At 42.7% G+C, this 47,200-nt stretch carries 45 protein-coding genes and 2 pseudogenes (1 of these 47 only partly in view); 7 read left to right on the top strand and 40 right to left on the bottom strand.

What is annotated here, in order from left to right; genetic code table 11:
* Together addA and rexB are read right to left on the bottom strand one after the other, a co-directional pair.
* Window positions 1–2,640, bottom strand: partial view of a helicase-exonuclease AddAB subunit AddA gene (gene addA, locus PCY07_RS02675; protein WP_301356516.1) — the 5' portion only. It extends 1,026 nt beyond the left edge of the window; only the first 2,640 of its 3,666 coding nucleotides appear in the window; its start codon is at window positions 2,638–2,640; its stop codon lies off the left edge, out of view.
* The gene (gene rexB / locus PCY07_RS02680) at window positions 2,637–5,903 is read right to left on the bottom strand and encodes an ATP-dependent nuclease subunit B (protein ID WP_301356513.1); all 3,267 of its coding nucleotides are present in this window, start codon (window positions 5,901–5,903) and stop codon (window positions 2,637–2,639) included. The genes addA and rexB overlap by 4 nt, the downstream gene beginning before the upstream one ends.
* A gap of 159 nt (window positions 5,904–6,062) precedes the next feature.
* Between rexB and PCY07_RS02685 the strand changes: the two genes are divergently transcribed.
* Window positions 6,063–6,545, top strand: a complete 483-nt coding sequence (locus PCY07_RS02685) for a glutathione peroxidase (RefSeq protein WP_301556725.1) — start codon at window positions 6,063–6,065, stop codon at window positions 6,543–6,545.
* 133 nt (window positions 6,546–6,678) lie between these two features.
* Here PCY07_RS02685 and PCY07_RS02690 read toward each other — a convergent pair whose 3' ends face one another.
* The 18 genes and pseudogenes from PCY07_RS02690 to PCY07_RS02775 form a co-directional block, all read right to left on the bottom strand.
* Window positions 6,679–6,864 carry a hypothetical protein gene (locus PCY07_RS02690; protein WP_041826380.1) on the bottom strand — a complete coding sequence of 62 codons (186 nt, stop codon included), beginning with the start codon at window positions 6,862–6,864 and terminating at the stop codon, window positions 6,679–6,681.
* Window positions 6,865–6,901: 37 nt separating this feature from the next.
* The gene (locus PCY07_RS02695; protein ID WP_301356581.1) at window positions 6,902–7,675 is read right to left on the bottom strand and encodes a hypothetical protein; all 774 of its coding nucleotides are present in this window, start codon (window positions 7,673–7,675) and stop codon (window positions 6,902–6,904) included.
* A 377-nt stretch (window positions 7,676–8,052) separates the two neighbouring features.
* Window positions 8,053–9,921, bottom strand: coding sequence for an ABC transporter ATP-binding protein (locus PCY07_RS02700; protein WP_301356582.1), 1,869 nt, complete (start codon window positions 9,919–9,921; stop codon window positions 8,053–8,055).
* A complete protein-coding gene (locus tag PCY07_RS02705) occupies window positions 9,911–11,656 on the bottom strand; it encodes an ABC transporter ATP-binding protein (protein WP_041818303.1) in 1,746 nt (581 codons plus the stop codon). Before PCY07_RS02705 ends, PCY07_RS02700 begins: the two co-directional genes overlap by 11 nt.
* Window positions 11,657–12,050: 394 nt before the next feature.
* A complete protein-coding gene (locus PCY07_RS02710) occupies window positions 12,051–13,814 on the bottom strand; it encodes a glycerophosphodiester phosphodiesterase (RefSeq protein WP_301356583.1) in 1,764 nt (587 codons plus the stop codon).
* Between the two features lie 246 nt (window positions 13,815–14,060).
* Window positions 14,061–15,206, bottom strand: a complete 1,146-nt coding sequence (locus tag PCY07_RS02715; RefSeq protein ID WP_301356584.1) for an FtsX-like permease family protein — start codon at window positions 15,204–15,206, stop codon at window positions 14,061–14,063.
* Between the two features lie 3 nt (window positions 15,207–15,209).
* Window positions 15,210–15,890, bottom strand: a complete 681-nt coding sequence (locus tag PCY07_RS02720) for an ABC transporter ATP-binding protein (RefSeq protein ID WP_004182281.1) — start codon at window positions 15,888–15,890, stop codon at window positions 15,210–15,212.
* A complete protein-coding gene (locus PCY07_RS02725) occupies window positions 15,887–16,462 on the bottom strand; it encodes a TetR/AcrR family transcriptional regulator (RefSeq protein WP_301356585.1) in 576 nt (191 codons plus the stop codon). The genes PCY07_RS02720 and PCY07_RS02725 overlap by 4 nt, the downstream gene beginning before the upstream one ends.
* A gap of 149 nt (window positions 16,463–16,611) precedes the next feature.
* Window positions 16,612–17,535: an aldo/keto reductase family oxidoreductase gene (locus tag PCY07_RS02730; protein WP_301356586.1), complete on the bottom strand. Its 924-nt coding sequence runs from the start codon at window positions 17,533–17,535 to the stop codon at window positions 16,612–16,614.
* A 263-nt stretch (window positions 17,536–17,798) separates the two neighbouring features.
* Window positions 17,799–18,035: pseudogene (locus tag PCY07_RS02735) on the bottom strand (hypothetical protein); the annotation flags it as partial.
* Between the two features lie 3 nt (window positions 18,036–18,038).
* A complete protein-coding gene (locus PCY07_RS02740) occupies window positions 18,039–18,338 on the bottom strand; it encodes a hypothetical protein (protein ID WP_301356587.1) in 300 nt (99 codons plus the stop codon).
* A 17-nt stretch (window positions 18,339–18,355) separates the two neighbouring features.
* Complete coding sequence (locus tag PCY07_RS02745) at window positions 18,356–18,895, bottom strand: hypothetical protein (protein ID WP_301356588.1); 540 nt, start codon at window positions 18,893–18,895, stop codon at window positions 18,356–18,358.
* Between the two features lie 49 nt (window positions 18,896–18,944).
* The gene (locus PCY07_RS02750; protein WP_301356589.1) at window positions 18,945–19,136 is read right to left on the bottom strand and encodes a hypothetical protein; all 192 of its coding nucleotides are present in this window, start codon (window positions 19,134–19,136) and stop codon (window positions 18,945–18,947) included.
* A gap of 195 nt (window positions 19,137–19,331) precedes the next feature.
* Window positions 19,332–20,075 (bottom strand): flavodoxin, encoded by a 744-nt coding sequence (locus PCY07_RS02755; protein ID WP_301356590.1) that lies wholly within the window; start codon window positions 20,073–20,075, stop codon window positions 19,332–19,334.
* A 9-nt stretch (window positions 20,076–20,084) separates the two neighbouring features.
* The gene (locus PCY07_RS02760; protein ID WP_301356591.1) at window positions 20,085–21,398 is read right to left on the bottom strand and encodes an MFS transporter; all 1,314 of its coding nucleotides are present in this window, start codon (window positions 21,396–21,398) and stop codon (window positions 20,085–20,087) included.
* 35 nt (window positions 21,399–21,433) lie between these two features.
* Complete coding sequence (locus PCY07_RS02765; protein WP_301356592.1) at window positions 21,434–21,736, bottom strand: NAD(P)H-binding protein; 303 nt, start codon at window positions 21,734–21,736, stop codon at window positions 21,434–21,436.
* Window positions 21,737–21,752: 16 nt separating this feature from the next.
* Window positions 21,753–22,634 (bottom strand): alpha/beta hydrolase, encoded by an 882-nt coding sequence (locus PCY07_RS02770; RefSeq protein WP_301356593.1) that lies wholly within the window; start codon window positions 22,632–22,634, stop codon window positions 21,753–21,755.
* Window positions 22,635–22,644: 10 nt separating this feature from the next.
* Window positions 22,645–23,505 carry an aldo/keto reductase gene (locus PCY07_RS02775; protein WP_301356594.1) on the bottom strand — a complete coding sequence of 287 codons (861 nt, stop codon included), beginning with the start codon at window positions 23,503–23,505 and terminating at the stop codon, window positions 22,645–22,647.
* Window positions 23,506–23,613: 108 nt separating this feature from the next.
* Here PCY07_RS02775 and PCY07_RS02780 point away from each other — a divergent pair, with 108 nt between their 5' ends.
* On the top strand, window positions 23,614–24,441 hold the full coding sequence (locus tag PCY07_RS02780; RefSeq protein ID WP_061455081.1) for a LysR family transcriptional regulator: 828 nt from the start codon (window positions 23,614–23,616) through the stop codon (window positions 24,439–24,441).
* A 61-nt stretch (window positions 24,442–24,502) separates the two neighbouring features.
* Here PCY07_RS02780 and PCY07_RS02785 read toward each other — a convergent pair whose 3' ends face one another.
* From PCY07_RS02785 to PCY07_RS02845, 13 genes and pseudogenes are all read right to left on the bottom strand, one after another.
* On the bottom strand, window positions 24,503–25,066 hold the full coding sequence (locus PCY07_RS02785) for a TMEM175 family protein (protein ID WP_301356603.1): 564 nt from the start codon (window positions 25,064–25,066) through the stop codon (window positions 24,503–24,505).
* Between the two features lie 21 nt (window positions 25,067–25,087).
* Window positions 25,088–25,447: a flavodoxin gene (locus tag PCY07_RS02790; RefSeq protein ID WP_301356595.1), complete on the bottom strand. Its 360-nt coding sequence runs from the start codon at window positions 25,445–25,447 to the stop codon at window positions 25,088–25,090.
* A 74-nt stretch (window positions 25,448–25,521) separates the two neighbouring features.
* Window positions 25,522–25,935: a flavodoxin family protein gene (locus tag PCY07_RS02795; protein ID WP_061455080.1), complete on the bottom strand. Its 414-nt coding sequence runs from the start codon at window positions 25,933–25,935 to the stop codon at window positions 25,522–25,524.
* Window positions 25,936–25,967: 32 nt separating this feature from the next.
* A complete protein-coding gene (locus PCY07_RS02800) occupies window positions 25,968–26,825 on the bottom strand; it encodes an aldo/keto reductase (protein WP_301356596.1) in 858 nt (285 codons plus the stop codon).
* A gap of 52 nt (window positions 26,826–26,877) precedes the next feature.
* Window positions 26,878–27,012 (bottom strand): hypothetical protein, encoded by a 135-nt coding sequence (locus PCY07_RS02805; protein ID WP_301356597.1) that lies wholly within the window; start codon window positions 27,010–27,012, stop codon window positions 26,878–26,880.
* Window positions 27,013–27,034: 22 nt separating this feature from the next.
* A complete protein-coding gene (locus PCY07_RS02810; protein WP_183139471.1) occupies window positions 27,035–27,691 on the bottom strand; it encodes an NAD(P)H-binding protein in 657 nt (218 codons plus the stop codon).
* A gap of 27 nt (window positions 27,692–27,718) precedes the next feature.
* A pseudogene (locus PCY07_RS02815) lies at window positions 27,719–28,533 on the bottom strand (aldo/keto reductase).
* Between the two features lie 2 nt (window positions 28,534–28,535).
* A complete protein-coding gene (locus tag PCY07_RS02820) occupies window positions 28,536–29,399 on the bottom strand; it encodes an aldo/keto reductase (RefSeq protein WP_301356598.1) in 864 nt (287 codons plus the stop codon).
* A 459-nt stretch (window positions 29,400–29,858) separates the two neighbouring features.
* Window positions 29,859–31,073 carry an ABC transporter permease gene (locus tag PCY07_RS02825; protein WP_301356599.1) on the bottom strand — a complete coding sequence of 405 codons (1,215 nt, stop codon included), beginning with the start codon at window positions 31,071–31,073 and terminating at the stop codon, window positions 29,859–29,861.
* The gene (locus PCY07_RS02830; RefSeq protein ID WP_049522587.1) at window positions 31,070–31,963 is read right to left on the bottom strand and encodes an ABC transporter ATP-binding protein; all 894 of its coding nucleotides are present in this window, start codon (window positions 31,961–31,963) and stop codon (window positions 31,070–31,072) included. The genes PCY07_RS02825 and PCY07_RS02830 overlap by 4 nt, the downstream gene beginning before the upstream one ends.
* Before the next feature lie 11 nt (window positions 31,964–31,974).
* Window positions 31,975–32,772 carry a DUF3169 family protein gene (locus PCY07_RS02835; protein WP_301356600.1) on the bottom strand — a complete coding sequence of 266 codons (798 nt, stop codon included), beginning with the start codon at window positions 32,770–32,772 and terminating at the stop codon, window positions 31,975–31,977.
* A gap of 2 nt (window positions 32,773–32,774) precedes the next feature.
* On the bottom strand, window positions 32,775–32,984 hold the full coding sequence (locus PCY07_RS02840) for a helix-turn-helix transcriptional regulator (RefSeq protein WP_301356601.1): 210 nt from the start codon (window positions 32,982–32,984) through the stop codon (window positions 32,775–32,777).
* Between the two features lie 13 nt (window positions 32,985–32,997).
* The gene (locus tag PCY07_RS02845) at window positions 32,998–33,306 is read right to left on the bottom strand and encodes a hypothetical protein (RefSeq protein ID WP_301356602.1); all 309 of its coding nucleotides are present in this window, start codon (window positions 33,304–33,306) and stop codon (window positions 32,998–33,000) included.
* A gap of 236 nt (window positions 33,307–33,542) precedes the next feature.
* Between PCY07_RS02845 and PCY07_RS02850 the strand changes: the two genes are divergently transcribed.
* From PCY07_RS02850 to PCY07_RS02865, 4 genes are all read left to right on the top strand, one after another.
* Window positions 33,543–34,016 carry a GNAT family N-acetyltransferase gene (locus PCY07_RS02850; protein ID WP_301556726.1) on the top strand — a complete coding sequence of 158 codons (474 nt, stop codon included), beginning with the start codon at window positions 33,543–33,545 and terminating at the stop codon, window positions 34,014–34,016.
* Window positions 34,017–34,173: 157 nt separating this feature from the next.
* Window positions 34,174–34,653 (top strand): ferrous iron transport protein A, encoded by a 480-nt coding sequence (locus PCY07_RS02855; RefSeq protein WP_301356672.1) that lies wholly within the window; start codon window positions 34,174–34,176, stop codon window positions 34,651–34,653.
* A complete protein-coding gene (gene feoB, locus PCY07_RS02860) occupies window positions 34,646–36,784 on the top strand; it encodes a ferrous iron transport protein B (protein WP_301356673.1) in 2,139 nt (712 codons plus the stop codon). Before PCY07_RS02855 ends, feoB begins: the two co-directional genes overlap by 8 nt.
* Before the next feature lie 9 nt (window positions 36,785–36,793).
* Complete coding sequence (locus tag PCY07_RS02865) at window positions 36,794–36,940, top strand: FeoB-associated Cys-rich membrane protein (RefSeq protein ID WP_049499461.1); 147 nt, start codon at window positions 36,794–36,796, stop codon at window positions 36,938–36,940.
* A 77-nt stretch (window positions 36,941–37,017) separates the two neighbouring features.
* Here PCY07_RS02865 and PCY07_RS02870 read toward each other — a convergent pair whose 3' ends face one another.
* The 7 genes from PCY07_RS02870 to trpX form a co-directional block, all read right to left on the bottom strand.
* On the bottom strand, window positions 37,018–37,947 hold the full coding sequence (locus PCY07_RS02870; RefSeq protein ID WP_301356674.1) for a hypothetical protein: 930 nt from the start codon (window positions 37,945–37,947) through the stop codon (window positions 37,018–37,020).
* An 18-nt stretch (window positions 37,948–37,965) separates the two neighbouring features.
* Window positions 37,966–38,748, bottom strand: a complete 783-nt coding sequence (locus PCY07_RS02875) for a DUF6612 family protein (protein WP_301356675.1) — start codon at window positions 38,746–38,748, stop codon at window positions 37,966–37,968.
* Between the two features lie 156 nt (window positions 38,749–38,904).
* Window positions 38,905–41,310 (bottom strand): phenylalanine--tRNA ligase subunit beta, encoded by a 2,406-nt coding sequence (gene pheT, locus PCY07_RS02880; protein ID WP_301356676.1) that lies wholly within the window; start codon window positions 41,308–41,310, stop codon window positions 38,905–38,907.
* 157 nt (window positions 41,311–41,467) lie between these two features.
* Window positions 41,468–41,983: an N-acetyltransferase gene (locus tag PCY07_RS02885; protein WP_301356677.1), complete on the bottom strand. Its 516-nt coding sequence runs from the start codon at window positions 41,981–41,983 to the stop codon at window positions 41,468–41,470.
* A gap of 2 nt (window positions 41,984–41,985) precedes the next feature.
* A complete protein-coding gene (pheS, locus tag PCY07_RS02890; RefSeq protein ID WP_013903845.1) occupies window positions 41,986–43,032 on the bottom strand; it encodes a phenylalanine--tRNA ligase subunit alpha in 1,047 nt (348 codons plus the stop codon).
* A gap of 314 nt (window positions 43,033–43,346) precedes the next feature.
* Window positions 43,347–43,766, bottom strand: coding sequence for a chromosome partitioning protein ParB (locus tag PCY07_RS02895; protein ID WP_301356678.1), 420 nt, complete (start codon window positions 43,764–43,766; stop codon window positions 43,347–43,349).
* 123 nt (window positions 43,767–43,889) lie between these two features.
* A complete protein-coding gene (gene trpX, locus PCY07_RS02900) occupies window positions 43,890–44,891 on the bottom strand; it encodes a tryptophan ABC transporter substrate-binding protein (RefSeq protein WP_223325009.1) in 1,002 nt (333 codons plus the stop codon).
* 515 nt (window positions 44,892–45,406) lie between these two features.
* Here trpX and PCY07_RS02905 point away from each other — a divergent pair.
* Window positions 45,407–47,068 carry an NFACT family protein gene (locus PCY07_RS02905; protein WP_301356679.1) on the top strand — a complete coding sequence of 554 codons (1,662 nt, stop codon included), beginning with the start codon at window positions 45,407–45,409 and terminating at the stop codon, window positions 47,066–47,068.
* Window positions 47,069–47,200 lie beyond the last annotated feature (132 nt).

A 47,200-nucleotide genomic window follows, 5' to 3' on the forward strand; every position in this document is an offset into this window, starting at 1 on the left:
CAATTTTGTTTCTTCCACATTGCGTTGGTAGCAAGGTGTTTCGATCTGCAGGCGAATGGATTCTGGAGCAGCAGGATTCTCTGTCTCAACCGGCAGGTTCGCAACATATTTAAAGCCAATCCCTTTTTGACGACTGAGGATAATCGGCCCCGATTGATCCTTACGGTTAAAGGCCTTGTCCATATTGAGAATAAAGACATACTTGAATTCCAGCCCCTTACTCTTATGGACGGTCATGAGATGGACGGCATCTTTGGGTGCTGCAAGAGGGACGCTGGCCAAATCGTGTTCATTTTCGATCACCTTGTCGATCATGGCAATGAAGCGCGACAAGCCCTTAAAGCTGGCCTTCTCGTAGTCATTGGCCCGAAGCGTCAAGGCATAGAGGTTGGCCTGGCGCTGGCCCCCATTTGGAAGGGCACCGACATAGTCGTAGTAATAGCGATCCTCATAGATTTTCCACAGCAAATCATAGAGCGAAGAGGTCTTAGCAGCAGCTCTCCAAGTAGATAAAACTTTGAGGAAGTTCTCGATTTTAGCTGAGAGCTTGGCATCAATCAGATTTGCATGCTCTGCAGTCTTTTCAAGGGCTAACCGGACCTTGTGGTAGAAGGCTATTTGCTTTTGCTCTGGAAGGGTCTGCAAGGAAATCCGTGCCAATTCATCTTCATCAAAGTCAAACATGGGTGATTTCATGAGAGCAACCAAGGGATAATCATGCAAGGGATTGTTAATGGTCCGCAAGGTATCCAACATGACCATCACTTCCAGCGACTCAAGATAATGCGCCTGTCCGCTATCTGCCACAATCGGGATCTGGTACTGGTCAAAGGCTTCCAGAATCGCGTCATTTCGAGTTCGAGTCGCGGTCAAGAGCGTGATCTCTTTAAAAGGCACTTTTTCCACCCGATGAAGGCGTAGAATTTCTTTGATCACTAGAAGAATTTCTCCCTTGGAAACCGTCTCGAGTCCAGAAGCAGCTTCCCCGTCTTCGGCCTTTTCTTCCTGATCTTGGGAGCCATTATAGAGCAAAAATTCTGCCCGATGTTGTGGCAAGGTCATCCGCTGCTTGTCACTTCCTGCAACCAGATAATGGGTTTGATTATAGTCAATCTCGCCTACCTCTTCGTCCATCAAATGACGAAAGACATCATTGGTCGCGTCCAATACCTCCACATGACTCCGGAAATTTTCCTTGAGGAGGATCAAGCGCCCTTTTGCCCCTTCTTCTTGGTAGGCCTTAAATTTGTCATTGAAAATCTGTGGATCTGCTTGACGGAAGCGGTAAATGGATTGCTTGATATCCCCCACCATGAAGCGATTGTGACCATTTGACAGCAAATCCAACATCCGCTCTTGGGTGTGGTTGGTATCCTGGTACTCATCGACCATGACCTCATGATAACGCTCTTGAAAGGCTTGTCTCACCTCTGGGAATTGCTCTAAAATTTGAATAGCAAAATGACTAATATCCCCAAATTCATAAGCTTTTTCTTGGATTTTTCGCGCCAGATAAGCCTGAGAAAAGTCTCTGATAAAGTCCCGAAGCAAGGAGAGCATAGGCCCTTCTTCTTGGTGGAAGGTTTGTTGAAATTCCAGCTGATAGAGCTGATTTTCCAAGTCTCTGAGGCGGTTGATATGAAGGTTTTTGTCCTGGTTATAAGCCGTAACTAGGTCTTTCAGCTCTTCTTTACGGGCTCTATTGGTCAAGGCTCCCCCATTTGAAGCTCGACTAATCGCCACGACTGCCTTTAGGACAGAGGTCAGTTGCGCTTTATTAGGGCGCTCTGTGAGGCTTCCAATCTGATCCAGCACCTCTTGCACGGCTTCCAAATATTTGGCCTTACCAAATGCTTGGCCTTCATTGGACAAATGAAAGGCAAAAAAGCTCTCTGCCTCATAGAGGGCCTGCTGGATGCTCTCCATCAGATCGCCTTCAACCTGTTCAAAATCGGTCTCTTCATAGCCTTTTAGGAAATGCTCCTCCAGCCATTTTTCTGGATCACTGGTCGACTGAAGAAAGTCATAGATCTGGTAGACCTGCTCTTTAAACAAGGTCAAATTTTTGCGCTGTCCCGTGAAATTCTTGACCATCTGGACAAAGGCTTCTTGGTTTTCTCCTTGGTAATAGCGGTCAAAAACAGTCTGAAAGACTTCATTTTGTAAGAGACGCTGCTCACTGGCATTTTGTAAAATGCGAAACTGGGGCGCCAACCCAAGCAAATAGCCATAGCGCGTTAGGACCTTTTGGGTAAAGGAGTCCATGGTCCCGATATCGCTAGTGGCGACATCTGCGATTTGACGGGCCAGGTGTTGCTTGAGTTCTGGGTCATCTCTCGCTTGCAGGGCTTTTCCAAGTTCACTTTCCAAACGCTCCTTAAGCTCTCCTGCTGCCTTGACCGTAAAGGTCGAGATAAAGAGCTCCTTAATCGAAATACCTCGCTGGATCTGATCCAAAATCCTTTGCACCATGACAAAGGTCTTTCCTGAACCAGCTGAGGCCGACACCAAGATATTGGTCCCCGAACTATAGATAGCATCGATCTGTTCTGCTGTTCGCTTTTGCTCTTTGGTAGAGGCTGCCTCTTGGGCCTGAAGGGCCTTGATTTCTTCTCTTGTCAAAAATGCTTGTTTGATCATTTGTTCAAGACCTCCTTCATCTTCTCGATCCAAGCGGCTTTCACCTTTTCACCGCGTATTCCTTTTTGGTCTAGTTTGGTCAAGAACCGTGCCTGACCGAGGTGACGATCCGCTTCAAATCCAGTGATGGATTTAAACTGCTCCACATATGGTGCGATATTGCGCCCATTTTCACTATAGGGATTGATGGCAAATTGCCCCTTGAGAATCCCTTCTGCTGCTGTTTTATAGAGATAAGCGTTGTACAAGAGGAGCAGGTCCAGCTCTTCCTTACTCAGCATCATGGCCTTGTTCTTATCATAGGCCTCGCCCAGATAAGGCGCCTGATCTGCCATAAAGAGCCCCTTGTACTGTTGACTTTTCATAGTTTGGTTGATGGCGTCCTCGACAGTCCTAGTCTTTTTCAGATCTACTAGGGGATCTCCCATTTCCAAATACATGGCTCCGAAAATCCCTTGCTCCACTTGGTATTCCTTCAGATCCTGAATGGCAGAAAGATAGGTTGGCAATTGAGAATTCAGGCCATTAAAGAACTTGTCATAGTGGAATTGCGTCAAGCTCGACTTGTAATCCACAACGCCAAGAGCTCCCCGATTACTTAACTGATCAATGCGGTCCACCTTGCCCCGTAGCTGCAGGAGACGGCCATCAGACAAAGGATAAGAGGTGTGGGCGCTCCCGCCAAAGAGGGTCTCCTCACCAATGGTCTCGATGCCATTTTGCTGAGCGAGGACCCGGCCGGTCGTTTTTGCTGTATCAAGAAGCAAGTTGCGAATAAACTCGGTCTCTCCATTTTCTCCATACAATTGCTGGAACTCTGCTTCTTGGCTGGTTTCTCGAATCGCCTCACTTAAGCGCTGATCAAACGCTTGATCAGAGCTGTCTTTTAAGACTTTTTCAAAGATCCGGTGCAAGAAATTCCCATGACTGCGAGCGTCTGGCCGGATCGTCTCATCTTCTTGTAAGCCCAAGACATAGCGCAGATAAAAGGCATACTGGTGCTTGTAGTATTCATTCAAGGCAGAAGCAGATAAGGTCAAGGCTTTGCCTTCTGGATAGAGCGCTTGAAGCGTATCCGACTGGAGCTGGCGACTCTTCAATTCCGTTGAAATTTGAGGAATCTGGATGCCCTCAGCGGCCAATTTCTTTCGCAAGACCCGTACGGCCACACCCCAAAAGCTGGCTTCTTCAGCTGACAGCTCACTAGTGATCTCTTCTTGATGGAGTTCGATCACGCGCGCTAAGAGGGCTCGGTAGGTCCCGATGTCATCACTCGAAGCTTGGGCTTGTTTGGTCGTCCACTCGATGGCAATGGGCTCCTTGGCCAATTCTAGAAGGTAAGGAGAGACGCTATCTTCCGTTTCATTGACCAAGCTAGGGGCCGATAGGACCAGTTGTTCGGTCGCTGCATTAAGTAGAGAAACCGCCACAAAGCGATTCTTCTTGAGATTTTCGCTGGTCACCACCTGGAGCTCTGCTCCTTCTTGCGTTGCCTCATTGAGCTGCTGGCGCTCGTCTTCACTGAGAAGCGAGGTATTCTGCGCGATCTTTGGAAAACGTTCCTGGGTCAGCCCGATCGCGTAGACATAAGGGGCTGTCAAGGGCTCAATCAAGTCATAGGACTGAACCGTCACTACATCGACCGTAGCAGGAACTGTCCGGTATTGTGACAATTGCATGCCGGATAAGACAAGAGCTAAAAAGTCATCCACTGTCAGTTCTTGGTCCTCAAAAACCAGATTCAATTCTTCTAAGACGTGGAGGAAGGCCTTCCAGACCTGGTCATAGCGCTCCTGCTCCTCCAAAGCTAGATCCTTGATCAAAGCTTGTAGATTCTGAGAAAGCTGAGCCTCTTGCAGAAACTCTGTAAAGGCCATTAAGAGATGGTTCACCTTTTGTTTGCGCTGTGAAAAGAATGGAGCTAAAGGTTCTGCTACGCGTTCTCGGAGGGAATTGAGTGCTTCTAGATGAAACTTACCTTGACGATTGCTGGTAAAAGGCTTTTGAAATTTTGCAGCACCCTTTACTTCCGCAAAGCGAAGATACTGTTCAAAAGCATCGACTTCTGCTTGCTCCAGATCACTATAAAGTCCCGTTTTCAACAGATTGATGACGTCTTCTGTCTGGTAATTGAACTGCTTGATCCGCCCTAGCGATTCAATGACTTGAATCAAGGGATGGTGGACCATGGCTTCGCTTCGTCCTAAGTAAAAGGGGATCTGATACTGGTCAAAAATGGTCTTGAGTTGCAGTTGATAAGCTTCTACATCGCCTAGCAAGACCCGAATATCGCGATAGCGCGCACCGTCATGAAGGCGCTGACGGATGGATTTAGCGACAAATTCCAACTCTTCTTTTTGCGTATTGGTTTGCCAGAGTTGAACAGCGGTTCGGTCTTGGTCCTCCAGCACATCTTCCACTTGTGAAAAATCGTAGCGCGCTTCCAACATGCGGGTCATGCGACTAAAGGAATCTTCGATCGCTTGCCCACAATACTGAGGCTGAACTTGGAAAGTCTTAGCTAGCTGGAGCAGAAAGTCAATACTAGCCTGATAGAGATTGCCCTCTCTGAAGGTTACTCGATAGGCTTTTTCACTGGCATAGACCCCGATGACAATCTCCACTCCTTTTCGGTGAAGGAGACCAATCAAGGCCTCTTCTTCCGCAGAAAAACGCGTGAAGCCATCGACGACGATCGCCACATCTTTCAATTGCTCTTCCAAGTGCCCCTCTTCAACCTGGTTGAGGAAAACGGCAATCTTGGACTGGGATTCATACTGGTGCTGGATCAGCATCTCAGTGACAGCTTCAAAAATCGCTATGAGGTCCTCTCTTTTTTCAGCTTCCTCGAGCAACTTTAAATCTGTAAAATCCATCTGGGCTGTCTGTAATTCATGATAGAGCTGAACCAGTTGCTGGATAAACTGAGGATCCTTGCGCAGGGTTCCGTATACTTTAAGATCCTGCTCCTTCATTTGGGAAAGAGCTTTAAAAAATAACATGCCTAGTCCGATGTCATCCAAGGCTTGCTCCTCAAAGACCTGGTTCAGGATGAAATAACGGGCCATTTGGGCAAAGCGCGTGACGGTAATAGCAAAAGAAGCCTGACCTTCTAAATAGGACAAGACCTTGGCTTCTTTTTCAAAGGAAAGAGAGTTAGGTGCAATGTAAAACACACGCTTGCCATCTTCTACTAACCTTACGGCTTCTTGCGTCAGGACCTGGGTCAAGGGGGTCCGAACATCCGTATAGAGTAATTTCATCCGATCCGTTCTCCTTTGGGCACTTTCTTGAGAGCTTATTATCTTCTTATTATATCATTTTCGCAGGAGGGACTAAAGCAAGAAGTCATGCTCCTCTTGCCCCAATTTTAGGACATTTGTGCTACAATAAAAGCTAAAGAAACAGAAAGGATGATCCCGATGACCAGCATTTATGATTTTTCTTTAGAAAACCAACAAGGTGAAAAAATTTCTCTTTCCCACTACCAAGGTAAGGTCCTCATCGTGGTCAATACAGCAACAGGCTGTGGCCTAACCCTGCAATACCAAGGACTGCAAGATCTCTACCAGCGCTACCAGGAAAAGGGGCTTGAAATCCTAGACATTCCCTGTAACCAATTCATGGGGCAAGCTCCAGGAACTGCAGAAGAAATCAATAGCTTCTGTAGCCTCAACTACCAGACCACCTTTCCACGATTCGCTAAAGCCAAGGTCAATGGTAAAGAAGCCCTTCCTCTTTATGACTGGCTCAAAAGCCAAGCAGCTGGACCACTGGGCAAACGCATCGAATGGAACTTCGCTAAATTTGTCATCGACCGACAAGGCCAAGTCGCCCAACGCTTCTCCTCCAAAACAGAACCAGCTGCTATGGAAGACTTGATCCAAGAATTGCTTGAAAAATAAGCAAAAAAAAGGAAAGAATGATGTTTGAATAAACGACATTCTTTCCTTTTTCTTATTGTATTCATCTATTCAGTCCAATCTTCAAGAAGGTTGTTTGTTTGACTAAACTTTTAATTGAACCAATAAGAGATCGTTACTTTTCACTTCCCTCTTTCTCACTACTGTGTTTTTCTTTATACTTATCGGAATCCTTCGTAAAGAGTTTCTGGGGTAAATCAACCAACCAATCAAAAAGACGGTCGCCTACAAATTGAATAGCTAGAAGAATTGCAGTTGCCACTATAAAGCATAAAATGATGTAATTATCAACATTTGCCATTTTTTTAGCCTCCCTATTTTCATACCACTATCATTGTCTATTCATCTTGAGTGTTTTCTGATATCTTAGTTAATAATGCATCTATAATAGCAGGTGAGACTTTTCTCTCTTTTAAAGAATACATCCCCTTAGGCTCAAAATGCATTTCCATATTTAATAGTTGTTTCCCATTTAGAAAGATCATACTACTAAAGGAACTTTGTACCGTAGTATCATGCTGATCATAGATAAAACTTCCGTTATCTATCTTTGGATCTATATAAGGAATATAATAGATTGCAGTTCTACTAGAAGCTGATTTTTTCACCGCTGGAAGTTCGTTTTGTTGGTAAAAAGATGAATTTAAATAAGTATCTAATAATTCTTGAGCTTGTCCAGAATTCTGGATATGAAATTTTACTTCCCCTCGATTATACGCACCCAATGTTTCAATACCTGTATGGTCATATACATAAGCTTTGAAATTCAAGCCACCAACTTGTTTGTTATCTTTATCGAAAAATACATATGTAACAGATACGCTTTTTTCGGAATCATCATAATCCCAAACACCTTCATCATTTAGTTTAACACTAGTTACGCCGTATTGCGACATCACTTCTTTCACATCCTTATCGGACAATATTTTCTCAAGATCTTCTGCTGTTGTGAATCTAAGGTTGTCTTCTTCACTATCACTACTAGTTTCAGAGCTCATCGAATCGCTAGTACTAGGGCTACTACTCTTTGAAACAGTCGATTTCGAACAAGCACCTAAGCAAGCCAATACTAAAATACCAACACCTATCATTTTCAGTTTTTTAAGTTCCATTTATTTTCCCTTTTTCATTTATATAAAATCTCTCAATACCTTGTTACAATTGGGATTGAGTATGGTGCGTAACGACTGTTACCCTATACATTTAAAAACAATAGCCACCTATCTAACACAAGATCAGGCTTGTTGAGATCAAATTTTCCAAAATCTTCCCATTGTTATGTAGCATGTTTTACACAAAATTCGTACACTATCATAAAATTACGCTTTCATTTTACCACCTTGTCTTATCTTTGAAAAGTATTTTTTAGAAAATATTTGGTAAGGCTAAGCCTTCTTACCCTTTATATGTAATAAGGCAGTCATACTTTGTATTTTGGTGATTTTTAATGTTTCAAAAAAGCCTGAGCCAACGCTCAAGCTTTTTTGGTTTAATCAATTTCAAGTCCACCGGTGTACAAACGGTGATAGGTTCCTTTTTCTGCCATCAAGGAAGCATGATTGCCTCGCTCGATGATGCGTCCGTGGTCCATGACCATGATGACATCGGAATTGACAATTGTCGATAGACGGTGGGCAATAACAAAGACTGTCCGACCTTCCATCAGGCGGTCCATCCCTTCTTGCACCATCTTCTCTGTCCGAGAGTCAATCGAAGACGTCGCTTCGTCCAGAATCAAGACTGGCGCATTGGCAAGGGCTGCACGGGCAATGGCGATCAATTGTCGTTGACCATTTGAAAGGCCAGCCCCATCATCCGTCAAGACCGTTTCATAGCCCTGATCCAAGTGTTTGACAAAGGAATCCACATTGGCAATCCGAGCTGCCTCAAGGATCTCCTCCCGCGTTGCATCGGCACGGCCATAAGCGATGTTTTCCGCAATCGTACCAGTGAATAAGTGGGTATCTTGAAGAACGATTCCAAGAGAACGACGAAGAGAATCTTTCTCGATCAATTTGATATCGATCCCATCATAAGTGATCATTCCGGATTGGATATCATAGAATCGGTTGATCAAGTTGGTGATGGTTGTCTTCCCTGCACCAGTCGCTCCGACAAAGGCCACTTTTTGACCCTTATCCGCATAGAGATTGATGCCATGAAGAATTTGTTTCTTCCCATCATAAGAGAAATCAACATTATCAAAGACCACATTTCCGACCATCTTGACAAGCTGGTAATCTCCATTTGGACGTGGGTGTTTCCAAGCCCATTTGTTGGTTTTCTGATCAGTTTCGACCATTTCTCCATCGACCAGTTCATAATTGACCAGCGTCACTTTTCCTTGGTCGACTTCTTCTTCTTCGTCCAAGAGATCAAAGACTCGGTCTCCACCAGCCAAGGCCATAAGGACAAAGTTCAATTGTTGAGAGACCTGAGCAATGGGACCTGTGAAGGAACGGTTCAATTGCAGAAAGGCCATAAGACCACCAATGGTTAAACCACCGATGCCGTTTAGGGCAAAGAGTCCACCGATCAAGGCTGTCAGAACAAAGGAAACATTTCCCAAGTTCCCAAGAATCGGCATGAGGACATTGGCATAGCGATTGGCTTGGTAAGAGGATTCAAAGAGTTGGTCATTGATCCGATCAAAATCTTCAATGCTTTCTCTTTCATGCACAAAGGCCTTGACCACTTTTTGACCAGACATCATTTCTTCAATAAAGCCGTTCTCAATCCCCAAGTTCTTTTGTTGGGCGCCAAAGTAACGACCTGACTTGCCAGAGACATCCTTGATGATAAAGACCATGACGATAACCATGACAAGAACAATCAAGAACAAGAGCGGACTAACCGTCAGCATGGTAATCGTTACCCCAAGGATGGTAATCGCTGAGGATAGAAGTTGAGGAATGGATTGTTCAATCGCTTGGCGAAGAGCATCAATATCATTGGTATAGATAGACATGATGTCCCCGTGTTGGTGGGTATCAAAGTAACGAACTGGCAGTTTTTGCATGCGAGCAAACAACTGATTTCGAAGACTTCTAAGTGAGTCTTGTGAAACAGTCGCCATAATCAAGGTAAAGCCATAGTTGGCAAGTACCCCGATCAAACAGATTAAACCAACCCGTGTCAAGAAGGACAAGAGCGGTCCAAAATCATGGCTGTTTGACGTTAGCATAGGCTCCACATAGACATCGACCAAGGACTGAATCGAAGCTGTTACATTGACCGTCGCAAGTGACGATAGAATGATTAAGATAAAGGAAACAATCAAGGATACCTTGTAGTTTTTCCAAAGGAAGTCGAGCAGGCGAAGGATAGAGCCTAGATTTGCTTTTTTCTTAGTTTTCATCTGCTTCTCCTTTCCCTTGTGTTTGCATTTCATATACTTCTTGGTAGATAGCATTGGTCGCAAGCAATTCCTCGTGACGACCGATGGCATCAATCTGACCATCATTCATCACGATGATGCGATCTGCATCTTGAATAGAGGAAATCCGTTGACCAATGATAATTTTGGTAGTCTCTTTCAAGCTGGTTGCCAATCCTTGACGGATCAAACTATCTGTCTTGGTATCGACCGCCGAAGTCGAATCATCCAAGATCAAGATCTTCGGATTCATGAGAAGGGCACGCGCGATACAGAGACGCTGGCGTTGGCCACCAGAGACGTTGGATCCCCCACGCTCAATCATAGTGTCATAGCCCTCTTTGAAATCTTGAATAAATTCATCGGCTTGCGCAATCTTACAAGCCGCAATGATCTCTTCATCCGTTGCGTCTTTATTTCCCCAGCGCATATTTTCTTTAATCGTACCAGAGAAAAGGACATTGGTCTGAAGAACCATGGCCACTTGCTTACGAAGGGAATCAAGATCGTATTCTTTGACATCGTGGCCTGCTACTGTCACCCGACCAGACTCGACATCATAAAGACGAGGAATCAACTGAACCAAGCTTGATTTCCCTGATCCTGTTCCTCCCAAGATCCCAATCACTTCCCCTGAACGAATGGAAAGATTAATCCCTTGTAAGACATGGGTCTTGTCGCCATTTTCATCGGTATAGGCAAAGGTCACATCCTCAAAGTTGATGGATCCATCAGCGACTTCTTTGATCCCATTTTCTGGAGAGTCAATCGTCGTTTTGGTCGTTAAGACTTCATTGATCCGCTCGACAGAGGCCATGGAAATCGACAACATGACAAAGATCATCATAAACATCATGAGCGACATGAGAATGGTCATGGTGTAGCTAAACATAGAGGTCAAATTCCCAGTAGAGAGTTGGCCACCAACAATCAGATGAGCCCCGATCCAAGAGATCAAAAGGAAAGAAGCATACATGGAAAGCATCATAGCTGGGCTACTCAAGACAACGACACGGATAGCCTTCATAAACATGTTATAAATCAAACGTGAAGCCTTCTTGAATTTAACGGTTTCATCTGCTTCCTTAACGTAAGACTTCACCACTCGCATATTGGTGATGTTTTCTTGAATGCTGTTGTTGAGATTGTCATAAGCTTCAAATACTTCTGTGAAGAGCGGATACACAATCTTCATGATGATACTTAAGACAGCTGCCAAAAAGATGGTCACATAGACAAAGATCATGGCCATTTCCGCATTGATCATGAAACAAGCTACAATGGCAAAGATCAAATTGAGCGGTGCCCGAACACAGATCCGAATGACCATTTGATAGGCATTTTGCACATTGGTCACATCCGTCATCATCCGAGTGACTAACCCACCTGATGAGAACTGATCAATATTCTCAAATGAGAAGGTTTGAACCTTTTTGAAAATAGCCCGACGAAGGTTTTTGGCAAAACCAGCCGATGCATAGGCGCCATAACGGGCAGACTGCATCCCACAAAAGAGGGAGAGAAAGGCACAGACCAGCATGAGCCCACCGTAAAACAAAATATTGTTCATGTTTCTTTGTTGAACACCTTGGTCCAAAAGACTCGCCATGACAAAGGGAATCGAAATCTCAAACATGACTTCAAAGACCATGAACAAGGAAGCCAAAAACGAGGGCTTCTTGAATTCTTTGATCTCGGAAATTAAGGATCGAATCATTATTACCTCCAATGTTATTCATACTTTTTCCTGCGGTAGAAGCAAAGCTTCTTTCCATCGAAAACAGGTCAAAACACACAAAATTCCCTGAGGGAAAGACCCTAGGGATTACGCGTTTTTTATAGTCTTCATTGTAACCTAAATTGCAAAAAAATGCAAGATTTTTAGACAGCATCCGTTTTTCTGCTTATCCAGTACAAAAGAGGCTGGGACAAAAGTCCTATCCTCTCAATTGTTTTTGGATTGTCGAGCAAGACACAGTGGCTGAGTGGGCTCTACTACGCTGATTTTATCAGCTTTTACAGCCCTACTCAACTGTGCGGAGGTGGGACGACGAAATCGAATTCTAACGAATTACCGATTTCTGTCCCACTCTCTCTATGCGTATCCTGTCTTATTCTTCTTTAGACGTAGCGACGAGATTCAAGAAGCGATCAAAGTAGGACTTGTTTTCTTTCAAATCCTTTTTCAGTCTTTGCGCCTCTGTCAATTCATCCGTAATCAAGCCATCAATGGGTTGTTGCAAATACTTGGTCAACTTTTGTTTGTCATTGATGGTCCAGACATAGAGCTCTTTTTTCATCTCATGGGCCTGGGTTACCAAATTCTTTTGATAAGAAAAGTCTTCAATGGCAAAAAAGTCAACTGAGACCTTTTCAAAGCGACCGAATTGAATGGGAATGACATAGCCGGTCTTGATCTCAGGGGCTTTTTTCTCGACTTTTTCCATGACCGACAGATCCAAAGACATAGCCGGATAGTCTTTTTCGACCCCTAATTCCCGCATCTTCTGCACAAAGAGATCCACATAATTGGCAGGCTCTCCACCATGAGACTTAAGCTCAACCAAGAGCTTCATCTTCAATTCTTTGGCACGCTTGACATATTCCTCAAATGAAGGGATATGACTCGTGTGACCATCCTGTTGAATCTTGAGGCCTTGCACCTCAGCTAGGGTCATGTCTTTCACATCCTTGTCCACCCCAGCAAGGCGCTTGAGATTGTCGTCATGCATGACGACAAATTGATGGTCCTTAGTGAGAAGAATGTCCATCTCCGCATAAGCTGCTTTTTCCTTGGCTGCTGCTTCTAAGGCTTCCAGGGAATTTTCTACCCCTTTAGAGACATCCCCTCGATGGGCGATGAGCTTGATCTGGTCATTCACCTTTAGGGTTGCCAGTTCATAGGCTGAGATCCCCGATTGGACCATGAGAAAGACCACTGTCAGGGCAAAGAGCCCCTTCATCTTTCGACTGCCTTTCGAGCGCATGACCGATCGGCTCGGTACTTCCCATGCAGAATCCAAGATAATGCCGAGCGACCCCACCTTTGTCAAGACTGTAAAAATGAATAGGAAGGTCCGAATCAAGACCAAAAAGATGGTCACCACCCAGAAATACTGGCCTTCTTTATCGATCACGGTCAAGGTAAAGACCAAACCCAAGATCAATAAAATCCCTAGAAAGGTTAAGAGAAACTCAAAGGACAGAATTCTCCATAAGAGACGAAAACCTCCTCTTTTAGTCATAGTCCAGCTTTTTTTCAAGGCACGACCAAATGGCAACTCCTCTACCACGAGGTTGGGGACCGTATATACGAGGCGAAGATTAAGATAGATAAAGGTCAGCTGCACCACAAAGAGCCCGATGGAGCCAATCGTGGTCTTTTCAAACTCCCCCGTGATAAAGGTTGGAATATAAAGCCCATCTGTCAGAGTTGATCCTATCAAGACACCTGCAACAGGCAAGGTCAAAAGGAGATAGAGCAGAAAATAAAGCAGATTCCTTCCCGCTAGGTCCTTCAAGCGACCAAATGATTGCCGCAAGACCTTTTTAAAGGACAAGTGTCGGTCGGTTCGCGATAGGTAAATGACCGAAATCAGGGTCCGCATCTCCAGCATAAACAAGAAAGCAAAGACCATGATAAAGACCAAAAGAGCCAGCAAGCTCAAGGGATGGCTCATAACAGAGACAAGGTTGTTCTTATCAATATTGGCCTGCCCAGCAAGTAAAACAGCCAGATGAAAGAGCCAAGTCAAGGCCGCAGCCCCAATGCCAACCACAAATTGTAGCAAAATTCCAATCGCAATAAAGGACCATTTATTGCGCCAGATCAAGTAAAAGGCCCCCTTCAGGTCCTGCCAGTAAGTCCGTTTCATCTCATTCCCGTTCCTTTTCTTTCATTCCCTTAGAATAGCGGAAAAGCCTTATCTTGTCAATGATTCCACAAGAAAAAAGGCTGGGACAAAAGTCCTAATTTAGATTGTCGAGCAAGACGCAGTGGTTGAGTGTGCTCTACTACGCTGATTTCATCAGCTTTTACAGCCCTACTCAACTGTGCGGAGGTGGGACGACGAAATCGAATTCTAACGAATTACCAATTTCTGTCCCACTCTCTTTTCTATTTATTCTGCTAAGAGCACTTCTTTGATGGTTTGTTTTTGGAGTTTTCTGTTGGATAGATAAAAGAGGCTTTCATAAACCACCGCAAAACCAAGCAAGGTCCAAAAGCACACATTCCCATCAAAGTGATGCTCAATCTTTTCAGGAACCGTATCTTTGATCACACCGATCAAAATTTCCATGATACCGTATTGGTAAACCGTCCCAAGAACAAATCCTAGATAAGCCCAGAAACGATAGGGAGCGAGAATATGACTTTGGCATTCACGATCGGTGTAGCCAAAAGCCTTCATAAGAGCCAAGGTTTCACGACTTTCTGAGACAACAATCCCCAATGACAAAAAGAGTATCGAGAAAGAAAGGATCAAGCCAATCATGATCATCATGGTTTGGATGATATCATCTGTGTAATCCCTGAGGCCAAAGGACAATTGAACCATGGCCGCAAAACACATGGAGCCAAAGACCACAAAAAACAAGATCGATTTTCTCCCCCATATCAGTGACGAGGATAGCTCTTTTAGGAAGTCTTTCTCTTTCTTAGGAACCCTCTTTCTCCTTTTGACCTTGATCGGACTTGGGGACTTTTTCAATAAGCGAAGAGCCGGGGTTTGAAGTTGTCTTCTAGCATAACCAATCGCGAGAAGCATAAAGAAGGTTGTTGGTAGCATCACCAAAGCAAGCAAGAGTTGCCAGTGAAAGTGAATGGTGATTTCTGGCAGGATTCCCTTCTCATTACGGAAGTCGTAAAAATGTCCCATCATGAGAAATGAAGCGAAATAGCCAAGAAGCGCTCCAGCTCCAAAACTCAGCCCAAAGGCCCAAAACCGTTTAGCCAACTGGCCATTGCTATATCCCAAAGCCTTTAAAATCCCTAATTGTTCCTTGTGATCATCAACAAATTGTTTGATATAAAAACACATGAGAAGGACCGACGTCAAGGACAAGACACCCCCACTGACCATGGCCACCATCCAGGAAAGCGAAACCTGGGCATCATAGTAGGTCTGCATCATGGGATTGGTTTTCGAAATCTCCAACTGCTCGATATCCAGGTAAAAATTCAAGAAGAGATTGGCCACAAAGACCGCACAAGCTCCAATGATACTGACGACAATTAATTTTCGAATATCTTTTACTGAAAACATAGCTTACCATCCAATCTCATAGGCAGTCTGAGGCTGATCATTGGTCACAACTTCAGTAATCTTGCCACTATTGACACGAATGATGGTTCTGGCCATATCTGCAATATTTTGGTTGTGCGTCACCATGATGAGGGTAAAGCCCAGTTTCTCCTTTAATTTCCAGATATAGTCCAGAATCTTGCGCCCTGTTTCTTCATCTAGGGCTCCCGTCGGCTCATCTAAGAAGAGTATCTCTGGCTTTTTAGCCAAGGCCCGAGCAATGGAGACTCTCTGCTGTTCCCCACCCGACAATTCACTCGGATACTTGTCCAGCTTATCGCCAAGCCCCAAATCCTCGATGATCTGCAAAAAATCATGATTGTTTGCCAGGTCAGCTCCCATCTTTACATTCTGTCTGACCGTTAGATTCGGCAATAGATAATACTGCTGGAAAATAAAGGCAATCTTCTCCCGTCTAAAGGCTGTCAATTGAGCATCCGTGAGTTGAGACAAATCTTGTCCTTGAATGAGGATATGCCCCTCGTCTACCTTTTCTAATCCTGACAGCACATTTAAGAGAGTTGATTTCCCAGATCCAGAAGGACCGAGGATCACCACATCATCCTGGTCTTGAATCTGCAAATCAATCCCTTTTAAAACCTTAGTTTGGCCGTAACTCTTGTGCACATTTTCTAGTTGAATCATTTCTTTCCTACCATTTCTTTGATGAGAGATTGACAAACCTCTGTCAGTAATCCAATCACTTCTTCCATGCCGAACTGATAAATACCAGAAGCAACCATAGAGGCCATCCCGTGTGAGTAGATAAATAGATGCTGGTACAAGCGACTAGCTTCCTCTACAGTCAAAGGATAGTCTGCAACGATCGAATCCAGAACCAATTGGTAACTATGATCCTTCATGGGAAGAAAATCTTGAAAGCGACGAATCGGATCTTTGCTAGGATTTTGGAAAAGCAACTGAAAGAGTTGGGGTTCTTTTGAGGCGAAAAGGATATAAGCAACCCCGACAGATCGAAAAGGCTTTTCATCTTCTAAGGCCTTGCGAATATACTCCACCACGACCATCTCCGCGGCAACAATAACCTCTGCTTGTAACTCAGCCATATTAGCAAATTGCCCAAAAATGACTCTCGGTGTGGCTCCCAGTTTCTCCGCTAATGCTCTAGCAGTTAAACTAGCCATTCCCTCATCTCTCACCAATTGTAAAGCTGTCCCAATGATAGCCTCTTTACTAAATTTAACCTTGGGTGGCATAAGACTCCTTTCACGCAACATTTGTTGCGCAACGATTGTTACATAAAAGAATACCATAAAAGATAGAGACTTGTCAAGAAAAACCTGAAAACTACAAAACAAAAAAACAGACCATCGATAAGAGTGAAATCTGGTTTACTATCAAGATTCTAAGGTAAATCATTACCTGCAGCCAAGTAGATTTGGTACCATTCCTTGCGCGTTAGGGTCACTGCTGCTGCTTTCTCTGCTTCAAGGACATGCTGGGGTTTGGTCGTTCCGATGACGGCCTGCATCTTACCCGGATAGCGGAGGACCCAAGCAAGGGCGATAGCTGTCGGAGTGACCTGGTATTTCTTCGCCAAGTCATTGAGGACGTGATTGAGGGCCGCAAACTCTTCCTTGCCGACAAAGTTCCCCTTAAAATAGCCATGCTGGAGGACAGACCAGGCTTGAATCACCGTATCAGTTAAGCGACAATACTCAAAGACACTACCATCTCGCACAGCTGCTTTTGGACCTTCCATATTGACATGAAAACCAGCTTCAAAGCTTGGTGTAAAGGTGGCACTCAACTGCAACTGGTTGATCTTGAGTGGTTGTTTGACAGCCGTTTTGAGCAATTCTATCATCATGGGATTTTGATTGGACACCCCAAAATGACGGACCTTACCCGCTTGCTCCAAGTGATCAAAAGCTGCCGCCACTTCTTCCGGCTCCATGAGGGCATCCGGTCGGTGAAGGAGGAGACTATCTAAGCGCTCGATCTGCAGACGCTCGAGGATGCCATCGACAGAATCCAAAATATAGTCCTTAGAAAAATCAAAATAGGTAAAGCCGTCTTTGCGAATCCCACACTTGGACTGGATCCACATCTGATTCCGAAGATCCGGACGGCGCTTGAGAACCTTCCCCAGCAGGACCTCACACTGGCCATCGCCATAGATATCCGCTAGGTCAAAGGTGTTAATCCCAATCGACAAGGCTGCCTCCACCAAGGCCTCCACCTCATCTTCACTCATCTGACTGATCCGCATCATCCCAAGGACAATCGTGGACAAATGCTCATTTTCAGCAAACTCAATATAGTTCATGTCCGCCTCCTTTTCTGTAGTTCTATTGTAGTGAAAAGGCTTGCAAAAGTCAATTTGCAAGCAAAAGAGGCTGGGACAAAAGTCCTAGCCTCTTAATTGTTTTTGGATTGTCGAGCAAGACGCAGTGGTTGAGTGGGCTCTACTACGCTGATTTCATCAGCTTTTACAGCCCTACTCAACTGTGCGGAGGTGGGACGACGAAATCGAATTCTAACGAATTACCGATTTCTGTCCCACTCTCTCTCAGGTTGAAGTAGAATTTCTTATTCTTCCTCATCATCCAACTCCACTTCTCCGTGGATTTTGATGTATGCTTCATTTCTGCGCTCATATTCTGACCAAACCTGGTCTCTCACATCATCCATAAATGGAATTTCCTTAAGACTCAGTTCATTAAACTGTTCATAACTCATCGAAAGGATATCTTCATGTCGGTTTTTAAATTGCTCCACACTTAACCAGCTCTCTTTATCATCTTCGCTAATTTGACCCTCAATGGCAATTTATCCATTTGCAATCGCGTGATCCACAATGTGTTTGAAGGCATTGGGAGAATGAAGGCTTCCCATGGTTGTGCGTTCATTGGACCAACCACCATGACTAAGATAAACCACTGGATATTTTTGCTGGTCTGAATAGCCATAAGGAAGATAAATGACGGCTTCTTTTTCGATTGGAATTGGGGCGTTTGTCGTGTAGGAAAAAGATTCAAAAGTAGGATAGTTAAGGATTTCTAAGGTACCTGGTCTATCGCTAGGTTTGAAATAGTGTTTAGGAATGGGTTTCAAATCTGGAAATGTCATTTGTTCCTCACTTTCTCTTATTCTTTAAAAAGGTAAGTCAGTCCATGTTGAATCTCTAGTTCAAATGATTCTTGATTATGTCCACCACCGTTATTTTCCCAATAAATGAGGTTATCACCTGTTATCAAATCACTATGGTTGCTACGGAGGGCTTCGGTCTGTGGAATCATGCTGTATTTTGTCCCATCACTTCCACCTACCATCGCTATTATTTGGAAATCATTCTGCCCGTAGTTATTTTCTTGCAGACCACTGACCAAGGTTTCAGCAATAGCTTCATCGCTGTTTCTACCAGTAACTTGTCCAATCCAGCTATCGCCTGCCATCGGCAAGTAGTAGAAAAATTTATCACTCTGTTCAACCAGCACATCCCATGTCGTGATACCGCCCATAGAATAGCCACCGAAAGCTCTATGAGAACGACTTTCTGTAAAACCAGTTTCATCGGCTGTCTCAGCAAAGGTCGTGTATTGACTTTCAACCGTCTTCATAACCTCTAAAACTTCAGTCTCTGCAAAGTAATGATTTAAAGGATAATCAGCTGAATAATTCGACACAACAAAACTTCGATCTGGATAATAAGTCGGAAATACAACCAGCAGTGGCTCAAATATCTCCATTTGCAATCCAGTTATCTAGCAGTGGTTTGACGTCTGCCGCTACTTGCTCAGCAGACATGCCTGATCCGTGCATGAGATAAAGGATATTCATTGGTTTGCCTGTCTCATACGAATCAGGCACATAGACAAGTGCTTCCTTGTTATACTCTTTGCCATCATAAGTCGTTGTATAAGTCATACCGTCAATTTTACTGCCCTGTTCCTTAGAAAGCGAGTTAGTGCGAGAAGAACTTGACACATTTTGGCTTATCAACTCTGTTGAATTGTTGGCTTTATTGCTTTCAAAGTTTAGATAAAGAATCGTCCCTAGAACGACTAATAGCAAGCCTGTTAATGAAAAAATAAGAGTTCTTTTGATAACAGTTTTCTCTTTCTATTTGTTTAAATTGTTATACCACGTCATCAAGTCTGAATCAACCTGATCAACCTTATTTCCTTCGACTGCAAAGGCAGGCTCAATACGAGCGGTAACCTGGTTTTCAGCCAAAATAGTTTCGATATAATCGATACTTGATCCTAATCCATAACCACCATTTGTCGAAAATGGAATGATCGTTTTTCCATCAAGTTCTTTGGCATAGGTCTCGATAAAGGTTGCAACGGGCTCTGCCATGGTCATGCCCCAAATAGGATAGCCGATATAAATGGTTTGATAGTGAGATAAATCTGGCATCTCTACGTCCAATTCAGGAGTGTTTTTGACATTTCGTTCCTGATTGGCCCGTTGTACCGTTTCACCATAATCAGAACTATACGTTTCTTTGGCAACCAATTCAATCACATCTGCACCAGAAAGTGCCTGAATCTTGCTAGCCAGTAACTCAGTAGAGCCTGACCGTGAAAAATAGACAATCAGACTATCGGCGTCTTCAGACAAGATTCGAGTCGGCTCTTGCTCAGAATTGGTATCTTTTCCATCCGAGACTGTCCCTCGACTATTATTCCACTCTGCATCTGAGAGACCAACTTGCGGTGCTGCAATCTGACTTTGGTCCATTTTTCCGCTTGGAAGAATAGATGCCGAAGATGATGAACTGCTGTTTGTTTGGCTTTCGTTTTGAACGGAGCAAGCAGCTAAGACTAGAACACTTACCAATAAAATATAACTTTTTCTCATAGAAACCTCCTAGGGATTTTTTCCAAATTGATAAACAAAGATAAGGACAAAAAGCAAAGCGACTAGGCTAAAACCTGCCATCCAACCAAGACTGACATAGAAATTCGATGTCGTCGCCATAATAACAGATAAGCCAATTGGTCCACCAATTTGATGCATGGCATTTGTCAAGCCACTAGCCGAACCTGCCAAGTCATCAGGAGCTTGATAGATACCTGCTGCCGTCACAGGTGCAACGACCATTGCTTGACCAATACCAATTACCAGCATTGGCAAGGCAACAGCTTGCACATAACCCAACTCTAATGGTGATAGGCTAGCCCATAAAAGACCAAGTGACAAAGCGATCTCTCCAATGAGTAAAATACGATTATTACCAAATCGCTTAGTCAGTTTTGGGAGCTGAAGAGAAGTAAGGAAGGTTGTGATTGTCAAGGGCAGAAAGGCAAAACCAGACCCCAAGGCAGAAAAACCGTACTCAGCCTGTAATACCTGTGGCAATAGGAACCAATAGGGCAACATAGCCATCATGAATAGAGCTCTGACAAGATAGGCACCAAAACGAACTTTATTTTTGAATAAGTCTAATGGCATAATAGGTAGTTTTTGGCCTTTTTCATAGAAATAAAAGCCAATCAAGATAAGAAAACCAGCGATAACAAAGGCAAGGGGGTAAATCTCACCGTCCAAACCATAGATCAGACTCGCTAAACCTGCAACTGACAATAAACTCCCCAAGTAATCTATTTTCTCTTGGTGTCCAGCCTTAGCAACTACATGGCGATGAGTCAGACACATCAAGAGCAAGGTCAAAGGGACATTGATTAGAAAGCCTGCTCGCCAGGATACAAAACTGGTTAGACCACCACCAATCAAGAGACCAACACTTGATCCAATTCCAGCCGTCGCACCATAGTAGGAAATAGCTTTTGTTCGCATCTCACCCGTATAAGTATCCATCATTAAGGCAAGGGTTGTTGGCGCGATAATAGAACTTCCAATTCCTTGAATAGCACGTGCCAAAATCATCATAGATGCATTTTGGGCAAGGCCAATCACCAAGGAACTAAGTCCAAATATAGCTAGACCAATTTGAAAAATTCGCTTGCGACCCAACAAATCAGACAAGCGACCAGATAGGAGCAAAAAGCCACCGAAGGTAAGCGTATAGGCATTTGACACCCAAGCTAGACTGGTATCTGTTAGATTTAGACTCTCGCCAATCTGAACAGAGCTGGTAAAGATAATGGAATTATCCATTAAGATCAAAAAATAAGCTAATAGGGTAATGGGTAAGATGATCCCAAATGATTCTTTTTTCATATATTCACTCTTTCTTTTCATATACTCACACTTTCTTAGTAGAAAACTGGTTTCGCTAGAGCTTCACTTCCTGGCTCCACAATTCCAACGCTCACACCCAAGTCACGACTTGGATCTTGCAATAAGTCCATAACATATTGGGCAACTGCTTGGCGCGTGACTTGAGCACCTTTATAGGGTTCTCCTTGCGGAATCAACTTGTAGGAGCGATTGCCTTCCTGATTATAGAGCCAAGTCATCCGAAGGTAGGTATAATCCAAACCTGACTCATCCACTAACTTAGCACCGATAACCCGATTATTTGTTGGAGAATAAGCACCAATAATTACTAATCTCATTGTTTTTCTCCAATTTCTATTTGTTGATTTGTTTTTCCCAGAAGGAAATGGCGTTATCGATCCAACCTTCTGCTACTGTCTCTTTTCCAATGCCAAATCCATGCCTCAACCCTTTATAGACGTGAAACTGGCTGTCAATCCCAAGCTTTTTCAAGTTCTTCAGTCGATTTTCCATCACTTGCCAATTGGCAATCCAGTCATTAGTACCACAATTGGCATAGGTCGGTGCATCATCTCTAGAAACAGATGAATAACCAGTATATTGACTAACAACCATGCTGGCTGGCTCTATGGATGTCCTTGTTAAACGTTGTAATTCGCTTTTGTTACCTAAGCGAATAGCCATCCTAGCTCCAGCAGAACCACCCCAAAGCGAATACTGGTCAGGGTCTATCTTCAATTCACTGGAGTGACTATAAAGATAATCTAGGGCCTGTGCTAGATCTTCATAGGCCTTCTCGGGGCGATAGATCAGAGCAAAGGCATTGTAGCCTCTTTGGCTTAAGGCCAAGGCTTGTGGGAAACTGTCGTGCAAGGCAGCAACATAATGAAAACCGCCTCCTGCATTGATAAGGGCAAATTTCTCATATTCCTTCCCTTTGAAGTAAAATAGCCCTGTTTCTCTCTTACTTGGATCCTTCACCATCTCGTCCTCATCATAAATGGGGAAAAAGATTTGTTCATTTTTTTGAGCACGCTCGAGTAAGTTGTTCAAAACCTCTAAACTGGTCTTTGTTTTCAGGTTTGAATACCAGATAAAATGATTTGAATCAGTCACATCTTGGACAGTCTCCTCAGGATGAAAGGCCAGCTGAAGCGGAAATAATAAGTGTCCAAATCCTCTAAAACTAGGATGTTGGGTAATTTCTCTAATTTTTGTATCTTTTGTAAATACCATAATTCCTCCTTTAGACATGAGTCTTCTCACTCCCTAAACACAGGTTCAACCCTTTTACAACGGCTAAATTTTTATGGTCAATAATCTCACTGTAACCAATGTCCAGCTGTTTGATTTGGTCTAAGTCTTCTTGGTCCAATTCAAAATCCCAAAGGGCTACATTTTCTGCCAAATGTACGGGATTTGTTGATTTGGGGATGACGCTATTGCCCATCTGCACACTCCACTTTAAAGCGATTTGAGCAATGGATTTCTGATGTTTTTTCGCGATATTTTCTAATACTGGATGCTGAAAGATATTTTTCATCCCTTCACAAAGCGGGCCCCAAGCCTGAACCTGAATCCCGTAATCCTTCATCAGTTTCCTTAGGGATGATTGATGAAAGAAAGGATGAAGCTCAATTTGATTTACTGCTGGAACAATTTTTGTATTTAAAATAAAATCAAGCAAGCGATCTTCAGAGAAATTCGATACGCCAATAGCCTTAATTTTCCCTTGAGTATAAAGCTCCTCTAAGGCACGCCAAGATCCATAAACATCCCCCATCGGTTGATGAATCAAATACAGGTCAATGTAATCTGTTCCCAAGCGATTTAGGCTTGTTTCAAACTCCTTCATTGTTGCCTCATAGCCATCAGAATGAATCCAGACCTTGCTGGAAATAAAAAAATTCTCTCGAGCAATTCCTGAATCCTTAATAGCCTGCCCTAAATCTGCTTCATTACTATAGATACTAGCCGTATCAAATAAGCGATACCCAGCCTCAATCGCCTGTTTGATGTAGGTTTGAGTCTCATCACCTTTCAGCTGAAACAGCCCCATCCCAACCTGTGGCATTTCTATTCCATTATTTAATCTAATCTTATTCATACAGCTACCTCCACTTGATGTCTCTATTTTACAAGTGCTTTAAAAAATAGTACAATAGCAATTAGTTAGACTGCTATTTATAAAGTGAATAGTGACAAAGGAGAAAATATGATCAATTTACAGCACCTAGAACAATTGATTACGGTCGCTAAAGAAGGGACACTATCACGCGCAGCTGAGGTTTTATTGATTTCACAGCCGTCTTTGACCCGTAATATGCGTCAGTTAGAAGACGACTTAGGCGTCCAGCTTTTCCAACGAAGCAAAAACAAACTTTCCTTAACGGAAACTGGTAAATATACTGTTCAACAAGCAGAAGATTTGCTCAACCATGAGCAGCAATTTTTGAAAAATATCCAACGTTTTTCTCTCCAAACCACGATTTTATTTGGCGGCATCTCAGCTCCTGGTGTAGAATGGGAAGTGAGGAGTCGTTTGGCAGAGCAGGACTTAGGACAAGAAGTCCATGTCGAGTTACACGATAATGACTCCCTACTAGAAGGCCTACTTAGTCAGAAATTCCAGTTTATCGTGACAGACTTTCCAATTGAGCATGACGATGTGCTGACAACTGGATTCTTCAAAGAACAACTTTATATTTCCGTTCCACCTGCCCATCCCTATGCCATGCGTGAGGAAATTGCATTGGAAGATTTGGCAAACCTAACCATGCTCTTGCGGTCCGGTTTGGGGATTTGGCAACCACTTGTGGATCAGCTAACACAAACCAAATTTATTGTCCAGACAGATTGGGAAGCCTTTGACGAACTGATCTCTGCTTCTGCTTTGCCAAGCTTTTCAACCAATATCTCTCAGGCCTCCTCAGACAATCCAACCCAACGTGTGCATGTCCCAATCGTAGATAAGGAAGCCACAAAAACCTTTTACATCTCAACTTTGAAAAAGAATAAAAGTATATTAATGCAATTCACTTGATAGTACAGAAAAAAAGTATGGTTCCCTCGAAAGAACCATACTTTTCTTTATTTGATAAGGATTACTGCCTAATTGCTCTAGGTAAAACGATGACCAAGAACGTAAACAGCACTGCCCACATCATGGCAGAAGGGAAGACCGTTAAGGTCAAGACTAAACCTATTAGCTTTAGTGCAATATCAACTAGACCTTCCTTATCTAAAATGTTAAAACGGCTTGCTCCAACAGCATCGGGATTTAGTTTATGCAATTCGTGATACATCCAGACGTTACAAGCTGTTACCAGAAGAACAATGACCCCATATAAGGTTTGAGCAACTGAATTGTTAAAATCAGCCGAAACCAAGGCTGTGGTGTAGGGGAAAAAGGATGAAAAGAAGAGTAAGACAATTGAACTCCAAACCAAATTGGAGTTGATTTTATCAACCACATCCCAACTACGATGCAGATTAACCCACATGGTTCCCAACCAGAAGAAAGAAATGGTGTAGGCGAAAAAATTGGTCCGCAAATCCCATAGAGCCTGCCAGCTAATCGGATCCGGCCGTTTTAATTCCAAAACTAAAATCGTCATGATAATCGCCAAGACGGCATCTGTAAAAGCGATTAAACGCTCTTTTGACATTAAATTCATGTTCACTTCTCCTTAATAAAGAGTATTATACCAAAATTTATTTCTTTTGAGAATAAAGAGTTGTTCTCTCTTTCCATAGAAATCTTCATATCCTATCTCAGTAAGCCATTCAGCTACTTCTGAGCTTGTAGCTGATGAACTAAACCGTTGCCCTTCTTCCCAGTTGCCTGTTCCTACCATCTCTGCTAGTAAATTTCCACTTTCCCCTAAATCAGAGATAGTAGGTGTCGCAAATGGAATGACTGTTTTTCCTGAAAAGTCATTTTCTTCAACGAAATCATTGATAGGCCAGGCAGCTTCTTGCCACCAAATAGGATATCCAATAAAAATAACATCATAATCTGCCCAGTTTTCAGGAGTCCCTACTTCCAAAGGCGTTTCCCGTTGGGACTCATTGAGATACTCTTGGAAGACACGACTATTTTCTTCATGAATCTCTCCATTCCTTACCTAGTTATCATACCCTTGTAGTTCATTCCATACAAGCCGGCATAACGGCTCATGGTGTAGTTTCCCATATCAAGAACTTCCTGCGTCGGAGCTGAGCCTTGAAAGATGAAATACAACACTTTTCCATTGAGCTGTTCTTCGACAAGATTATACTGTCGATCCAGAAAATTCCGTACCAAACCATTGATGCTATGCCAATAGACTGGTGAGCCAATCACAATTGTATCTGCTTCAAATAGCTTTGCTAGCACCTCTTCAAATTGATCATCTGAGAAATCTTGTCCGTAATCATAAATTTTATAATCTGCTAGATGAAGCGTTTCAAAAGATTGATCTCCTAATAATTTTTTTGCTAAAGCGACGGTATTGCCATTTTTATTGGGACTACCGTTTATAAATAATGTTGTCATTTCACTTTCTCCTTATCTACCACACTTTATACCTATTTAAATGATTTCCCAACAAAGCTTGCCAAAAGTTCAACTGTTTTAGCTTCGTGATGATCCGAGAAGACAGTTGTGTTCGTGTTAAGAGTCGCAATTTTGTCCATATCTTCTGCTGATAATTCAAAATCAAAGATGTCAAAGTTTTGACGGACACGTTCTGGATTGGCTGATTTTGAAAGGGAGACAATGCCACGTTGCAACTGCCAACGAAGCATAACTTGTGCTGTTATTTTACTGTATTTTTCTGCAATTTCTTTTAAAACTGGATTATTAAAAACATCAAATTGTCCTTCAGCAAAAGCGCCCCAACTCTCTGTTTGCACCCCTTTTGAGAGCATATAGGCTTGCTCATCTTCTTTTTGGTTGAAAACGTGGAGTTCAATCTGATTGACAGCTGGAGTAACTTCATTAAAGGCAGCAAGGTTAGCTAATTGATCTGGTTTAAAGTTTGAAACTCCAATCGCTTTGATTTTTCCTTCTTTATAAAGTTCTTCTAAGGCACGCCAAGCTCCGAAAATATCCCCAAATGGTTGATGTAAGAGATAGAGATCAACGTAGTCCAAATCTAATTTACGTAAGGATTCTTTAAAAGCGTCTTTAGCAGCCTCATAGCTAAAGTCTGAAATCCAAAGTTTAGTTGTGATAAAGAGCTCCTCACGGGGAACACCTGAGGCCTTGATAGCTTTTCCGACCGCTTCTTCATTACCATAAACTTGGGCGGTGTCAATCAAATGATAGCCCGTTTTAATCGCTTCTTCTACAACTATCTGCGTTGTTTTGGCATCATGGATTTGGAAAACTCCAAATCCAACCATAGGCATTTTGATTCCGTTATTAAGTATTGTGTATTTCATTGTTTACCTCGTTTTTATTTATTTTTTTCATTATCCAAATGGATAGTTAGGATTAAATATTTCTTTCAAAGAAAGGTATGATTGCCTCAAAGGCGACACCTATAAAAGGATGGAGGTCGTACATGTCAAAGTGGCTTGCTTCAGTAACTGTCATTTTCCCTGATTCAATAAATGTTGCGACTTTCATTTTTTCTCCTTCTCTATTTATCTTAATAAACAGGACGTGTCAAACCTTGAGTATCGGGGTCTGCAAGACCTATACTTTCTCTATTGAGGTAAGTTGGATCAGCAATCATTTTGACGACAACGTCTGCAATACTTTGACGTGAGCCAGAGACACCGACATATGATTCTCCTTTGTGCGTAATACTGTATTTCACCTCATCACGGTCATTTAACCAAGGCAAACGTAAAGTTGTGTAATCTAAGCCTGATTTTTCTAACAATTCGTCAGAACGTCGAGCTCGATTGAGCCCTGCTTGCGTAAGCATTTCTGTATTCCAACGACCATATTCTCCAGGAACTTCTCCGTAAATCCCTAAAACATTTGAAGCTATAACACGTTTAACATCATTTTTAATCATTGCTGCAATAACACCTTGAGTCAGTTTGTTATCAGGGTCATGGTCAACATTTGAAATAAAAACAATATCTTGTCCTTGAACAGCCTTGTCCAACATTTCTTGGTCGTGAATGTCAGCATCTACTGTCCTTACACGCGCAGGATTAATAGCCACTAAGTCATCAACACGATGACTTTTTCGTAAATAAAGTGTCAATTGAACATCATCTTGTTCGCTCAAAAGACGCTTCGCTACAATCCGTGCAATTTGTCCATTGGCACCTAAAATTAAAACATTTTTCATTTATTATTCCTCAAACAATCTTAAAAATTAATCATTAGCATGAATGTCATAAGCTGACAAGAGATAATCTCCAACGCCTGGTGCGTCTGGGTCATGAGCACCTTTTCCTTTGTCAAGGGCACGAATCTCTGCCATTTCTTCAGCGGTCAATTCAAAATCAAAGAGTTCTTTGTTTGATGCCATGCGAACTTTCTTGGTTGATTTTGGCAAGACAATGACACCTTCTTGCACTTCAAATCGCAAAACAATTTGCCCAGCATCTTTGCCATATTTGTTAGCCAAAGCTGTGATGATTGGTTCGGCAAATAAGTCTTTATTTCCTTGTCCGAGTGGCGCCCAAGCTTCGATTTTAACATCATCCTTTGCAAGCAAGTCACGTAGAGCTTTTTGTTGGAAATATGGGTTGAACTCTACTTGGTTAACAGCTGGAATCGTATTGAAATGTGGAACAAATTGATTCCAAAAGTTTGGCGTGAAGTTTGATACACCGATTGATTTGATTTTACCAGCTGATTTGGCTTCTTCTAGAGCTTTCCAAGCCTCTTCGACTTTGCCATAAGGTTGGTGAAGCAGGTAGAGGTCAAGGTAATCAAGCCCCATTTTCCCCAAGGTTGCATCAATGGTTGCTTTAGCAGTTTCGTAAGCATAATCTTGAATCCAAAGTTTACTAGTGACAAAGATTTCATCACGTGGAATGCCTGAATCGCTGTGTCAATATGACGGTAACCAACTTCTAAGGCATCCTTAACAACTGTATAGGTCGAACCGTCTGCAGGAATTTGGAAAACACCAAACCCAACTGCTGGAATACGATTGCCATCATTTAAAGTAATTGTTTTCATCTTTAGTTTTCTCCATTTTTTCTCTGTTCAATCAAATGTAAGAACATGTCAACTGTTGAAGGATCTTGGTGATTGAAAAACAGACTTTCTTTTGTATCAAGTTCTGCAATGGCTGTCATATCTTCATCCGTTAAGTTAAAATCAAAAACATCAATATTCTCAGCCATACGCTCTGGTTTTACTGATTTTGTCAAGCAGACGATACCACGCTCTACCTGCCAACGAATCATAATTTGAGCTGTGGACTTACCATATTTTTCCGCAATCGCCACTAGTGTCGGATGAGAAAAGATGCCATTTCTACCTTCTGCAAAACTAGCCCATGACTCCATCTGAACATTGTTTTTGATCATATTCTCTTGTGCGAAAATCTGTTGATTAAACGGATGGGTTTCAACTTGATTGACCTGTGGTGTGATTTCATTAAAAGCCACCAGATCACTCAGACGATCGGGATAGAAATTGCTGACACCAATGGCACGCAGTTTCCCTTCTTTATACAAGTCCTCCAAGGCACGATAAGAACCATAATAATCTGAAAAGGGCTGATGAAGGAGCATCAAGTCTAGATAATCTAAGCCCATGACCTCCAATGAATGTAGAACAGCTTTTCTCGTTTTCTCATAACCGTAATGCTCTAGCCAGACTTTGCTAGTAATGAAAAATTCTTCCCTTGGCAAACCTGATTCTGCGATAGCTTCACCAACTTCTTTTTCATTGGCATAAGACTGAGCCGTATCAAAATGACGATAGCCAACCTTAATAGCATCAAGCACGGTCTGCTTTGTTTCACTGGCAGGAATTTGGAAAACACCAAAGCCAAGAATTGGCATCTTCACTCCATTGTTCAAATTAACGTTTTTCATAGGATTCATCTCACTTTCTGTCTATATTATAGTTCTCTTTCATTTACCTGTACAATAGCAAAGAAAAATAGTTGCTATAGCCGTTGTTGTCAAAAGTCTTACTTTTCTTGAGTTCATTTCTATACCTCTAAATCTTTTTTCTTGTCCCTTGGACATGATTTAGTATAAACGATAAAAACTCATGGGTAAAATAGTGATTTTTGATAATAGTATTCAGAATGTGAATACTGCATTAAGTTTAGTTCTTCTCCATCAACTATATTTATTCTGTTCCTGAGAATGTTAAAAATATTCTCAAGCTACCTTACCACATTTTCATATTCTTCAATTTTACTATCTAGATGATTTTGAATATCGTCGATCGCTTCTTGTAATTTATTAATAGTTAGAGACAAGTCTTTCAAAAAAATTGTAATCTCCATTCAAAAAGCCCTCAGCAATAACTGAGAGCTTCTTTGATTAGCGATAGCTAAGAGCACGTTTGATGGTCTTCCATGGTCCGAGGTCATCGGTCTGGAGGATTAAGCTCGCGTAGATTCGAGCGATGAGAACTGTTCCCACGATGGTAAAGAGGACCGCAATTCCCAATGAAGCCCAAGATTCAAGACCAGTCGCATAGCCATTGATGGTACGGAAAGGCATGAAGAAGGTTGAAAAGAATGGAATGTAAGAACCGATCTTCAATAAGAAGACATCACCGGCACTTCCCAAGGTGGTTACCCCAAGGAAGCTAAAGATAACTAACATCATTAGTGGCGAAATCGCTTTTCCTGAATCTTCAGGTCGTGCAACTGTTGAGCCTAAGAAGGCAGAGAGCACCACATACATAAAGATCCCAAGGATAATGAAGAAGACGGTATTGAGCGAGATCGACTCTGCAAGGTGTTGGGTAATCGGAGAGTTTGGAGCGAGAATATCCTTGACAACTGGGATATCTGCTCTAAAGATCCAAACAGCTACTAAACCAATCACATAGACAAAAATATGGGTAAAGATCACTCCGAAGAGTCCGAGCATGCGTGCGAAGAAATAGTCAGTTGCTTTGATACTAGAGAAGACCACTTCCATGATCTTGGTTCCCTTTTCGCTAGCCACTTCTTGGGCTGTGATACTCGAGTAGAAGATCAAAATCATATAAAGCAGCATTCCTAGACCACCTGCAACCATGGTTTGCACCATTTTCAAGCCTTCTTTTTTCTCATCAATTTTTTCTTTGAGAGAAACCTGTTGAGACAAGGCTGTCAGTTGCTCTTTGTTTAGATTGGCACGCGCTAGATTGATCCCTTGTTGGACCTGGCTTAATTTCGCAGCGACAAGGCTTTTCAATTCCATTTTCATGGCTTGATCGCCCACATAAGTGGCTTCTAGCTGGCCATCTTTTTCATCGACCGTTAGGTAAGCAGCGGCTTTTTCATCCTTGATGGCTTTTTTAGCTGCAGCTTCATCTTTGTAGTCTAAGGTCAAGCCATCAGTTCCTTTGAGACTTTCTTTGACAGCTGGCACTTCGGTCACCAAGGCCACCTGATTCTTCGCATCTGTAGAAGAATCCGTTAGATAACCGATTCCAACGCCCAATCCTAAAAAGAGGAAGGGACCGAAGACCATGAAGAGGAAACTCCATGATTTCACTTGTCTGATATAGGTTTCTTTCATTACGACAAACATCTGTTTCATACTTCTACTCCTGATTCAAGTTTAAAGATCTCATCAATAGTTGGGGCTTGGTGGTCAAAGGTCGCAAGGTAGTGGCCCTTGGTCAAGCGGTCAAATAATTCTGGACCCGCTGACGCGTCATCCAAGATCAGCTTCCAAGTCCCTTGCTTGGTCATGCTGACCTTGGTCACGTGTGGCAGAGCTTCCAGCTCTTCTTTACTAAAGTCGTTAGAGACAAAGAGGCGGGTCTTGCCATAGCTATTCCGGACCTCTTGGACAGGCCCTGAAAGGACCACCGAACCATCACGGATCATTAGGATATCATCACACAACTCTTCGACGTTGGTCATGACGTGGTCAGAAAAGATAATGGTGGCCCCACGCTCTTTTTCTTCAAAGATGACCTGCTTGAGCACTTCTGTGTTGACCGGATCCAACCCACTAAACGGTTCATCTAAAATGATCAATTTAGGCTCATGGATCAAGGTAATGATCAGTTGAACCTTCTGTTGGTTCCCTTTTGAGAGGCTCTTAATTTTATCAGTCAATTTCCCTTTTACTTGGAGCTTTTCCATCCAGGTCGGTAATTTTTCCTTGACCTCGGCAGTGCTCATTCCTTTTAAGGCAGCCAAATAGCGGACCTGCTCAAAAATCGTGAGTTTTGGCATGAGACTACGCTCTTCCGGCAAATAGCCAATTTCTTTGTAAGTTTCTTGCGTAATCGCTTTGCCATCTAGGTGGATCTCACCGCTGTAGTCCAAAAAACGCAGGATGCTGTGGAAAATGGTGGTTTTTCCGGCCCCATTTTTCCCAACCAAACCAAGGATATGCCCTTGTTGAGCTGTCAGATCCACTCCAAAGAGGACCTGCTTATTGCCAAAGCTTTTTTCTAAATGTCTAATTTCTAACATGAATGACTCCTTTACTCTTTATAATAACGTTTGGTAATTTTGTATTGTGAGACCAAGATATAAACATAAATCAGTGATACAACTACTAATGCTAACAAGATATCGGTATGGAAAAAGGTACCAATCAAGAAAATTCCAATTAAAGTAAAAGGCAAGATATAATTGCTTAACTTAATGATAATTTCATAGTTTTCCTCGTAGCTAATCTGTTTTTCAGCTTCATCCATCATACTCATCAAAAATTCCCGCACTTCCTTGGCATTGGCATTGCGAGGAATCGGTTTTCCATAAAGCAAATGGAAGGTCTTGCGAAAGAAGGTATCCGATAAGAAAAATAGGGCAATCAAAACGAGAAAGAGATAGAGCATGGTAAAAGTTCCAAAGATAAAAGCCAAGTGCCCTGTGGAAGGTCTATCCATATACACCAATTGACTATAAAAGATGATGACTAAAAAGTATGGCAAGATCATGGTACCTTTAAAAATGGTCGCTAACCCATACAGTTTTTCCTTCTGGATGTCATAGTGATAGGCTTCGTCTTCGTCTTCTATCTGGAGCATTTTTTGATGGACTTTTCTCGCGCTTATTAGTAAGGCTATCGTGACCATAAACAAGATAAGAAACAAAAGTATTGAGCCCAAAAGGAGTACTTCTTTACTAAAGAAGGATTGGATTTCAAGGGGCTTTTCGGATCCGAACATGCCTGTCAAAAAACCAATGACTCCTCCAATCAAGCCGGAACCTGTGATGATTCCGACATTTCTCCAAAAACGGTAACGATCGGATCGTTCTTGTTGTTGCTTTTTCATTTTTATTCCTCTCCCTCTATTAGACTAAAGACATTCTCCACCGGTTCCTTGAAAATCTGGGCGATGGTGATCGCAATGATAACCGAGGGGGTGTATTCCCCCCGCTCCAAGAGACTGATAGATTGGCGCGAGACCCCTGCTAGCTTGGCTAGCTCGGATTGGTTGAGCCCATCACGCGCCCTCAGCTCTTTCAGTCGATTTTTTAAGATCATGGCTTTCGCCCCCTTACAGTTGAATACCTTGAATATCTTCGATGCGAACTAATTTTGTCTCGCTTTGTTGTTTATTAATCACACGAGTCAGTTTGACCCAATCTTCATCGATATCCACAATTTCATATTTGGTTCCAAAATCATCTACTCTGACAGTGACCGTTTGGCCTTTCAATTCTTCTAAAAGTCTAGACATGTCTTGATTTCCTTTCACTTGTTTTTCTAATCGTCTAATGCGTTTGTTCAACCTTTTTATCTTCTTTTCTGAGCTTGCATAAATGATAACCAGAAAAGGGATAAATAGAATCCATATGGCTCCCATAAGAAACCCTCCCCTTCTTTCAACTAAAATTATTGTAACACTTCTTTTTCTTTTTGACAAGTATATTTGACAAAAAAATAAAAATATTTGTCAAAAATAGCAGGATAGTTGACATGGATATTTTGAGGTAAGAAATAAAAGGCCCGCATTTTCGCACCTTTTAACGATCCTTTTTCCATTGACAAGCTCTGTAAAAAATTTTTATAATATAGAAAATACGACTAAGGAGAACCTGCATGACGATTCGTTTAGCGCAACCAAAAGATATTCCTGCTTTGATTGGTCTCTTAGAACAGATTCTTTCCGTTCACCACCAAGCTCGTCCCGATATTTTCAAGGAAAGTGGCGGAAAATATAGTGAAGAAGAGTTAGAACAGTTAATGGCGCAAGATCAGACACCGATTTTCGTCTATGAAAATGCGGAGGGCCAGATCCTAGGACATCTCTTCGTCACCATTAAAGAAGTCTCTGACAATCCTGTGCTTCATCCGATAAAAACCCTCTTCATCGAGGACTTGTGTGTCGATCAAGCAACGCGTGGGCAAAAAATCGGCGATCAACTTTATCAGTTTGCCCTTCGTTATGCCAAGGAAATCGGATGCTACAACATGACACTTAATGTCTGGAATGACAATGAAAGAGCCCTTCGCTTCTATCAAAGACAGGGAATGATGCCTCAAGAAACTGTCATGGAAACCATCATTGACTAATCTCTAAATTCAAAAGGACCTGTAGTATCACAGGCCCTTTTTGCATCCCTAAGAACTCTAATCTGGAATCATTCTCATCTTCATTAAAACTGTCAGAATTATTTCATTATATGGTATAATGTTCCTATAACATAATTATAAAAGAAGGTCAAGAAATATGCTCATACTTGATGCAGCGATAAAAACACCTTATCGCATCCTTGGAATTGATTTACCAAAAGATAATCTACGCCATCTTTCTCATCTGGGCATGACACCAGGTGAGACCTTGGAAATTGTGACCAAAACCAAAGACAGTGCCATCCTCATCATTAAGGGGAGTCGGCTGGCATTTGATGCCTCTATTTTGAAAAAGATCGAGATTGCTCCCCTTGAACAGGAGCATACTTGTTTTCCACTTTCCGAGTTAGCCGTTGGTGAATCTGCCATCGTAGTGGATATTTTTGCAATCAACGAAGCCAAGCGTCGTCTCATGGACATGGGAATCACCAAACGAACCAAACTCTATCTGAGAAAAGTTGCACCTTTAGGGGATCCGCTTGAGATCACCCTGCGTGGCTATGAGTTAACCCTTCGAAAATCAGAAGCTCAGATGATTAGTGTGATTCAACTAGAGGAAGGAGAGAAGCATGACTGAAATCGCCTTGATCGGGAATCCCAATAGCGGGAAAACTAGCTTATTTAACCTTATTACAGGAACAAACCAGCGAGTTGGGAATTGGCCTGGTGTTACTGTTGAAAGAAAAAGTGGGATATCCAAAAAGGATAAAAGCATTCAAATTCAGGATTTGCCTGGGATCTATTCCATGTCCCCCTATAGCCCTGAAGAGAAAGTGGCACGGGATTATCTATTAAGCCAAGAGGCAGATAGTATCCTCAACGTAGTGGATGCGACCAATCTGGAACGAAATCTCTATCTGACTACCCAATTGATTGAAACAGGTATCCCTGTTACCGTCGCGCTCAATATGAGTGATGTCTTAGAGGCCCAGGGACGTTTCATTGATACTGAAAAATTATCCTATCAGTTAGGAGTTCCTGTCATTGCGACCAGCGCTATCAAGCAAACTGGTATAGAAAAGGCCATAAAAAAGGCTTCTCTCACAAGAAAAGATACAGTGACAGATTTAGCATATCCCCGCTATGATGACCGATTGGAGGCAGCTATTTCACAAATTCTTCAAATACTGGGTAATACCGTCCCAGAAAGAGCTGCTCGCTTTTATGCTATCAAGCTTTTTGAAGGGGATGCTCTTGTCACAGAAGAGTTAAACCTCTCTTCTTTCCAACAAAGTGAAATAGCAGATATCGTCCAGATTACTGAGGAAATCTTTACTGAAGACGCGGAATCTATCGTCATCAATGAACGCTATGCCTTTATCGAAAAAGTCTGCCGACTCGCCCAAGGACAAGATGCTACCTTCAAATTCAGCCTTTCAGATAAGATTGACCAGATCGTCACCAATCGAATTTTAGCTTTGCCGATTTTTGCAGTGGTCATGTATTTGGTCTATTACCTCTCCATCCAAACGGTCGGTCAGATGTGGACCGACTGGGCCAACGATGTCCTCTTTGGCAAATATGTCCCCGATGCCGTGACCAATTTTCTCCAGTATCTACACGTAGAGGATTGGCTTCAATCCTTGATCATCGATGGGGTTGTTGCCGGAATCGGAACTGTTCTCGGATTTCTGCCACAAATTTTCGTCCTCTTTATCTGTCTCGGTATCTTAGAAGATATCGGCTACATGAGCCGAATCGCCTTTGTCATGGATCGAATTTTTAGACGATTTGGTCTCTCTGGCAAGTCCTTTATTCCCATGCTGATCTCTACCGGCTGTGGGGTTCCAGCTATTATGTCTAGTCGGACCATCGAAAATGAGCGAGACCGTAAAATCACCATTATGACGGCCACCTTCATGCCTTGCTCTGCCAAGTTAGAAATCATCGCCCTGATTGCAGGTGCCTTTTTCCCTGACAATCCATGGGTCGCACCCAGCACCTATTTCCTTGGGATGACGACCATCATCCTATCTGGAATTGCCTTGAAAAAGACCCGTTTATTAGGTGGCCTAGCTAGTCCCTTTATCATGGAGCTTCCTGCCTACCACTGGCCAAAAGCCATTTCTGTTTTCCGCTACGCTTTTGGGAAGGCCATGAGTTTTGTGAAGCGGGCAGGAACGATCATCTTTAGCCTGACTATCCTGATTTGGTTCCTCTCTTCCTATAATTTCAGCCTCCAAGCCGTCCATACAGATCACAGTATTTTAGCCAGCCTTGGGAAATCCATTGCTTGGATTTTTGAACCACTTGGATTTGGAAACTGGAAGGCAACCGTTGCTGCGGTGACAGGTCTTGCAGCCAAAGAAACCGTGGTTGCGACTTTCGGTATTCTCTACAATGATAGCTCTACTGCCGGTTTATCTGCTGCCTTAAGAGTTGATTATACTTCCTTAGCAGCCTACTCTTTCCTCACCTTTAACCTGCTCTGTGCTCCTTGTATCGCAGCGATGGGAGCGATCAAGCGTGAGATGGGGGATCTCAAATGGACCCTGAGTGCGATCGGTTTTCAAACAGGACTAGCCTATGTCGTGAGCTTGGTCCTCTACCAGTTTGGCCTCGTCTTGTTTCTAGGACACCCCATTACCATCTGGACCGGATTAGCTGCCCTTCTTCTTCTGAGCATGCTCTACTTCATCCTGCGCAAACCTCAGCATCAAAAAGAGACAGTTATTACGCTCGACACCCTCGCAAATGCTCATCTATAGGAGGTTTTCATGTCAACCATTATCATTGCCATCATTTTATTTGGGCTCGCCTTTCTAGGATTTCGCCATTATCTCAAGGGGAAAGGATCCTGCGGAGACTGCGAGTGTTCCTGCCCCATCAAAGACGAGATGCACCAATCGCATCGACATCAGTAAAGAATAGGTATGTACCAGAAATCAAAAACGGAAAAAACCATTGGTCAATTGAACCAATGGTTTTTCTATCCTCCTATTTAATTCTCTACGATATTAAAATCTTGGGGAGCTTTGACTTCTTTTATCTGGTTAATATCTCGATAAGTAAATTCAAAATGGTCTTCATTGTTCACCGTTCGCCCTTTATCATTTTTCAATTTGGTATCTAGTTGAATCCTAGCCTCGCTAGGAACTAATTTTTCTTCTTTATTTGAGGAGTCTTTCTTCATAGACAAATAAATGTGCAACTTGACGGACTGAATCTCATTTTTCCCTTTGGTGTAAAGCTCACTATCTAACAAAGTATTTTGAAATTCTCCAATTTGATCAATATCTTTCTTAACATCACCCTTAAATTCCAGATAGATATACTGACCATCGATAGTTTTTTTAAATCGATCCGCATACTTCTCATAAAGTTTCAAAATGAGTTCATGACGTCCCACTTCTGGATCTTTTATATTTTGATATTTCAGGGCTGGTTCTATAACTTCTTCCACTCTATCCCAAGTCCAACTATCGTCTCCCTTCTTTATTTTTTTATACAGAACCCCTTTTTCAGGAGAATATAGTCTCACAATGGTATCCCCATATCCCGTAGAACCTATTTTATTGGCAAGACTTCGAAAATGGTCTGAATCACTGTCTGTCGTAGATCCATTTCCTCCATCTTTCGTATAAAATTCATTATATACTTGAGGGTCAAACTGAATTTTCCCATGTCGTAAGGTTGTTTCATACATTAGTGATTGTGAACCTTTTACCTCAAGTAGATTCTTTCGATAAATTTTACTGACATATTCCATGTTTTTTGCATCTCGCATTGCTTGGATATACGTTTTCACATCTTTACTCCCACTATCTTGTGTCGTATCCTTTGAAGGGGTTTTAGCCGATTGACAAGCTGAAAGGAATAGACAAGCAAGAAGAGATAAGAAAAACACTAATAATTTTCTTTTATGTTTCATATCTTCACTCCTTTTGAACTAAATACCACCTAATTTTTCAACAGCCTCTGGTACTTCTACTTGGATACCAGTATTTTGTTTTGAATAGGTAATTTTACACGTTAATTTTTCTTTCGCAAAAGATGAATTAGAAGTACAAGTATAAGTAACACCTAAAGGTGTCAAGTTCTCCTTAGAAACGATGAGGTCTATCTGGTAGCTCCCTTCTGAATTTTCAAAATAACTAACTCCTATGGGAACAGGGCCTTGCAACACGGCGTCATTTGGTTCTAGTAAATGATTGACATCCTTACTCTTATAGGTTAAGACATACTGGTCCTTTTTCTTGGTCACTTCAAACTTGTCTTTCTGTGTCTGAAAGAAGCGTATGGCTTCTTGATTTACCCCCACAGGTTGTTTATTCTCTTGAGAATAAGAAAACATTTCCCACTCTGATGAGTCTTTTGGTCTAGAATACTCATGAAAGGCATCGTAATACTCTTCTTGACTCGTACCGTTGTTCGTATATAGTCCACGTACCCTCACTGGTTTTAATTCAAAGGATCCTTCAAAAGTCGGAGTATATACTGCGTGTGTATTCCCATCACTTGTTGGTTCACTAAACTTTCTCTCAATCTTACTCTCCAGTTTGATTTCGCCATTTTTCAAGTGTTCAAAGGCTTCTAACCCCTTGTCGATGATTTGTTCTTGGCTTAGTTCCTTTGAATCACCCTTCCTGCCCTCAGCCTGTTGACATCCGACCAGGCTAGCCACTGCTAACAAACCAACAAGTGACAGGATAGGTTTTCTCATATTTAACATCCCCATTCTCCTTCCTTTTTTCAGTAAATCTACTAATGTTTATTCTTCTATTATAAACCATCCTATGATCTTTGTAAATTCTTTCACAAACTTGTAAGAAGATTGTAATAAAACAAAAACAGCTAAGAGCATGTCTCAACTGTTTTCATCAAATTTTTAACGTACTTCTGCATTGACTTTTTCTTCAAGTGAAGCTTGGATTTTTTCCATGTAGCGTGCGACTTCTTCGTCCGTCAAGCTATCTTCTGGATTTTGGAAGGTCAAACTGTAGGCCATAGACTTCATGCCAAGACCTAGTTTTTCACCTGAGAAGACGTCAAAGAGTTTGATGTCTGTCAAGCGTTTAACGCCAGCAGCTTGAATCGCATCAACCACTTCTTGGTGGGTCACTTCTGCTTTGAGGAGAAGGGCGATATCACGGCTCACGACTGGGAATTTAGTGATTTCCACAAAGGCTGCGGCTGGTTGAAGAGCTGCTTCAATAGCAGATAAGTTCAATTCTGCCACATAGGTTTCTGGGATATCATAAGCCTTAGCTGTTACAGGGTGGACTTGCCCCAAGACCCCAATTACTTGGTCACCAAGTGAGATTAGGGCTGTCCGACCTGGGTGGAGACTCTTGATTTCAGATGTTGCTGTATAAGTCACATCAAGACCCAAGCGAGCAAAGAGGGCTTCCAAAATTCCCTTAGCATAGAAGAAGTCAACTGGAACAGCTGCAGTTTGGAAGTCTTTTTCAGCGACTAGGCCAGTTAAAGCAAAGGCAAAGCTGTTGATTTCGTTTGGCAATTCTTCTTTTGGATTACCTGTCTGTTCAAAGACTTTTCCGATCTCATAGAGGGCCAAATCTTTGTTCTTGCGAGCGACGTTGTAAGCTACGGTATCTAAGATCCCTGAGATCATATTTTGACGGAGGACTGAACGATCCACAGTCATTGGCCACATGAGCTCTGTTAAATTGCTTGGGGCTGTAGCGAACTCCACTGCTTTTTCAGGAGTTGTCAGGGCGTAAGTGATGATTTCTGTTAAACCAGCTCCTTCAGCAATGGTCCGAACTTGGCGACGGAGTTTTTGAGTCTCTGTCAATTCACCTGCTGTCCCGTCATCTTTTGGAAGGGTTGCTGGTAATTTGTCATAACCATAAATCCGAGCAATTTCTTCAAAGAGGTCCGCTTCGATGGTGATGTCCCAACGGCGACGTGGAACGCTGACAGTAAAGGCTTCTGCATTTCCAGAAAGGCCAAATCCAAGGCGACGGAAGACATCTTCGACATCGGCATAAGTAAGATCAGTCCCAAGGACACGGTTAACATCTGCAAGAGTGGAAGAAACTTCTACATCTGAAGTATCAAGCTGACCTGCTGAAACGATACCCTTACGCACTGTGGCACCAGCCAATTCTGCAATCATGCTTGCTGCCGCATCAAGGGCTTCATTAACAGTTGCCACGTTGATGCCTTTTTCAAAACGAGAAGATGATTCAGAACGAAGGTTGAGGCGACCGCTGGTCTTACGAATCGATTTGCCATTGAAGACAGCAGCTTCAAGAACGACACGACTAGAGTTTTCAGAGATTTCTGTAGCTTGACCACCCATAACACCTGCAAGGGCAACAGGGTTATCCGCAACCGTAATCACTAGGTCACTTGTTTCCAACTCACGCTCTTCCCCATCCAAGGTTACCAATTTTTCACCAGCACGCGCTTCACGCACACGGATATCGTTTCCTTCGAAGGTATCTAAGTCAAAGGCATGCATAGGCTGACCAAAGTAAAGCAGGATATAGTTGGTCACGTCGACCACGTTATTGATCGGACGGATACCTTCGTTCATGAGGAGGTTTTGCAACCATTGTGGACTTGGTGCGATGGTTACATTGTCCAAGACACGTGCTGCATAGTAAGGTGCCTTGTCTGTGTCAATGCTGACAGAAAGAGCATCGGATGCAGCTTGGTCTGTTTCAGTCAAAGTAAAGTCTTTGAAGTTGACTGCCTTGTCATAGATCGCTGCTACTTCGTGCGCAACCCCACGCATAGAAAGAGCATCTGCACGGTTTGGAGTGATGGAAAGTTCAATAATTTCATCATCCAAGTCGAGGTAAGAGAAGACTTCTTCTCCTGGGACCGCATCTTCTGGCAAGATTTGGATGCCATCTGCGAATTCTTTCGGTACAACAGAGTCAGAAATTCCTAATTCACCAAGTGAACAGATCATCCCAAGGGATTCTAAGCCACGGATTTTCCCTTTTTTAATCTTGTAGTTGTCCGCGATGCGAGCACCTGGAAGAGCCACCATCACCTTGATGCCTGCTCGAACATTTGGTGCTCCACAGACGATTTGACGGGCTTCTTCTTCACCCACATTGACTTGGCAGACATGCAAGTGTGTTTCTGGCACATCTTCACAAGACAAAATTTCTCCGACAACAATTTTTGAGAGACCAGCAGCAGGTGATGCCACACCTTCTACTTCGATCCCTGTAGTTGACATTTTTTCAGCCAACTCCTCTGATGGCACATCCACGTCCACCAATTGTTTTAACCATTTATAACTAACTAACATATGTAAGATACCAAGGGCTAAGCAGAAATCTAGTTATCTTTCCTAGATCTCCATCCACCCTCGTTTTGATCCTTTCATTTTGTGTTTTCCAGCTCGAGGCTGGCTTAGGTAGGTCTCATAGCCTCCCCTTCTCTAGAATAGAAGTTTCTTGTTCCTTCTAGATCAATTTCTTTCTCAACAACCAGTCTGTATCCACGGTATCTCCGGTGATATACTGGTGTTCACTAAATCGTTCAAATCCAAAACGGTAGTAAAAATCCTGCGCCTTAAAATTGCGTTCCCAGACACCCAGCCAGGCCCAGTCAAAGCCCCGGCTCTTGGCTTGATCCAGCGCAAAGGTAAACATTTCCTTGCCAAAACCAGCCCCATGAAATTCCTTTTTGACATAGATCCGTTGGATCTCAAAGGACTTATCCATCTCTACTGGCTCGGTCTGCGCTTGACCCCAATTGATCTTGAGAAAACCACAGATTTCTTGATCTTCATTGAGGACAAAATAGGTTTCAGATTCTGGATCTAGCAGATCTTTCTCGATTTGCTCCAAAGAGAGCACTGTAGAGAAGTAATCTTCCAAATCTTTCTCAACAATATAGGGACCAAAGGTATCTCGGTAGGTTTCCACCTCTAGGTCACGTAAGGTCTGTGCCCGGTCGATTTTTACTCTAACTAACATGATTATTTAAATTGTTCTGAAAAACGGATATCCCCTTGATAGAAGCCACGGATATCATTGATTCCGTAACGAAGCATAGCCACGCGCTCTTGACCAAGTCCAAAGGCAAATCCTGAATAAACTGTTGGGTCAATACCACTCATCTCAAGGACGCGTGGGTGAACCATACCGGCTCCCATGATTTCAATCCAACCAGTTTTCTTACATACGTTACATCCAGCTCCACCACATTTGAAGCAAGAAACGTCCACCTCAACCGATGGCTCAGTGAATGGGAAGTAAGAAGGACGCAGACGGATTTGACGTTCTGCACCAAACATCTTTTGCACAATCAATTGAAGCGTTCCTTGAAGGTCTGCCATTGAGATGTTCTTCCCAACAACCAAGCCTTCGATCTGATGGAATTGGTGGCTGTGGGTCGCATCATCTGTATCCCGACGGAAAACACGCCCTGGAGAGATCATCTTCAATGGTCCCTTGCTAAAGTCATGCGCATCCATCGCCCGCGCCTGTACTGGTGAGGTATGGGTCCGAAGCAAGATTTCTTCTGTAATATAGAAGGTATCCTGCATATCCCGCGCTGGGTGATCTTTAGGCAAATTCATGCGTTCAAAGTTGTAGTAGTCTTGCTCCACTTCAAAGCCATCCACGACTTGGTAGCCCATCCCAATAAAGATATCTTCGATTTCTTCACTGGTTTGGGTCAAGATATGACGGTAACCACTAGCAACTGGACGCCCTGGAAGGGTCACATCGATACTTTCGCTAGCTAGTTTCGCTTGGACTTTCTTTTCTTCCAAGAGTTTGGTTGTTTCTTCAAAAGCAGCCGTCAAGACATCGCGGGCTTCATTGACGTGTTTCCCGATAACCGGACGCATCTCTGCAGAAACATCTTTCATCCCTTTGAGGATTTCAGTAAGGGAACCTTTTTTCCCAAGGACAGAGACCCGTAGTTCTTGCAATTCTTTTTCATTTTCAGCAGAGATCTGCTTCAAAGCTGCCAGCGTTTCTTCACGAAGCGCTTTTAATTGTTCTTCAATCGTTGACATATTTCCTCCATCATGGTCCCTCTACAGACATAGAAAAAACCACGCGCCAACACCCACATTCGGAGCGTTGACACGCGGTACCATCCGTTTTTATCTGTAAACCAGACCTTAATTTCTAAATCCTTTACGCAAGTGAATTCACTCAGCTTTCATGCAAAGAGCTTTCAGTCACGGCCCTTCTCCCTGTCGCACTTCCATTGAGATACTAGTCTTGCAGATTTCTATTCGATTACTATCTAGTTTAGCAGATTTTTTGTTAAAAAACAAGTTAGATGAGACTAATTTCAATAGACAAAGGAACAAGAGGCAGTGCATTATCTATTTACCTTGTCTGTTGCATCTGCTTGCCTTTCCAATAGAAGAGTGGCTGCTTGGTTAAAACCATCACACCAGTTATACCATTTTGCTTCATACTCATCTTGAGGCAAGATACGATGTTTCAAATCCAAAACAGAGGTTATCTTTCTTTCCTCGCAAGCTTGCGCATAGAGATCATACAACTCATCGCCACCATCTCTATCAAACTCAGCAGAAATCATATCCCGACCTGCCAATAAAGCCTGATAAGCCCTGTGATGCCCGTCTGTAATCAAGAAGCGATTTCCAAATGCAAGAACACTAATTGGATCCACATTGATGATTTCTGCCGACTGATCCAGCATCTGGATAGCTTGTAACTTCTTTTCTGATAAATATAGTTGGGTCGGATGAAGATCTGTTATCTTGACTTCCATATCTTTCTCCTCTACCATGAGTAACATAGTTGGTCATGAGCACTGGTAGACATTTTTAAAGGTCACGATTTAAAGACCTGCCAAAGCCAAATTCCCCCGCCATTCTTGTTATTCGTTTTCTTTTTATTTAATGACTTGTCCAGCATCTTTCAAGACAGATTCTGGAATAGTAATACCCAATTCATCTGCTACTTTTTTGTTGATCACAGATTTTCCTTGGCTAAAGATTTCTACAGGTGTATCCGCTGGTTTTTGACCTTTCAAGATCTTGGCAGCCATTTTACCAGTTGCAACCCCAAGATCGTGTTGGTCGACAACGACTGAAGCAAGACCACCCGCTTCTACCATGGCTGTCGCACTTGGGAAGATTGGTTTTTTAGCTGTTTTGTTAGCTTCGACAACTGTTGAGAAGGCTGAAGCGATGGTATTGTCGATTGGAACCCAGATGGCATCGACTTTACCAGTCATGACAGAAACTGTTGAAGCAACTTCGTTTGTTGAAGGTACAGAGTAAGGAATCACCTTGAAACCTGCTTTTTCAGCTAATTTTGTAAATTCTTCTACTTGAGATTTAGAATTATCCTCACTGGTTGAGTATAGGGCACCGATTGTTTTCACATTCGGAGTCAACTCTTTGATCAATTTCAACTGTTGCTCAGTTGGATTGTGGTCAGATACCCCAGTAATGTTGCCACCTGGTTTTTTCAAATCTTTGACCAAGTTGGCGCCGACCGGATCGGTGATGGCTCCCATAACGATGGGTTTGTCTTTGGTTGCACTAGCCAAACCTTGAGCAGATGGGGTTGCAATCCCAATCAAGACTTGGTTATCCTTGTCTACCAATTGTTTACTCATGGTCGCCACCTTGTTTTGGTCGCCTTCTGCATTGAGAAAATCAATGTCCACTTTGTCCTTGTCATAACCTTCTTCAGCCAAACCATCTTGAATTCCCTTGTAGATCAAATCAAGCGAAGGGTGGCTAACCAACTGCAAGACCCCAACTTTAGCCTTTTCATTGCTGCTTGCTGCCTTGTTGTCTTTGCCTGCTGTAGCTGAATAGATCGCTGTCCCAATGACTGCTGCTGCAATCAAACCAATAATTCCCATTAACCGTTTATTTTTCATTTTTAATACCTCTTCTATTTTTCATTTTCTTCTTTTTTTCCATCATCTAAAGACTGCGACGCCATCGTTTCTTCATATCTTTTCTCCCTTCTCATCTAAAACAAAAAAAAACGCCCACACATAGCAAAAGCTATGTGAGGACGTGTCATCGCGGTGCCACCTCACTTATGGGAAAAAGACAGTCTCCCCCATATCTCCGTCTTGTCTAGCAACAAGTTGCACGATAAGGTGTGCCAACCGAATTTTTATTGTTTCAAATTCATCTCATCATTAGTCCAATTTCATAAACTGCCGCTACCCACTCTCAGCAACCGTAGGCTCTCTTGAAACTTTCATTTACTACTTTTCTAATTTCTTACATTTTAAAGTTTTCTTTCAAAAATGTCAATACTTTTTCTGCATTTTTTTGAAAACGTTCGCATTTTCTATTGAACAGCCCCTTGCTTCCTTCTGGGATTTCCGCTCTAATTTTGATATAATTTACTAGAATAAACGCTAGAATGATGAGGAATCCCATGTCTTTTGATGGATTTTTTTTACACCATATGGTGCAAGAATTGAAGGCCGAACTCTTGAGTGGTCGCATTCAAAAAATTAACCAACCTTTCGAGCAAGAATTGGTACTCCAAATCCGAGGCAATCGGAAAAACCAAAAACTCTTGCTCTCTGCCCATTCTGTCTTTGGACGGATTCAACGGACCCAGACCAACTTTGAAAATCCTGCCTTTCCCAATACCTTTATTATGGTTATGCGCAAATATCTTCAAGGTGCTGTCATCGAAGGGATTGAGCAAATGGAGAACGACCGGATTCTTGAAATCCGTGTCTCCAATAAAAACGAAATTGGAGATGCTATTTCTGTCAGCCTCATGATCGAAATCATGGGCAAGCACAGTAATATTATTCTCCTGGACCGCACCAGCAATAAAATTATCGAAGCTATCAAACACGTCGGCTTCTCACAAAATAGCTACCGGACCATTCTCCCTGGATCAACCTATGTAGCTCCTCCGAAAACCGACGCAGTTAATCCTTTTACAATTGGGGATGAAGCCCTTTTTGCCCTTCTTCACAAGGAAGAGTTAAGTCCAAAGAACCTTCAAAAATGTTTCCAAGGTTTGGGGCGAGATACGGCTCAAGAATTAGCCAAGCGACTTGAGACAGATGAAAAATTAAAAACCTTCCGTGCCTTTTTCCAAGCTCCAACTGAGCCTCGCCTAACGACCAAATCCTTCTCGGCTATCCCCTTTGCAGATGCGACCAATCAAACCTTTGAGACACTTTCTGATCTGCTGGATGACTATTACCGAGACAAGGCTGAGCGCGATCGGGTGCAACAACAGGCCAGTGAATTAATCCGCAAGGTTGAAAACGATCTTGAAAAGAACCGGAAAAAATTAGCCAAACAAGAAGCTGAGTTAGCGGCAACCGACAATGCGGAAGAATTCCGACAAAAAGGAGAATTGCTGACAACCTTCCTCCATCAGGTACCAAACGACCAAGACCAGGTTGTTTTGGATAATTACTATACCAACGAGCCCATTACCATCCAACTCAACAAGGCCCTGACCCCCAACCAAAATGCCCAACGCTACTTTAAACGCTACCAGAAGTTAAAAGAAGCCGTCAAACATTTGACCATCCTCATTCAAGAAACCAAGGAAACCATTTCTTATCTTGAAACGGTTGAAACAGCCCTTTCTCAAGCGAGCCTGGCTGAGGTGGCAGAAATTCGAGAAGAGCTAATCCAGACCGGCTTTATCAAACGGCGCAACCGTGAAAAAATTCATAAACGGAAAAAACCTGAGAAATACCTGGCGAGTGATGGAAAGACTATCATTTTAGTGGGTCGCAATAATCTGCAAAACGATGAATTAACCTTTAAGATCGCTAAGAAAGATGAACTCTGGTTCCATGCCAAGGATATTCCGGGAAGCCACGTCGTCATTACAGGAAATCTAAATCCATCGGATGAAGTGAAGACCGATGCTGCAGAGTTGGCCGCCTACTATTCCAAGGCCCGTCTCTCAAACTTGGTCCAAGTAGATATGATCGAAGCCAAGAAACTCAATAAACCAACTGGTGGAAAACCCGGTTTTGTCACCTACACCGGCCAGAAGACTCTGCGGGTCACACCAGAAGAAGAAAAAATCAAAGCCATGAAACTAACAGACTGATTTCAAAAATAAAAGAGAGTGGGACAGAAATCGGTAATTCGTTAGAATTCGATTTCGTCGTCCCACCTCCGCACAGTTGAGTAGGGCTGTAAAAGCTGATGAAATCAGCGTAGTAGAGCCCACTCAACCACT

The sequence above is a fragment of the Streptococcus sp. SP1 genome (assembly GCF_030440005.1).
Taxonomy (GTDB): Bacteria; Bacillota; Bacilli; order Lactobacillales; family Streptococcaceae; genus Streptococcus; species Streptococcus parasanguinis.

Bases quoted from the DNA above. Each gene is read 5' to 3' on its own strand.
- rexB (WP_301356513.1), bottom strand. From the start codon at position 5,903: ATGAAATTACTCTATACGGATGTTCGGACCCCCTTGACCCAGGTCCTG.
- PCY07_RS02685 (WP_301556725.1), top strand. From the start codon at position 6,063: ATGACCAGCATTTATGATTTTTCTTTAGAAAACCAACAAGGTGAAAAA.
- PCY07_RS02690 (WP_041826380.1), bottom strand. From the start codon at position 6,864: ATGGCAAATGTTGATAATTACATCATTTTATGCTTTATAGTGGCAACT.
- PCY07_RS02695 (WP_301356581.1), bottom strand. From the start codon at position 7,675: ATGGAACTTAAAAAACTGAAAATGATAGGTGTTGGTATTTTAGTATTG.
- PCY07_RS02700 (WP_301356582.1), bottom strand. From the start codon at position 9,921: ATGAAAACTAAGAAAAAAGCAAATCTAGGCTCTATCCTTCGCCTGCTC.
- PCY07_RS02705 (WP_041818303.1), bottom strand. From the start codon at position 11,656: ATGATTCGATCCTTAATTTCCGAGATCAAAGAATTCAAGAAGCCCTCG.
- PCY07_RS02710 (WP_301356583.1), bottom strand. From the start codon at position 13,814: ATGAAACGGACTTACTGGCAGGACCTGAAGGGGGCCTTTTACTTGATC.
- PCY07_RS02715 (WP_301356584.1), bottom strand. From the start codon at position 15,206: ATGTTTTCAGTAAAAGATATTCGAAAATTAATTGTCGTCAGTATCATT.
- PCY07_RS02720 (WP_004182281.1), bottom strand. From the start codon at position 15,890: ATGATTCAACTAGAAAATGTGCACAAGAGTTACGGCCAAACTAAGGTT.
- PCY07_RS02725 (WP_301356585.1), bottom strand. From the start codon at position 16,462: ATGCCACCCAAGGTTAAATTTAGTAAAGAGGCTATCATTGGGACAGCT.
- PCY07_RS02730 (WP_301356586.1), bottom strand. From the start codon at position 17,535: ATGAACTATATTGAGTTTGCTGAAAATGAGCATTTGTCCACGATTGTC.
- PCY07_RS02740 (WP_301356587.1), bottom strand. From the start codon at position 18,338: ATGACATTTCCAGATTTGAAACCCATTCCTAAACACTATTTCAAACCT.
- PCY07_RS02750 (WP_301356589.1), bottom strand. From the start codon at position 19,136: ATGACTTATACAACGACTTATGATGGCAAAGAGTATAACAAGGAAGCA.
- PCY07_RS02755 (WP_301356590.1), bottom strand. From the start codon at position 20,075: ATGAGAAAAAGTTATATTTTATTGGTAAGTGTTCTAGTCTTAGCTGCT.
- PCY07_RS02760 (WP_301356591.1), bottom strand. From the start codon at position 21,398: ATGAAAAAAGAATCATTTGGGATCATCTTACCCATTACCCTATTAGCT.
- PCY07_RS02765 (WP_301356592.1), bottom strand. From the start codon at position 21,736: ATGAGATTAGTAATTATTGGTGCTTATTCTCCAACAAATAATCGGGTT.
- PCY07_RS02770 (WP_301356593.1), bottom strand. From the start codon at position 22,634: ATGGTATTTACAAAAGATACAAAAATTAGAGAAATTACCCAACATCCT.
- PCY07_RS02775 (WP_301356594.1), bottom strand. From the start codon at position 23,505: ATGAATAAGATTAGATTAAATAATGGAATAGAAATGCCACAGGTTGGG.
- PCY07_RS02780 (WP_061455081.1), top strand. From the start codon at position 23,614: ATGATCAATTTACAGCACCTAGAACAATTGATTACGGTCGCTAAAGAA.
- PCY07_RS02785 (WP_301356603.1), bottom strand. From the start codon at position 25,066: ATGTCAAAAGAGCGTTTAATCGCTTTTACAGATGCCGTCTTGGCGATT.
- PCY07_RS02795 (WP_061455080.1), bottom strand. From the start codon at position 25,935: ATGACAACATTATTTATAAACGGTAGTCCCAATAAAAATGGCAATACC.
- PCY07_RS02800 (WP_301356596.1), bottom strand. From the start codon at position 26,825: ATGAAATACACAATACTTAATAACGGAATCAAAATGCCTATGGTTGGA.
- PCY07_RS02805 (WP_301356597.1), bottom strand. From the start codon at position 27,012: ATGAAAGTCGCAACATTTATTGAATCAGGGAAAATGACAGTTACTGAA.
- PCY07_RS02810 (WP_183139471.1), bottom strand. From the start codon at position 27,691: ATGAAAAATGTTTTAATTTTAGGTGCCAATGGACAAATTGCACGGATT.
- PCY07_RS02820 (WP_301356598.1), bottom strand. From the start codon at position 29,399: ATGAAAAACGTTAATTTGAACAATGGAGTGAAGATGCCAATTCTTGGC.
- PCY07_RS02825 (WP_301356599.1), bottom strand. From the start codon at position 31,073: ATGAAACAGATGTTTGTCGTAATGAAAGAAACCTATATCAGACAAGTG.
- PCY07_RS02830 (WP_049522587.1), bottom strand. From the start codon at position 31,963: ATGTTAGAAATTAGACATTTAGAAAAAAGCTTTGGCAATAAGCAGGTC.
- PCY07_RS02835 (WP_301356600.1), bottom strand. From the start codon at position 32,772: ATGAAAAAGCAACAACAAGAACGATCCGATCGTTACCGTTTTTGGAGA.
- PCY07_RS02840 (WP_301356601.1), bottom strand. From the start codon at position 32,984: ATGATCTTAAAAAATCGACTGAAAGAGCTGAGGGCGCGTGATGGGCTC.
- PCY07_RS02845 (WP_301356602.1), bottom strand. From the start codon at position 33,306: ATGGGAGCCATATGGATTCTATTTATCCCTTTTCTGGTTATCATTTAT.
- PCY07_RS02850 (WP_301556726.1), top strand. From the start codon at position 33,543: ATGACGATTCGTTTAGCGCAACCAAAAGATATTCCTGCTTTGATTGGT.
- PCY07_RS02855 (WP_301356672.1), top strand. From the start codon at position 34,174: ATGCTCATACTTGATGCAGCGATAAAAACACCTTATCGCATCCTTGGA.
- feoB (WP_301356673.1), top strand. From the start codon at position 34,646: ATGACTGAAATCGCCTTGATCGGGAATCCCAATAGCGGGAAAACTAGC.
- PCY07_RS02865 (WP_049499461.1), top strand. From the start codon at position 36,794: ATGTCAACCATTATCATTGCCATCATTTTATTTGGGCTCGCCTTTCTA.
- PCY07_RS02870 (WP_301356674.1), bottom strand. From the start codon at position 37,947: ATGAAACATAAAAGAAAATTATTAGTGTTTTTCTTATCTCTTCTTGCT.
- PCY07_RS02875 (WP_301356675.1), bottom strand. From the start codon at position 38,748: ATGTTAAATATGAGAAAACCTATCCTGTCACTTGTTGGTTTGTTAGCA.
- pheT (WP_301356676.1), bottom strand. From the start codon at position 41,310: ATGTTAGTTAGTTATAAATGGTTAAAACAATTGGTGGACGTGGATGTG.
- PCY07_RS02885 (WP_301356677.1), bottom strand. From the start codon at position 41,983: ATGTTAGTTAGAGTAAAAATCGACCGGGCACAGACCTTACGTGACCTA.
- pheS (WP_013903845.1), bottom strand. From the start codon at position 43,032: ATGTCAACGATTGAAGAACAATTAAAAGCGCTTCGTGAAGAAACGCTG.
- PCY07_RS02895 (WP_301356678.1), bottom strand. From the start codon at position 43,766: ATGGAAGTCAAGATAACAGATCTTCATCCGACCCAACTATATTTATCA.
- trpX (WP_223325009.1), bottom strand. From the start codon at position 44,891: ATGAAAAATAAACGGTTAATGGGAATTATTGGTTTGATTGCAGCAGCA.
- PCY07_RS02905 (WP_301356679.1), top strand. From the start codon at position 45,407: ATGTCTTTTGATGGATTTTTTTTACACCATATGGTGCAAGAATTGAAG.